Source organism: Thalassotalea litorea (assembly GCF_043642205.1).
GTDB lineage: Bacteria > Pseudomonadota > Gammaproteobacteria > Enterobacterales > Alteromonadaceae > Thalassotalea_A > Thalassotalea_A litorea.
Genome location: NZ_JBHZSG010000030.1, coordinates 1 through 41494 on the forward strand (window position 1 = coordinate 1; position 41494 = coordinate 41494).

Sequence of the window (41494 nt, forward strand, 5' to 3'; positions counted from 1 at the left end):
TATATCAATAAAACCTATGTTGTAACTGAACCTCTGCCCTAACTCTGAGTTGTGCACAAACTTAATGTGATTGGTATTAACTAAATCGAAGGTATAAAAAAAGCCAGACGAAGTCTGGCTTTGTAACCTTTAATCGGTCAGTTTACTTATATTTTTTCATCACCAACGTCGAGTTGGTACCACCAAAACCGAAACTATTAGACATGGCTAAATTGATTTCAGCCGGTTTTGCTTGAGTGACAATATCAAGACCCTGAGCTTGTTCATCAAGTGTTTCAATATTTACTGATGGTGCCACAAATCCGTGCTCCATCATCAGCATGGTGTAAATGGCTTCATGAACACCGGCCGCTCCTAAAGCATGACCCGTCATCGCTTTAGTTGCGCTGATCATCGGCGAATCGTTACCGAACACTTCCTGAATCGCGCCAAGCTCTTTAACATCGCCAACAGGCGTTGATGTCCCGTGGGTGTTCAAGTAATCGACTTTATCGTCAACGCCCTGCATCGCCTGTTGCATACAACGCACTGCACCTTCGCCGCTCGGCGCTACCATGTCATAACCGTCTGATGTTGCACCGTAACCGACAATCTCAGCATAAATGTGCGCGCCACGAGCCAAAGCGTGTTCTAATTCTTCCACAACAACCATACCGCCGCCGCCAGAAATAACAAAACCATCGCGATCAGCATCATAAGTACGAGACGCTTTTTCTGGAGTGTCATTGTATTTCGTCGAAAGTGCGCCCATCGCATCAAACATCATGGCTAATGACCAATCAACTTCTTCACCACCACCGGCAAATACAATATCTTGTTTGCCCAGTTGGATTAACTCCGCGGCATGACCGATACAATGCGCAGACGTGGCGCAGGCAGAGCTGATTGAGTAGTTTACACCGAGAATTTTAAATGGCGTGGCCAAACATGCTGAACATGTACTGGACATGGTTTTTGGCACAGCATAAGGACCGACCCGTTTAACACCTTTCTCGCGAATGATATCGGTTGATTTGATAACATTGGCAGACGATGCTCCACCAGAACCTGCCACTAAACCCGTGCGATAATTTGAAACCTGATCGTCTGTTAACTTGGCATCATTAATCGCTTCTTGCATGGCAATGTAAGCATAACCTGCTGCATCGCCCATAAAGCGCATAACTTTACGGTCAATATGCTCTGTTACATCAATGTTTGGCTTTCCCCAAACCTGACTGCGCAATCCCATTTCTGCAAAACTATCTGCGCGGCTGATACCACTGCGACCATTTTTTAATGCGTCTAACACCTGTTCTGCGTTATTGCCGATACTGGACACAATGCCCATACCTGTAATCACTACTCGTTTCATTCTTATTTAACCATTTTGATCTGTTAATTGTCGGCTATGATACTATGAATATCCGGAAATCTGGTCTATCCAGTGTACGACTGTACGCTCAATTGAAACCGTGTCAAGTGGCGTCTGACATAATTCACTGGCAGCGGTCCTGCCAGCAAGGTAAAATTTGCTGTCTGAATAGACCGTAAGTTTTATTGAGCCAACAACCCAGCAAACATATACCAGAGATAAATACACCCTTGAGTAAAATTAAAACCGCACAAATCGAATTTGACACCAATGGCCTGCCCTATTCAAGTCAATTCGACGATATTTATTTCGATTATCAGGATGGTTGTTCGCAAAGTATACAAGTGTTTATCGAAGGGAATGAACTTGAAAAGCAATGGCTTAATTATTGTTCATCGGTAAACCTCGCAACCAGGGATAGCACATCAGCAAAACATGAAAACCCGACTCCTGCCACACCGGCACCATTTGTGATCGGGGAAACCGGGTTTGGTACAGGTCTGAATTTTTTCCTGACGCTGCAACGTTTCAAAACATTTATCAAGCAACATGATCCTGACTGGTCGTTGCGGTTTATCAGCACCGAAAAATACCCGATGCGCCTCGACGATCTCACTCGGGCATTGGCATTGTGGCCAGATTTTTCCGATAGTTCCAGCGAATTTCTTAGTCAATATCAATGGCATGATGAGCAACAAGTGCTCAATATGTCGCTGTTGAATAATAAAGTTCATTTACAGATTTACTTACAGGACGCTACAGCGGCATTTGCACAGTTAGATCCGCAACAGTTTTCCCACGTCAATGCCTGGTTTTTAGATGGCTTTTCCCCAAAGAAAAACCCCGAGATGTGGCATCAGGGACTATTTATGCAGCTGGGGCGCTTATCAAAACCCGGTACCACATTAGCAACATTTACGGTTGCAGGCTTGGTTCGCCGGGGACTTGAGCAACAAGGATTTGCGGTTACCCGAAAAAAACACCAGCAGCACAAATCACAAACCTTAACCGCCAAATTTACTGGCCACCCGAAAGCACCTGATGTAAATGGCTATAAACGAAGGGTATCGCCAGATAAACCACAGCACGTAACCATTGTTGGTGGCGGACTTGCCAGCGCCTGCGTCGCCTATGCCTTGGTAAAACGAGGGGTTAAGGTAAATGTATTTTGCCAGGATCAAGCCCTGGCTCAAGGCGCCTCAGCTAATGCGATAGGCGCAATCTACCCATTGTTGCATCAACAAAAAGATGAGATCAGTGAGTTTTACAAAACCGGCTTTGAGTACGCTGTTAATTTTTATCAGCAATTGCTGGAACAAGGGTTTGATTATGCCCATGGTTTTGACGGCCTGATTGAAGTTGCTTACAAAGAGGCGTTGCAGCAACGTTTAACCATGTTTAAAGACAACCCCGTTTGGCCAAAACAGCTAATCTCGGTGATCAGCCCCGAACAAGCCAATCGCATATCCGGGATCACACTCGATAAGCCCGGACTTTGGATCCCTGCAGCCGGTTGGGTATCTCCCCCAGAATTAGTACGGGCAATATTTGCCGCCGCTCAACAACTTGGGCAATGTAAAATCAAATATAATACTCAGGTCCAAGCCATTGAAAAAATGGACAATGGTCGATTTTTACTGAGCACTAACAAAGGTCAAAAACAAATTCAAACGCTGATCCTATGCACCGGCGCACAGACTTTAGACCTTAGGATTGCCGACGCCCTGCCCTTGAGTGTGGTTCGAGGGCAAGTAAGTCAATTACAGACAACAACATCAAGCGAAAACCTTAAAACTGTGATTTGCCACAAAGGTTATCTCACCCCAGCGCTGGATAATAAACATTGCATTGGCGCAACGTTTAATAAAAATGACAATGATACCGCAACGCGAGCAGACGACGATGCCTATAATTTTGAAACTTTGACTCGGCTACTGGGTAATATTGGGAAATGGCAGGTAGAGGATATTAAAGGCGCAAAAGCGCGATTACGATGCTGTACGCCAGATCATTTACCGGTTGTCGGGGCGATGCCGGATATTGAAAAACACAAGCAGGTGTATCAGCACATTAGTAAAGATAAAAACTGGCGTTTTGAGCAACAGCCGCCCACGATTGAAGGACTGTATGTGCTCACTGGGATGGGTGCCAGAGGATTGTGCTCAGCACCTTTACTGGCAGAAATACTCGCCTGCGAATTAACCCATGAGATGTACCCGGTTAGTTCCGAGCAGCTTTTTCAGCTGGCACCGAACCGATTTATCATTCGCGATATGATCCGTCGCAAGGCAGACTAACCATTGTTTTGTTTAGTTTAGCCTGCTCTACCTTTGCAGCGTTATACCAATCCCATTAAATTATTGCTCACTCAGTGAGAATTTAATGGCTTTTAGACAAGGCTTTGATTGCAGAGAATGGTTATTCCGCTCTCAAAAACAGCCAAAATCAGTAACGTAGTCCAAACGCCTTTAAAACTCACCCGTAGGGAGTTTACCTTAAGGCCCATTTACGGCCCTATATTTCATTAATATAGAATGACTATATCAATAAAATCTATGTTGTAACTGAACCTCTGCCCTAACTCTGAGCTGTGCACAAACTTAATGTGATTGGTATTATTGGTTAGTTTAACTCAGTGTCAACCCAGAATTTCGTACCTTTGACCGTTGCCTGCAATGCAAGTCCGGTTTCCGTAAAGGTGTAGACGGTAACATCACCAAAGTAGGCTTCGCCTTCAATCGAGGCTCCTTTTTCTGAGGCGACGGCCGCGGCATCGGCGTTACCACCAAAGGTCCAGCCGTTGTGAACAAAGTGATCCATGGCTTGTTGGGTGTGAAACACCATCACGATGCGGTAATCTTTAGCACCCATTCCAAGACCTATGCCGCCTTCCGCCATATTCATATAGGTATGCTTTTGGGTAGCCATATTTTTAACCACCCCGAAACCTGTTCCGGCCGAGACGACAAATAAATTAATGTTTGCATTGCTAAAGACACCATAGCCTTTTGCGCCTTCAACAACTTTTCGAGAATAAGGCTTTTGCTTATATAGCTGACTCAATACGTCATTTTTCATGCTAAGGATTTTTTGTTGTTTATCCTGCTTACTGCCCTCCCCCATAGAGGCACAGGCGCAGAGAAACAAACACAGGGCGGCTATCGTGGTAATTTTCGGTAATGTAAACATCGGTTATTCTCTTTTTATCGATACTATAGAGGTATTTCTAATCTATCTTGCTTTTTTAGCTTAACAAAAACAAGGCTGAAGTTGCTGCCAAAAGTTCTCAACAACAACTTTATCCTGAGGCGTTAACTCACTTCTTGCCTGGTGCAGATCCGCACTCACTTGCGTTGCCAGCTCAGGGGTCAATGCTTGCGCATCATCGCCAAAACGATTAGAAGCAATAAGGATAAACCCACGTACATAACTACTGGCAAATAGAACATCCGCATCATCCTGATCAATAAGGCCATCAAAATAATCACATAGCTGCTCTAGTGTTTTAATATTTTCTAACATCTTAATTCCGATAAATTGTATAAAACTGTCTGTATCAGGCTTCCATAAGCCCAGGACTAGCCACGGGGTACAACACCTGATCGTGAAAGCCAGTGATAACCGGCAAGTAGCCGCTAAGCTCCGCATCCAAACCAGGATCGCCGCTATCGACAATCAGCGGTCGATGATCCAGTGCCTGCAATTTTCGTTTTGTTGCGACGATATAGATATGTTCTTTGCCGATAGCGCGAACCACGCGGGGGCTCAGCTGCTGATTACCTCGGCCAAGAATGTGACCCTGGCCGCCGATCGCTGTGATCACTAATTTCACGGTCTGCCCCGCGTTTTGCGCAGCAATGATCGCCGCATAAAGGTTTTGTTCGGTTACATCCTGTGCCCGTAATTCTTGTTCCTGGATGATGTCGACCCCCAGTAAGGTATTTTCCAGTGCCATTTCCTGCATAATTGCCGCTACCGTCGAACCGGAGCCCATCACAAATAATTCGTCATCCATTTGCTCAATCACATGGGCGGCAATATCCATCAACACCAATTCATCAGTTTCCTTACCACCGGATTTTACCGCCTGAATATACTGTAAATGACTGGGTATTTGCATTTCTCCATAGCGGCGAGCCTTAACCACTCCCTGTCGAAATGCCTGTTCGTCAATATCCATCACATCGGCGTCGATGAAGCTGACCAACTCATTATTTATCATTTCCTCAACCACACGCCCGGCGGCCGTTGGCGTTAATGCATAAACTCCGGAGTGAATTTTTACCCCGGCAGGAATGCCTAACACCGGAAAAAAGCCCTGAACCTTAGCGCACACATTTCTTGCGGTGCCATCGCCGCCCGCAAACAACAATAAATCCACCTGTTGACTTTGCAGTGCTTCGACCAAAGCTTCAGTATCCGCTGCGGTTGAAACATTGCCGTCGTAGCGGTGGACAACCTCCACCTTAAAGCCCAGTGACCGGGCACAATCTTCGCCCATATCGCCGCAGCCGGTAAAAATGGTAATTTTATCCTGATATGGGATGAGCACCTGCAGCGCCAGCTTGGCGCGCAAATTTGATTTAGGTTCAGCGCCCAGGGCTTTTGCCTGTGCAGCAATGTCATCGCCGTCACTGCCTTTAAACGCAACGCTGCCGCCAATACCAGCAATGGGATTCACCAAAAAGCCTAACTTAAACATAACAAGGTGCCTTCACTTTTTCAGCGTGCAAATTCATATCTGAGACCGCAATGGATTGATTATTCGCCGGTTCCTGGGGGTTATTGCTGTCTTTTAACGCAAATTGCTTAATATTTAATTTTTCATCCCGGTCATAAAATCTTGCCAGAGCCGATATAAATTGCTGCGCCCGAGGCGGAAAACCCGACGCGATATATGCGTTCACTTGTTTATGTACCCGATGTTTAAACGCACAACGATCCACTTCGACACCACTTAAATTATCGACGGAAACATTAAAGTTAAATCCTGCGGCGACACAAAACGCCCACTCGATGGCCTGTGGCTTAATCTCAACGTTTTCGAACGCCGTTTGTTGATCCGCATCTCGACCATCCGGCGCATACCAATAACCAAAATCTTCCAACAGTCGTCGCGCTTTACCGGCAATGCACCAATGGGCGATTTCATGAAGACCACTGGCAAAAAAACCATGGGCAAAAATCACCCGGTGATAGGAAATCTGGGTATCTGCTGGCAGGTAAATGGGTTCATCGCCACCACGGATCAGGCGGGTATTTTCAGATTCTGAAAACTCACCGTCAAACAAGGCAATTAAATCGTCAATATCGTGGCTTTTCAAGGTAATTAAATCATCTTCGGACGCAATTTCTAGTGCGGCTATTTTAGCCTTAGCATGGCCGTATCTCAATCGTAGTTACCCAAATAGAACAAATAAACCCTTTTAAGGCCAACCTCTTATCAGTTATATTTGGTGGTGTTGCGAAACTAACATGGAAAAGCGATGAAGAAACTTGATGACATCGATCAACAGATCCTAACGTTGTTGTATAAAGACGCGGATATCACCAATAAAGAGCTTGCGGCAAAAATAGGGATTGCACCCTCTACCTGCCTGGAGCGTGTAAAGCGTATGAAGAATACCGGCGTCATTCGCCATTCTGTTATCGATGTTAATTATCAGACCCTGGGGGGAAACATTCAGGCAATCGCAGCCATCCAACTGCAGCCCTACTCTGAGCAAATCGTCAACGACCTCAGAGATGAATTACTTGGTTTACCGGAAATTGTCAGTATGTTTCATATGGGCGGTGCATTCGATTTTTATATCCATATGTCCGTTAAAGATACGGAGCATTTACGCAGTTTTGTCTTTGATGCCATTACCTCCCGTGAAGAAGTCACCAATGTAGAAACCTCTCTGGTTTTTGAGCACAGCCGCAGCCCAGTAATGCCGAATTTTAGTGGGTAATACCAATCCCATTAAATTATTGCTCACTCAGTGAGAATTTAAAGGCTTTTAGACAAGGCTTTGATTGCAGAGAATGGTTATTCCGCTCTCAAAATCAGCCAAAATCAGTAACGTAGTCCAAATGCCTTTAAAACTCACCCGTAGGGAGTTAGTGCACAAACTTAATGGGATTGGTATAACGTTAAGCGCGAAGCAACTAGTCAGCTATCCAACGAGTTAAAAGATCGAATCTCTCTTCCCTGCTTCAGCATCTTCGGCGTGATAAAATATTGCGTCTTGCCGCACCCCGCATAAAGGTTTTGCCAGGCACCTGTCATGCAATCAATACGCACATAACTGCAGGTAGGTAAATGCTCGATATTATCCGTAGACAAAAAATTGTGTAATTCGGTAAAGGCTGGATTGTGGCCGACCAAAGTAATTTCATCAACACGTTCAGGAAGCGCCTGACAAAACTGCATCAGCTCAGATCGTTGAAAGGTATATAAGTCCTTTTCAATATGGGTATCCGCCAACCGCTCGGCACTGATCACGCTTCCCATACCCGGTTCAAACTGGTGCTCGCCAATACGTTTCAAGGTTTGTTTAGCACGAGTCGCGGATGAGCAATAGATATGGGTAAAACAACAGCCGATATCCATCAAAACTGGTGCCATTAATTGACAATCACTGATACCGCGTTGCGTTAAAGGCCGCTCTACGTCATCCAACATCGGATCGTCCCAACTCGATTTCGCATGACGGAGTAAGTGTAATGTCTTCATAAAGCCGCACGATGAGAGTCGTTAATGAATAGATAGCCTTTAAATCTAGTGTTTCGTCCGCCTAACTTCAAGGTGCATCACTCAGTACATTGGATATGCCTGATAGTCATTGATAATACCAGTCAACGTTAATTTCTGATCACACAGCAATTAACGTGAATTGGCATCATGTTTTACATGTATGGGTTAAACAAGTCTTCTTTCTTGGGCGACAGCTCCAGATAGAGCTCATGGGCTCTTTCCCGGGCTCTTTTCAGTTGTTCTCGTGACATTTGCTGAGAATCGAGATTCATACTTTTCTCTGCGGGTTTATAACCATTATAGGCCGCTACCCGATTCCAGACATAAGACATTTCAACGTCTTTCGTCACGCCCAGGCCATCAAAATAAAGCAATGCCAAATTAAACTGAGCAAGGGCATAATTACGTTTAGCCGCCTGCTCATACCAAATGGCGGCGTTGTGATAGCTTTGGCTGGTGCCGGTGCCGTTTTGGAACATTACGCCAAGATTAAACTGGGCCGCAGGCAAATCTTTTTCGGCCGCACGCTTGGTGTAGATAAACGCCTTTTTCTGATTTTTGTCAGTGCCTCGCCCTTCGGCATACATTTGTGCCAAAGCAAACTGCGCTTCTGGGACGCTACGTCCCGCCGCGCGCTCATACAGCTTAAATGCCTTTTGCTGGTTTTTCTGGACACCGAAACCGTTTTCAAACAGGACACCTTGCTGGTACAGCGCGGGTGGATAACCCAGCATAACCAAAGGTTTTAGCTCTTCAATAGCCAAATCAAACTGTCCGCGATTCATGTAGTTTACGGCATCGTCGTAGTCCGCAAAAGCAGGGCTGCTAAGCGACGTTGTTAATAACGTGGCGGCCACCAGCATAGAAATTCGTTTCGTAGTTACAGACATATTGTTACTCCCTAATCGGTGCGCTGTACGAAGCTTTTAATAGGTTATACCAGAAAAAATTGGTCACGGGCAAATCTTGAACGTAAAGATGATTATTTTTTGCTGATTCGATCATAAAGGACGATGGATCCTGCAACGGATACGTTTAAGCTGTAATCTCCGGGCAATTTGACTAACCGGTGACATTTGCTTATCACCTCAGCAGTCAGGCCTGCCTGCTCATTTCCCAGCAGGTATACGCATCGGTGTGGGTGCTGAAAACATTGGATATCAACCGCCGAATCTTCCAGTTCAACACCAACCAAACATGTGTCATAGGGTAAATGGCGAATCAAATCGTCAACATTTGCGTAATGAAATTGTGGAATTTTTTGCCAGGCATTGACCACGTCTGTAGTCTGTTTTTTTGACTTATTGCCTACCGTAAAGATAAACGAGGCCCCTAAAATATAAGCACTACGCCAGAGCGTACCAACATTTTGAGGGTCTTTGGCGTTGACGATACCAATGCCAAAAAAACCATCCTCGGGATAGGTTTGTTTCAATCGTGCCATAAAAACCAGATGCCTGTTATGTGAAAACAAAGAAGCAGGCTACAGCCTGCTTCTTTTTTCATGTACGAATGCTATGGACTATTTAGTCAGTCAATAAGCTGAATTTATTTCAAATTATCAAAGAAACTCTTCACACCGTCAAAGAAGCTTTCTTCCTTGGGGCGATAACGGGCGGCATCTTTGCCGGTTCCCATCGTCGCTTCAAATTTTTCCAATAAATCCCGTTGTTCTGACGTTAAGTTAACCGGTGTTTCCACCACTACCTTACACATCAAATCACCCACCATGGAACTGCGTACCGATTTCACCCCTTTGCCACGTAAACGGAACATTTTTCCGGTTTGCGTTTCTTTAGGAATTTTCAGCTTCACTTTGCCTTCCAATGTTGGGACTTCAATTTCCCCGCCCAGCGATGCCGTGGTAAAACCAATCGGGACTTCACAATACAAATGGTTGTCATCTCGAACGAAGATATCGTGATCACGCACACTAACCTGTACATATAAATCGCCCGCTGGTGCGCCATGTTCACCGGCTTCACCTTCCCCACTTAAGCGAATTCTGTCACCAGTATCAACGCCTGCAGGTATTTTTGCAGATAATGTTTTGGTCTTTTTAACCCGACCTTCACCATGGCAGGAATTACAAGGATCTTTAATAACTTTACCGCTTCCTGAACAGGTTGGACAGGTTTGTTGCACCGCAAACATCCCCTGGCGCATCTGGACTTGACCATGGCCATGACAGGTTGAACACGTCGACGCAGTAGAGCCCTTTTTAGCACCACTGCCATTGCAAGGATCACAACTAACATAGGTCGGTACTTTCAGCTCGACGGTTTTTCCTTTAACCGCTTCTTCCAATGACATATCCAGGTTATAACGCAAATCTGCACCACGACGAGCTCGGGATTGACCGCCACGACCTCGGCCGCCACCAAATATGTCACCGAACACATCACCGAAAATGTCACCAAAATCAGCACCACCACCAAAACCACCGGGGCCTTGCCCCTGTTCAAATGCAGCATGACCGTACTGGTCGTAGGCAGCACGTTTTTGGCTATCATTTAACACTTCGTAGGCTTCTTTAACCTGTTTGAACTGTTCTTCCTTATCCTTATCGCCTTTGGTGCGATCCGGGTGGAATTTCATTGCCAGGCGCTTGTATGCCTTTTTAATATCGCGCTCAGATGCATCTTTACCGACACCCAGCACTTCGTAATAATCAGTTTTTGCCATAGTCTTGTTACTGCTTATTGGTTAAAACAAATAAAGCGCTAATGATAAAGCGCTTTATTTATTGGCTAATACTGGCGTCTGATATTGTCCTCAGACGCCTGATCCGTTAATTACTTTTTATCGTCTTTAACTTCTTCGAACTCAGCATCGACAACGTCTTCTGCTGGTTGCGCTTGCTCAGCATCAGCCTGTGGCGCTTCACCGGCCTGAGCTTGTGCTTTGGCTTGAGCAATTTCCATTAACTTGGCAGACGCTTCGATAACCGCTTGTGATTTCGCATCAATCGCGTCTTTATCTTCGCCTTTGAGTACGTCTTCCAGCTCTTTAACAGCCGCTTCGATTTTATCTTTGTCTTCTGCTGGTAAATCATCACCCGCTTCTTCAACTTGCTTGCGCGTTGCGTGAACAAGACCATCAGCCTGATTACGCGCCGTCACTAGCTCTTCGAATTTAGCATCAGCATCGGCATTCGCTTCCGCGTCACGTACCATTTGTTCTACTTCATCATCCGATAAACCCGATGAGGCTTTGATCGTGATCTTCTGCTCTTTACCGGTGTTCTTATCCTTCGCAGTTACGTGCAGGATACCATCAGCATCGATATCGAATGTTACTTCGATTTGCGGCATACCACGAGGTGCAGCATCAATACCTTCAAGGTTAAATTGACCAAGAGATTTGTTCAAAGAGGCTTGCTTACGCTCACCCTGTACCACATGTACCGTTACCGCAGACTGGTTGTCTTCTGCTGTAGAAAACACCTGCGACTGTTTGGTCGGGATGGTTGTATTCTTTTCGATAACCTTAGTCATCACGCCGCCCATGGTTTCAATACCAAGCGATAGAGGCGTAACGTCTAGCAATAGAACATCGGTAACATCACCGGCTAGTACACCGGCCTGAACCGCGGCACCAGAAGCGACAGCTTCATCAGGGTTAACATCCTTACGAGGCTCTTTACCGAAGAAATCACTTACCGCTTTTTGTACCAATGGCATACGTGTCTGACCACCAACCATGATGACGTCAGTAACGTCAGATGTTGATAAATCAGCATCCTGAAGTGCCATTTTTAATGGTTCCAGGGTCGCTTTAACCATATCTTCAACCAACGACTCTAACTTGGCACGAGTCACTTTGATGTTCATGTGCTTAGGACCTGAAGCATCAGCAGTGATGTACGGTAGGTTCACGTCAGTCTGTTGCGCCGAAGATAATTCACACTTGGCTTTTTCTGCAGCTTCTTTCAGACGTTGCATGGCCAGAGGATCGGTGGTTAAATCCATGCCCTGCTCTTTCTTAAATTCCGCAACAAGATAATTAATCAGACGGTTATCGAAATCTTCACCACCTAAGTGCGTATCACCATTGGTTGCTAGTACTTCAAACGTGTGCTCGCCTTCAACTTCATCAATTTCGATGATAGAGATATCAAACGTACCACCACCAAGGTCATAAACAGCAACAACACGGTCGCCTTCTTGCTTGTCCATGCCATAGGCAAGGGCCGCAGCAGTTGGCTCGTTAATAATACGTTTTACATCAAGACCCGCGATACGACCGGCATCTTTTGTTGCCTGACGTTGTGAATCATTAAAGTAAGCCGGCACTGTGATAACCGCTTCTGTAACGGCTTCACCTAAGAAGTCTTCCGCCGTTTTCTTCATTTTCTTAAGCACTTCAGCAGATACTTGTGGTGGTGCCATGTTCTCGCCTTTCGCGGTTACCCAGGCATCACCATTATCAGCTTTTACAATACCAAATGGCATAATGCTGATGTCGCGTTGAACTTCTTTATCTTCAAAACGACGACCGATTAAACGCTTAATCGCAAATAATGTATTTTCAGGGTTGGTTACCGCCTGACGTTTTGCTGGTTGACCAACTAACGTTTCACCTTCTGCTGTATATGCAATGATTGAAGGGGTCGTACGATCACCTTCTGCATTCTCGATGACACGAACACTATCGCCGTCTAATACAGCAACACATGAGTTAGTAGTCCCTAGGTCAATACCTATAATTTTGCCCATCTTGAGGATCTCCGAAAAACATAAAATATGATAAAAATTTTGATACTTCTCTTAGTGGGGGATGGAGGATTATTTTTCAACGGGAAAACCGAAAAAAAATGAAAAAAAGTGGTAAATCCCTTAAAAAATATGCGGATTTGGTTTTTTCATTGAGATTTGTCGTTTTCCCGGAGCCCGGTACATCGTAAGTTATTGAGATTCGGCTGGGGTTTGCGAGTCCGCAAAACGTTCCATAATCTCAATAATTTGCTCTTTACAAGCAATAAACTGCGGTACTAATTCCGGGTCAAAGTGACGCCCAGCCTCGTTTTGAATGTATTCAAAGGTGGTATCGATTGACCAGGCAGCTTTATAGGGACGCTCTGAGGTTAGTGCATCAAATACATCTGCGATGGCGACAATTCTTGCACTCAAGGGAATTTCATCGCCCTTAGTGCCATGAGGATAACCACTGCCATCGTATTTTTCATGATGAAACAGGGCGATTTCCCGTGCCATTTGCAACAGTTGCGAAGCGTGTTTACCAATGATATCGGCGCCATATTGCACGTGTTTTTGCATTTCCTGCCACTCTTCAGGCGACAATTTACCGGGCTTTAATAAAATCTTGTCAGGAATGCCAATTTTGCCAATATCGTGCATTGGTGCGGCATTGTAGATGAGATCCACCCAGTTCTCCGGGGCATTGATTTTTTCAGCGAGCATTTTTGAATAACGGCTCATGCGAATAACGTGCATGCCTGTTTCATTGTCTTTGTATTCTGCGGCACGCCCGAGTCTGTCAATAATTTCCCGGCGTGTTTGCTCAATTTCGGTGGTGCGTTCCTTAACTTTATATTCCAACTCCCGCTGTTGGTTATACAAGGCTAAATGGGTTTTTACCCGAGCCAGAACAATTGGAACGCTGACGGGTTTACTGATGTAATCGACGGCACCAAGTTCCAGACCAATTTGTTCGTCTTCAACGGCGGTTTTTGCGGTAATAAAAATGATTGGGATGTCAACGGTGAGCGGATTGGCTTTTAATAAACGACATACTTCATGCCCATCCATGCCAGGCATCATAATATCCAGTAGAATTAAATCGGGTTTCTCAGAGCCTGCGACAATTTTTAAAGCAAGCTGACCAGATAACGCCGCTTTTACCCGATACCGTTGTTTTAAAATGCCATTGAGTACGTCGATATTTTCCGGATTATCGTCAACGATTAAAATAGTTGCCCTTGGCTCCATCTCCCCCCCAATGAAATTTAACTTATTGAAATAAACAATAATAGTTCATTGGTAATGGTTTTATCTTATCGGCATAAAAAAAGCAGGCTTATCACCTGCTTTTCAATTCGAGACATTTGGATGGGCAACTTAGCCACTACCTTTGGGGATTGTTCTTAAGCACCTAGGCTTTCGAAACCATAACCATTGCTGGGCGCAATAGACGACCATTTAACTCATAACCTTTTTGCATAACGGCGATAACCGTATTGGGCTCAACACCTTCGATTTGCTGCATTGACATCGCCTGATGTAATTCTGGATTAAATGGCTGATCTTTTGGATCCACCACTTTCACACCAAACTTATCCAACGCCGATAACAAGCTTTGCAGGGTTAGCTCGATACCTTCGACAATCGCTTTGTTGGTTTCATCGTCTTTATCGATATTTTCAAGGCCACGTTCAAGATTATCAACCACCACCAACAACTCACCGGAAAATTTTTCCAGTGCGAATTTCTTTGCTTTATCGACATCTTGTGCAGAGCGACGACGAATGTTATCCACTTCCGCTTTAGCACGGATCACCGAGTCTTTTTGACCATCAATCGTTGCCTGGGCAGCGGCGAGTTTTTGTTCCAACTCAGCGATTTTTTGTTGTTCCGCGCTAAGCTCTTCTACGGTTTCTTCGACAACGCCTTCAACCACGTCAGCTTCTACGTTTTCTGCTTCTACCGCTGGCTCAGCAGTAACGTCCGCTTCTGTCGCAGCGTTTTGCTCGGTGCTTTGTTCCATTTCTGCTTGTGGTTTCACATCGTCTTCACGGTGATTATTTGACTCAGTCGTCATTGCAAACTCCAATAAAATCTATATTGCTGGTAATTATGGGGATTGAAAAATTTGGATCAAGCCTAGAATTAAAGAAAAATCGTCCTTTACACCAATTCCACTAAGTGTTTTTCGACTCAGTGAGAATTTAAAGGTTTTAGGCTAGGCTTTGATTGCCGAGAATGTTCGCTCCATTATCTCAAAATCGGTAAAAATCAGTAACGCCGTATAAACGCCTTTAAAAATCACCTTTGGGAGTTTATCAGAGCCCTAACTTTGAGTTGTGCAAAAATTTAATGGAATTGGTATTACACGCTAAATTTTTATGCGACACTGCCATTATTAGAATAAATATTGATAAAAGCCCGAACGTTAGAAGCCAACAATACATTTAGAATACATATAGAAACCATGACCCAACAATACAAAACCATCGGCCTGATCGGCAAGCCAGACCACAGCGGAGCTCTGGCAACCTTAAAATCGTTACTAACCTTTTTTACCGATAAAGGCTATCAGGTATTGGTAGAAACCAAGGTGGCTCGACAAATCGAGGTTAATCCTAAACAATCTCGCGATATTACCGAAATTGGCGAATTGGCCGATCTTGCGATAGTCGTTGGCGGTGATGGCTATATGCTTGGCGCCGCGCGAGTATTGGCCTGCTACAACGTTGCGGTCGTTGGTGTGAATCGTGGCAATCTCGGGTTTTTAACCGATATTTCACCGGATAACCTCTTCGATCCTCTGGATGAAATATTGCAGGGCCGTTCAAAGACTGAACACAGATTCCTGATCCAGGTTGAAGTCTATCGTCACGGCCAGTTAAAAAGCGCCAACAGCGCCGTTAATGAGGCCGTATTACATCCCGGTAAAGTCGCATCGATGATGGAATTTGAGGTTTACCTGGACGATGTGTTTATGTTTTCCCAGCGTTCTGACGGTCTGATTGTTTCCACACCCACAGGTTCAACAGCCTATAGTATGTCCGCCGGTGGCTCGATATTAACCCCTAATCTGAATGCGTTAACGCTGGTTCCAATGTTCCCGCATACGTTAACGTCGCGCCCAATTGTGGTGGATGGCGATTCCGTGTTAAAGCTCGTGGTGGCAACCAACAATTCAGAAGATTTGCAAGTCAGCTGTGATGGTCACGTTATTTTGGCCGTCATGCCGGGGGATGAAATCATTATCAAAAAGTGCGAACAAACTCTGCGCCTGGTACACCCTCTCGATCATGATTATTTTAATGTCTTGCGCAGCAAATTAAGTTGGGGCAATAAAATTTATTAACGTCGCGCCTAGCAATCCTGAACGAGATGGTAGTTAGGTCTGTTATTCGACTGCGATGAATGTTGATCTTAGCCAGCAAAAAAACGTTCGATTGACCATTCATCCTGCTTTACACATTGGCATCAATGGCGCAATACTGTAAGAGAATCAACTCAGGAAATTCAGACACAATATAAATGGTTAACAAGAAGAGTTACAAAGGATGTAAAACGGCATTAATGCTAACCGGTGGTGGTGCCCGTGCCGCTTACCAGGTTGGTGTGTTAAAAGCCATTGCCAGTTATATGCCCCGTAATCACGGCATTCCTTTCCCGATTATTTGTGGCACCTCTGCAGGTGCAATTAATGCCACGACCATAGCCTGTTATGCATCATGCTTTCACCTTGGGGTTCGTCGGTTGGAATGGGTGTGGAAGAACCTGCATACATCAAGTATTTATCACAGTACCGCCGGCAGAGTGTTTGGTAACATAATCGCGGGTTTCTTGAGTAATTTTGATGCTGGTTACGCAAATTCCAAATCTTACAGTTTATTAAATAATGCTCCCTTACGAGATTTATTGAACGAAGTTATTGATTTTAAACGCATCGATATCAATATATTGAATGGCTATTTATCATCAATTGCCATTACCGCTTCCAGTTATTCCAGTGGCGATTCAATCAGCTTTTATCAGGCGGATAAATCGATAACCCCATGGCAACGAGCAAAACGGCGTGGCATTCAATGCCAGCTAAATACCTCGCACCTTATGGCCTCGTCATCTATTCCATTAATTTTCCCGCCAGTAAGAATCCAACAGGAGCATTATGGGGACGGATCAGTAAATCAGTTATCACCATTAAGCCCACCGATCCATCTAGGAGCGGAGCGGATCTTTATGGTCGGAGTGGAACAACCACAAGAAGATGAAAGCCTCAACCACCCGATAGTCAATATAGAAAAAAACCATCCACCAGCCATTGCAACCGTTGCTGGTCATCTGATGGATACGGTTTTCGCAGAATCACTAAATAGCGACCTTGAACGCTTACAACGCGTCAATCGAACCGTGCAATTGATTGATAAAAGCAAACGGGATTTACAGTCGGAATTACGACATATCGACACCTTATTGATCAATCCCAGTCAGAACTTTAATCAAATAGCCCAACAACATTATGGTGAGCTGAACTGGCCATTGCGGTTGTTGCTGCGATTTATGGGCGCGACTCAAGATTCAGAATCGAGTTTGACCTCGTATATTTTGTTTGAGCAGAACTATTGCAAAAAACTTATTCAGGTAGGGTATGAAGATGCGATGGAAAAAGAAACCGAGATCCGCAAATTCTTAGCCATTTAATCTTAGCCAATTAGCCTTAAGCAATTAACCTCAGACGCTGAGCCTGTCACCACGCTGAACCAGCCTGAATATAAAATACCGACTCTTCCGGACCTCGGGCAATATCCAAGCCCATATCAAAGCCATAGCGACGCGCAATCATGTAACGAAATCCCATGCCTTTAGTGACACGAGACGGGCTATCGGATAAATCGGAAAACTGCTCTGCCGCCCGCCCAGCTCCAGCAAATGCACTGACTTCCCAACGGGGAGAGATTTCATACACCAATTCCCATTCAACAACACCAATGGCATCGCCCTGATAGCGACCAGCAGGAATGCCGCGCAATTTCACACTCGGCGTAGCAAATGGTGGTAATATCCCCTGGGTTTGCGCATATTCACTTTCAATCCGTATGTTACTGCGCCAATGCTTGGTGAGGCGAAAAAAGTTCAGGCCGCTAAATTCGGTTAGCTGATAATGAAAGTCTGAGCCAATACTGTCGTCAAACCACAGGTGCGTTAATTCATATTGAAACCCTTGATTTGGTGAGAAAAAGTTATCACGGTTATCAAACTGCGCCGTAAAGCCAAATCCTGATGTTGTCACCTCGCGGGTTAATAACGCAGGCAAATCATCCTGCAGTGCTTCAGGAAAACGCTCAACGTCAATATCATTAAGGTTAGTAGGACTCAACTCGGCATTGGTATAGCGCTGCACAAATCCAACAAAAACGGGCAATTTACTGATTTGAAATTTGAGATTTTGGGCCACAAATACCGCTTCGGTATTCAGTTCTATCGGCGATTCTATGGTCAAGTCGCCATAACCATAAAAATCCAGATTAAGACTGCCATAGCCAAGGCCACCAAAATAGCGCGTCCGTCCGTTATTAAAAAAGCCTAAATGCCCACCACCGACAAAATATGAATCGTTACCGGTATATGCGGCGCCCACAACAGAAACATTTGGCGTGAACAAATATTTGGCTGCATTTTCATCATTCGCTTGTAAGGCTTTTAATCGTCGCTCCCGATCGGATTCATCCTCGTGAAAAAACACCCCGGATAAGCCAAATCCGCCATCGACTGCCGGATCCGTTATCACAATAGGCACGGGTAGGAAGCCATAGGCATTTTCAGACAAATATTTCGATGCATCCAAAAAACCATCGCTTGGATCCACAAAAATACTTCCATCATCCAACGCATGGCCAGACTTAACCATCAATACACTGCTCAGCAAGGTACTGACAAACACCGCAGATAAACGGAGGAATAATGGCGCCGCCGATACTTTAGATAACACTGACTTTATCGAAACGGTTTTCATCAATGCTCCAAAGGTTAAAAGAAACTCAAGTCATGAACAAACTATAGCCCTTAAAGGCAACATTATCCCAAGCAGACTGAGTACCTTAACTATTCACCTTTTTGCAAAAAACGCTCAACGCGTTCCACGCGCCTGGGCTTTCCTTGTAACACTAAGGTGTCTTGGGCCATTAGCACTTCTGATAATGATGGATGCGGGATCTCACGCCCATGCCGACGAATCGATAATATCTCAACCCGTTTTTCCTGCAACCCCAGTTCTTCAATACACTTGCCATTGGCAAACGCATCATCGTTAAGTAAGGTTGCATGCACGAATTCCAATCGTTCGATAGCGCCGGCACTCATATCGGTATCTACCCCAGGGTAGAAACCATGCAGACGATTGTAGTGATTCTTGCGCTCCGCCTGAATTTGCCGAACAATCCTGGAAAATGGTACACCGCTTAAGTTCAATACCTGCGACACTAACATCAAACTCCCCTCTAACGATTCAGGTACCACTTCATTGGCCCCCGCTTCCTGAAGTTTGGTAAGCGCATCATCATTACGCGTACGGACCAGGATTTGTACGTGCTCAGACAAGGAACGAACTTTTTGCACGACATCAAAGGATTGCTCTGGAGCCCCATAGGAGACGACCACCAATTTTGCCTCTTCAATATTTGCCGCATGTAAGACTTCCGCCTGACGAGCCGAGCCGAACAATACATTTTCCCCTGCTTCTCTGGCTTCGTTGACGCGCACCGGATCAATGTCGATAGCGACAAAATCGATATTTTCCTGCTTTAAAAAACGGCTAACCGTTTGTCCAACGCGGCCAAAACCACAGATAACCACATGATTACTTAACGGTCGTTGGGGCTTGGACAATTCCTGTTGCTGTTCACTGAGTTTTTGATTGTTTTCCAAGGTCAGTTTCACCGCCCAATCGCGGGCATGAGAGATCATAAACGGCGTTACGGCCATCGAAAGAATTCCCGCGCCAAGTAAAATCGAGGTCAACTCTGTGCTAAACACACCATTGTTTGCGGCCAGAGCGATTAATACAAAACTGAATTCTCCCATTTGCGCCAGCATAAAACCTGACGCCCAGGCATCTTTAGCGGACTCGCCGGCCCGAACCGCAAGAATTCGGATCACCGATATTTTGATTAACAAAGACAAAACCAGCACCAGAGCAATACTGCCCGGGGATTGAAATAACGCCTGCCAATCAAGTTTCATCCCAACGGTGACAAAAAACAGGCCTAATAAAATATCCCGAAACGGCCTGATATCGGCTTCAAGCTGATATTTATACTGACTTTCGCCGAGCATCATGCCAGCTAAAAAAGCCCCTAAGGCCATCGATAAGCCAAAAAACTGGGTTAGCGCAGCAGCGAGTAATGTCACCAGTAAAGTGGTCAATACAAACAGTTCATCGGTGCGTACCTGAGCCACAACGTTAAAGATCCTCGGTAATAACCAACGCCCGGCAAACAGCAAGACTCCCACCACAAAACAGCCCTTGATTAAGGCGATGGCTAATGCGCTTAACATGCCCCAATCGGCACCGTCACCAAGCAGTGGGATCACAATAAGAAATGGAACGACAGCAATATCCTGACACAATAAAACCGCTACGGAAATTTGTCCGGAACGCCTTTTTATCGAGCCGGACTCCGATAATTGCCGAATCACAATGGCAGTAGAAGACAGAGCGACGACACCACCGATAACAAAAGCCGTAGGCCCTGATAAACCAAACAGTAATGCCAATAGAATAACGATAAGCAAGGTCAGAGCAACTTGCTTGCAGCCCACATCAGTGACCAAATGGCGCATAGCCACCAGTTTCGGTAAGGAAAATTCCAGCCCTAAGGTGAACAGTAAGAACACGATGCCTAGCTCGGCAATGTGTTCATAGTCAGAATCATCACCGGTGATATTTAAACCATGCTCACCTATCAGGGTACCGGCGACTAAATACGCGAGGATCGCCGGTAGTCGCCAGCGTCTAAACAGCCAGACGATTACGACTGAAGCGATTAAGATCGCAAGAACCTGATAAAAATTGCCCACTTAACACCCTTTTACTCAGCAAGATATGACCATAACAATGCAAAGCATTTGCTAGCGCATGTCGCGATCCCCTTCCATACTAAGTATCAATGCTAATTTACACATTGGTAAATTAAAACGACACAAAGACGGAAGTTCGTCCCCTAACCCTATGGACAAACACGAAAAAAATACTGATATATCAAACACAAAGAACCCCATATTAGAGATCGAATCAACAATAGACAAGCAGTTACATCAGGGGTTTATGTTAAATGACATATTAATAAAACCAGATCTTGGCTTTGTCATTCGGGAATCCGAGCGATTTCATCTGGCACCAAAAGCCTTGGAAGTGTTATTACTACTGGCATCTCACCCAAACCAGATTGTCGAATATCAACAGATACTCGACTTTGCCTGGGGGAGCACGAATGCCTCAAAAAGTACGGTATCTCATGCCATCAGTGAGATCCGGCAGGTGCTTGGCGATCCCAAAGAATGCCCCGTGCTTATTCAGACCATTCCCCGCAAAGGCTATCGCTTACGTGTCACCCCAAGTCCATTAAATTCTGATGGTATATCCGAGATTGGCAGCGCCACACCCGAGTCTTGGAAGTTATCAATGGCAATGTTAAAAAGCAGTCGATTGTTCAAAGTTAGCGCCGCATACATCGTTTTTTCGTGGATATTATTACAGGCCTTCGCCATTATTTTTCCGATATTTGAGCTCCCCGACTGGGGCTTGAAAGTCGCAACGCTGGCTTTGGTGGTCGGGTTTATTCTGGTGATTGTTTATTACTGGCTCAGCGAACTGGACGCCAGAAAGCGATTAGCAAAAGCCAAAGCCTCAAAAGTTGCCTTGATAAAACAATTTATTTTTGACTCCATTTTCGTGCTCAGCGCCCTTGGCATTATCTTTTTAATTTCCAGCCATCTGGTTCAGAAAATTGACGAGCAAGTCTCAAATCCGAATGCCGCGTCAATATCCCGTTCAACCGGCGTACAAAGCAACGCTGTCGCTGTTTTTCCCTTCACCGTTTCTCAGAACGACGACAATCCATCATATTATCCGAAAACGATTCAAGAGGAACTCATTAGCTACCTTTCACAATCCCCTAATATCAAGGCAACGTCTCTACGCTCAACCAATACCATTGACGAAGGTAGTGATTTGAATGTGATCAGGCAACAATTAAAGGCAAAATATCTGGTTGAAGGAACCCTGTCATACAACCAGGACACCCTTAAAATCACCACGCAATTGATCGATACTGAAACCGGGTATCAGCTATGGCAAGACATTATTTCTGGTCAGAAAAATGAGCTGCTTTCTTTGAATGAAGAACTTTTCAGAAAAGTCAAAAACGCCGTGTTGCTGATGATCATCGGTCATGCCGAAACCTCGGATACAGAGATAAAACCCACCCATAATTTCGCCGCATATGATGCCTATTTACAGGGGAAATCCGCTTATCAAGATGATAGTAGCATCACTAATTTACAAATCGCGGAGGGGTACTTTACTCAGGCATTAACACTGGATAACAGCTTCGTTTTAGCCGCCGCCGCACTGTGCAAAACCAATCTGAATATTTACACGATTAATCTAACCATTAGTGAATATCAAAAAGCCAAGGAATCGTGCGAATTAACGGCCAATTACCAACAAGTTGGCAGTGAGTCACATCTTGCCCTTGGTAAGCTTTATCTCACCAACGGCGAATACTATCAGGCTCAGGAACAGTTTGAAGAAGCACTGGACATTGATGGCAATAATTCTGAGGCCATGTGCGAGCTTGCTAAAACCTATCGACTATTGGAAAAACCGAATAAAGCCCGGCAATACTATCAAAAAGCGATCCAATCAGAGCCCGGGTATTGGCAAAACTACTATGAATATGGTTCATTTTTGTTTGCCACCGGTAATTTTACCGCGGCCATCCCGCAATTTAAGAAGGTAAATCTTCTAAAAGATGGGATCTTAAATTCCTATAATGCCTTAGGCGCCTCGCATATGATGCTTTGGCAGCTGGATGAGGCGGCAGACGCCCTTAAAAAAGCCATTGAAATTGCGCCAAGTGCGGCTGCCTACTCTAATTTGGCAACGAATCACTTTTTTCTCGGACAGTTTGACATTGCAGCCAGCAACTATCAAAAAGCCCTTGAGCATGCACCGGAAAATTTTACCTATTGGGGCAATCTCGCAGATGCGATTCATTATTCAGGAAAAAACAATCACAAGGCGCAACAGTCTTATCAAAAAGCACTGACGCTGGCCAAGCAAAATGAACACATTAACCCGCACGATATCAATCTCAAAGCACAGATATCAAGGTATTATTCGGAGCTAAATCAATGTGACGATGCCGCCAACTACCAAGTTTCAGTTCTGCAGTCGCAACACCAGGATCCACAGGTGTTTTATGATATGGCGATTGTGGCTAAAAATTGCCTGTCTAATGTTCAAATGAAAAGCATGCTCAACAAAGCGGTTTCATTAGGGTTTGATACCAAGATGATATTAGCGGATCCGCAATTTTTAGACTATAAAGAAGAGCTTATCAGGTTATTTAACAATGAAAGTACCCCGCTTCAGGGATAAACTATCAAGCAGGTAGTGATCGGGAATGACCGTAACCAGGCAGACATTGTCTGGATAATTCAACTACAACCCCAGGAAACAATTATGAGCAACCTGTTACTTGTCACCCGCAATAGCCTAATGACGCTACTTGCCCTGTTACTGCTACCGTTAGGCATGGCCAGTGCCAAAGAAAATGACCAAACCATGGTTATCGATATTGATCCTGTGACCAGTTGTGCCATTTCCGTCACCCTCGCGGATCCTGAAAAAAACAACTGCAAAAAACTCGACACCAACCCTTGTAAAAACATCAAAGACTGTGTTTGTTCTGCCAAAGACAAAAAACTTAAATGGGTGGCGGATAGCAAATACAAATACACCTTGAATTTTCACCCGGTAACCTCAGCGTCAGACATGCCAGTCAACCCCAACGACGATTTTGAAACCGATCTCACGCCGTTTAAGGAAAAAGACAAAGACAAGGGTTGCTCGGCCACCATAGTGTCATCAACTGATGGTGAAATTGACTGTAAAGTTAAAAATAAAGGGGTCTGGGACTATGACGTTAACGTGGAAGGTTGCGCTGAAGGTTTTGACCCAAGAATTGTGATCAACCACTAAAACTAGCGCAGACCAAGACTTTGCGTTAAACGATTAAGCGCCTCTTCTCGTTCCAAGGCGCTAAAATCCTGACAGATCCGGGCCAGGCGCAAGGCATCGGCAAAACGATCTGGTGACAGACGATAAACGGCCTCGTTCAAAAACCCGGGATCAAGGCGATAGGTTTGTGCGTAAAACGCTATTGCCTGTTCCACGTCATTAAAATCGGTGCCATCGAAATGAAACGATGATTGTTGCTCTTCATGCAGCTTCAAACCATGAAGCTGTAGTGGCCAACCTTTAAAATTTACTCTGTCCCGGGCGATTTCATACATAAACCACGCGCTGCGGGCAAACCCTTCAAAATTGCCCCCTTCAAAGCCACTGTTTTCCAGCTCTTCTTTGGTCCAGTTAACGCCAATGGCCAGATCCTTGCGATAAAGTTTACGTAATCCTGCGTTTACTTTTTCACGCAGCTGCGAAACCTCCAGCTTTTTGTGCTTATTGGCAATAGCGGCACACTCATGACATGCCGGAATGGCCATGCCTTTTGCGGTGTCATTGGTGTTTGGTATTTGATCGGTTGGATAGTTAAACATACGAGCCGCTGGCTCTTTGCAAAACCAACAGCAATGGCGATATTCAAACGGAACTTCCAGTGGCAAAAAATCCTGACCAGTCCCTTGTGCTGCCGATGCACCTGCATCCTCTGACTGCGGGGATTTACCATGATAATACTCATCGCTATCGATATCAGATAGCAAGGTTGTTTTCGCGCGGCGGCGATGTTCATTATCCATATAACATCTCGATATTATGGCGGAAGTTAGCTGTATAAATGCCCTACGACGTTAAGGCATTTATATATTAACGGCTCGAATGACGACTTTTCCGTTTAACCTTGTTGTTTGTTGCGGCGCTACGCTTTTTATCCAATGCCCGATTTTTATCCCGGTTTTTCTGGTAGCGGTTTTTATCATTGCTAACGCTTTGCACTTCAGCGCCTTTTTTCGCGGCGTTTTTTCGCGCAACTTCAGCCAATAAATCAAACTCGTATCCGGGTAATACGACACGTTCGATTTTTTGTTCAATTAACGCCTCGATATCCCCTAGAAAACGATGGTCTTTCGGAGACACCAATGAAATGGCGGTGCCCGATTTCCCCGCTCGCCCCGTTCGGCCAATGCGATGCACGTAATCTTCGGCTAAAAACGGCAAATGATAATTCACCACATATTGCAAATCGGCAATATCAATACCGCGAGCGGCAACATCGGTGGCCACCATCACCCGGGCTTTACCTTCGGTAAATTCCTGTAAGGCCTTATTGCGCGCGCCCTGGGATTTTTCGCCATGACAGAGCACCGCTTTAATACCATCAAGCTTTAACTCTTTGGCCAATTCATTGGCACTTTCCCGGGTACCGGCAAAAACCATCACCTGGTGCCAGTTATTCTTGCCAATTAACTCTGACAGCATTTCACGTTTGCGATTTTCCTGCACCGGGTAAACATACTGACGCACTTTATTCGCCGTCGCGTTTTGCTTAGCCGTCTCAATAATCCGCGGGTGCTGTAAAAACTGCTTCGCCAGAGTTTTGACTTTATTGGAAAACGTTGCCGAAAATAGCAAGGTCTGATGCGGCTGCTTTATCGGTGAGAGTATTTGTTCAATGGGTTTTAAAAAGCCCATATCCAGCATGCGATCGGCTTCATCAAGGACAACAAATTTGAGCTGATTTAAGCGAAGCGTACGGTTTTGGATCAGTTCCAGCACCCGGCCAGGGGTTGCGACAACGATATCACTGCCCTGCTGGATACGTTTTTGCTGTTCGCTGTTACCAACGCCGCCATACACCAATGTCGTCGTTAACTCGGTATGTTGACAATATTGCTCAATGTTTTCTTTAACCTGTTTGGCCAGCTCACGGGTTGGCGTTAATACCAAGGCCTGTACACCACAATTATGAGTTCCCTGTCCTGCCCCGGCTTTTAACAGCGCTTCAATGATTGGCAGAGAAAACGCTGCCGTTTTACCGGTACCGGTTTGCGCACTTGCCAACACATCCTGGCCACTGCGGATCGCAGAAATACCTTTTTGCTGGATTGGCGTAAGGTTTTTATACCCCAGAGACTTTACCGCTTGCAGTAGCGGTTGAGGAAGACCTATCGCATCAAAACTCATCAACTAACCTTAGTAATCAAATATGCCGGGATAATAGCAAAATTCCGCTCTGACACCTAGACCTGACGGCGCCAGATATGTTTTGTCAGACGCATTTTCTGCTCCTGTTGCTCATCAATGTTAAATTCTGGCAACTTACCGGCATCGAGATGCTGATTATAATCTTTGGCAACAAAAACCAAAGACTTGGTCAACAATACAATAGCGGTAACATTGACGATGGTCATTAAACCAACGCCGAGATCGGCCATTGCAATCACTTCGCCGAGGGTTGCCACCGAACCGTAGAAAATCATCACCAGAAATACGATATTAAAGAATAGTTTACCCAATTTATTATTAAGACCAATAAAGCTTAAACTGTTTTCGGCATACGCATAATTGGCGACAATCGAGGTAAATCCAAAAAACAAAATCGCAATCGATATAAAATCTCCGCCCCATGAGCCAACCTGATTGACCAGCGCTTGCTGGGTTAACTGAATACCAAATTCCTGACCCAGCGGAATACCTGACATTAAGATAATCAGCGCGGTGCAGGTACAAAGGACAATCGTATCCATAAAGACCCCTAACATTTGCACATAGCCTTGGGACACAGGGTGCGGTGGGTAAGGCGTGGCCGCCGCCGCTGCATTTGGTGCGCTCCCCATACCCGCTTCATTGGAATACAAGCCTCTTTTTACCCCTTGCATGATGGCGGCGCCAACCAGCCCAGAGCCTGCTTCACGTAAACCAAATGCTGAACCTACAATATCGGCGAAAATGCCCGGCACTACACTAATATTCATGCCAATAACAATCAGTGCTACTAACACGTAAGCTATGCCCATAAATGGCACGGCCAGTTCCGCAAAGCGCGCAATATTCTTCAAACCACCAACCACAATGACGGCCGTTAATAGGGTAATGACGACACCGGTGTACATCGGATCGATGCCATAGGAACCATTAAATGCGTCGGTAATGGAGTTAGCCTGTACCGCGCCAAACACGAAGCCATAACCAAAAAATAAGCAAATGGAAAAGATAAAGGCCATCGCTGGGCTTTTTAAGCCCTTGCGCATGTAATACGCCGGACCACCGCGAAAACTGCCGAGGTGATCTTTTTCTTTGTACAGTTGTGCCAACGTACTTTCCGCAAATGCGGTTGCCATGCCAACCAAGGCAATCACCCACATCCAGAACACCGCCCCGGGACCACCAAGGGAGATCGCCACGGCCACGCCCATTAAGTTGCCAGTACCGACCCGAGCGGCTAACGTGGTACATAACGCCTGAAAAGACGAGATGCTGGTAGCGTCGCCGGTGCGGCTATGGCGCATCACCGAAAACATATGAAAGAAGTGACGAAACTGGATGGCTTTAAGGCGGATAGTAAACCAAATTCCCGCCAGTACCAGCATATACAGGAGAATATATCCCCAAACGATATTATTTAAAAACGTGACAACGTCATGAATCACAAAACTTCCTTAGTTTCCGTAGAAAATGATTAATATGGCTCACTGGCTTTCCCCCGCTTAAAGCTTAGTCGTCAATAAGATAAACGCCTAAAGTCCAAATGTTCCCTGCTGAGGAATAGAGATCACCGATTACTTTTTTGTTGTTGCTCCAGCATATGCTGCAATTGTGTTATTTGTTGTTGTAAAGCATCGACCTGTGCGCGGGACGCTGGCTCACCTTCCTCAGCACTTTCGCCATGACTGCTGGCTCGTTCCAACTCATGCTCAGCACTCATCACCTCAAGCACCGTTCCTACCATCATGTTTAAGAAAATAAACGCGGTTAGGAAGATAAAGGTGAGGTAGAAAATCCAACTTAATGGATAGACCGCCATTGTCTCATACATGACATCGGTCCAGTCTTCAAACGTGGCAACCCGAAACAGAGTCAGCAGCGAAACGGAAACATCACCCCATAAGAACTCATTGATATCATGAAAAATAATACTGCCAATTGCCGCATAGATATAGAAAATAACGAACATGAGTAAGGCGATATAGCCCATTTGCGGGATGGCTTTTAGCAGCGCATTAATCAACATCCGTAATTCTGGCACCATAGAGACCAGACGCAGAACCCGGAACACTCGCAATAATCGCGCCAGCAACACGCCAGAGCCACCATCGGGGATCAAAGAGCCGATTACAATGATGGTGTCAAAAATATTCCAGCCTTTTTTGAAAAACGCCGGTTTATTTTCCGCAGCGAGAAATCGAATGACAATTTCGATAGCAAAAAACACCGTGATACTGACATCCAAAATGTGGATGAGATCAACCAGATGTGTGGGTAAATCGTGGGTTTTTGCTCCGATCAACAGAGCGGAAATAACGATAACGGCGATGACCACACCCTGGAATAATTTACTCGAATCAATGATTTTCAAGGTGCGTTGTAACGTTGCAATGGAAACGGACATGTCGAAAAAGGCTAACGGGTTAAAAACGGTAGTGGGGTTATAAAAATTGTCTGGGTTAAAATCAAGAAAAACTTGGATTTTTTGCAGATTCAGGGCTAAATAGAAGATTATTTTGGCCTTTTCGGCGTTTACGGGTATTTCCCATGCATATTCGACACCTGTTTGAACTCGTTTTATTGGCCGCGATTTGGGGCTCCTCCTTTATGTTAATGCGAGTTACCGCTCCCGAATTAGGGCCTATACCTTTGATCACCTTGCGAACCGCCATTGGCTTTTTCACCCTGCTACCATTTTTATTGCACATGAACAAACAGCATCAGGTTCGTCAATATGCCTGGCCCATTTTTGTCGTAGGTATGACAAACACCGCACTTCCCTTTGTGTTGTTTGCCTTTGCAACACTCACGCTTAGTGCGGGAATGACCTCGGTGCTCAATTCTACAGCGCCAATATTTACCGCGGTCATCGCCTACTTATGGTTGCATGAACGTTTAAATGCCTTTCAGGCGTTTGGATTAGGGTTAGGTTTTATTGGAGTGATGGTGCTGTTTTCCAGCAAAGGCAGTTTAAGCTTTGACAGTACGGCACTAGCATTACTCGCGGCATTAGGAGCAACCTTAATGTACGGATTTGCTGCCTGCTTTACCAAGCTGACCCTCAAAGGCGTATCATCGTTGGCAATTGCCGCCGGTAGTCAGTTGTTTGCGACGCTCGTGCTTATTCCTGTCGCCATTCCACTTTGGCCTGAACAAGCGATCAGTACCGAAACCTGGTTAGCAACCATTATTCTTGGCGTGGTATGCACGGCATTAGCCTACATTTTGTATTTTCGTTTGCTCGAACAACTTGGTCCGGCAAAAGCGATATCCGTCACCTATTTGATCCCCGTATTTGGCATTATTTGGGGCATGTTATTATTGGACGAACAGTTATCGTTTTGGATGATCATTGGCGCGGGCTTGATACTGTTGGGGGTCGGATTAACGAACCGCAGATCTCAGGGTTGTTAATGTTGCAGCTTTACTCATTCCGTTGCACTACCGCAGAGCTAGATCCCCTTTAGTCTTCCTGGCGATAGGCACTATCGAGTGACTTTGACGCCAACAGCGCCTGAAAATGCTGGTTCTCACGACGAATGACATCCAGTATGGCGTTTTTAAACGGTGAATCCGCCAGTAAATAATTACCATAACTTATCACCGGCACAAAGCCACGATTCAATTTATGCTCGCCTTGCACACCCGCGTCAAATTTGCTCAACTTATTGGCGATACAATATTCAATCCCCTGATAATAACAGGCTTCAAAATGCAGTCCTGGCACCTCCCTCATAGCTCCCCAATAACGTCCATAGAGAGTGTTTTCTTGGACAAAAAACAAGGCGCTGGCAATTGCCTTATCGGAATCATAGACGATAAGTAAACGACAATATTGATTCAAGGTTTTCGCTACCGATAAAAAGAATTCCAGATTCAGATATCCCGGGTGTCCGGAGCGCTTGAGGTAAGTCTGGCGATAACACTGATAGAAAAATTGCCATTGTTCAGAGGTGATCTCTGAAGCGCTTAACCAGCGATAGTTAAGTCCTAGCGTTTGTAAAGCAAGGCGTTCTTTTTTGATGCTTTTGCGCTTTCTTGCGGTTAATTTACCCAGAAAATCATCAAAACTTCCATAGTGCTGATTAAACCAGTGAAACTGAATATCCTGACGCTGTACTAAGCCATGGCTGTCCAGTTCATCGCTTTGCGCTTTGTCATTAAACAGGCACTGAAAATTGCTGGCATCAAAACGTTGCAGTTGCTGGTTAAGCGTTGCTTTAATCCCTTTGATAATGTCAGCGGCGGATACCTTTAAATTGGGTACAATGGCCAGCCGCTGTCCCGTTACCGGGGTAAAAGGAATGGCAGACAGAAGTTTTGGATAATAGGAAATCTGCTGTTGCTGATAAGCTGCAGCCCAGTTCCAGTCGAACATGTATTCGCCGTAGGAGTGCATTTTCAGATAGATTGGCATACCGGCAACCGGCGTATCGTTATCAAACATGATCAGATGATTCACTATCCAGCCGGTATCGCCGCCTACGCAATGACTGTTTTCCAGACTGAGTAGGTAATCATATTGACAAAATAATGACATGCCCTGGAACAAAGATTGCCAATGGGCGCGCGAAATGTCGTTAATGGAGGCGTAAAACCTGGCTGTTAACATAATGAATCAGGTTACTCAGGTAGCCTAAATGGTCGTTGATTGACATCTTTAGGGGATGTTTTTGGTAAAATGTGTGACGTCATTTATCGCATCATGTAAGAACACCGATTAGTGGATAATATTTCCCGGCTTGCGTTGACAATCGTTGCGGCGATCACCGTGGTGAGACACCCCAGCACGACAACTTCCCAACATCACAAACCGGAAAATTACATCTCTACAGCATTTATTACTGTTTGTGCACCACGCCATCTTTCATGACAAATTTCACCGATAATAACTGCCGTATATCCTGCAATGGATTGTCATCTAAGGCAATGATATCGGCGTACTTACCGGTTTCCAGCGTACCTAATGTGTCAGACGCATCGATTAAATCAGCGGCATTCACGGTGGCTGATTTAATAATATCCATCGGTTTCATACCGGCCTGATGCATCAACACTGCTTCTTGCGCATTATTACCATGCTTAGACACCCCAGAATCGGTACCAAAAGCAATTTTGACGCCTTCTTCATAGGCATTGGTAAAGTTTTTTAGCATGTCAGCACCCACGCGTTCTGCCTTGGCCTTAATGGCAGGCGACATAAAATCACTATGTTGCGCCATTTTCAATACGGTATCTCCGGCCAGTAAAGTCGGCACCAAATAAGCGTCATTATCTAAAAACAATTCGATGCTGTCTTCGTCGGCATAACTGCCATGTTCAATACTGTCAACACCGGCTCGCAATGCCGCATTGATGCCTTCAGCGGCATGAGCATGACTGGCAACTTTGCGGCCAAGTGCATGGGCAGCATCAACCACTTCTTTAAGTTCATCATCGGCCATTTGCTGTCCGGTACCGGTATTAGTATCGGATAACACACCGCCAGTTGAGGTAATTTTAATGACATCGGCACCAAATTTAATCGCACGACGCGTCGCGCGACGACAATCAAACGGCCCATCACAAATGGTTTTCGAGGTATATTTGTCCATCAAATCGTGGCGCATACCATCGACATCACCATGCCCGCCGGTTACGGAAACGCCGCCCGATGCGATAATTCTCGGGCCAACCACCCAACCATTGGCAATGGCATCGCGCAGGGCATAAAGCTGCTGAGGATCGGCACCTAAATCACGTACTGTGGTAAAACCGGCCTGCAGGGTCTTATTGGCGAAATGAACGCTGCGCATGCCGGCTAATTCCGATGACATCTGCAGTCTTTCCCTTACGTTATCCGGTCCTAATTCGCCCTGAATATGAACATGCATGTCCATCATTCCTGGCATCACAAAATCATTTTTCAGATCAATTATTTCAACATCTGCCCCATAGTCTTTACCGGATACATAACCGGAGACAATGTCGGTGATTTTATTGTCTTTGATCACCACGGACTGGCGCTTTTGCACAGTTTTTCCCGGTACCGCCAATAATTCGCCGGCATGGATAATTTTTACATTTTCAGCCCAGGCCGTAGCGCTCAATATGGGTTGCGACATCAAGGTCAACGCCACCAGTGGCAATGACAAGCTTTTATTTTTACTTTTATTGTTATTTTTATTAAACATGAATTTTCCTTACATCTGACTCGTGTCAGGGGATACGTCTTCCCCCTATTAATATCACAATCCAAAAAAAAATCTAAGGGCGAAAGCCCTTAGATTTTCTAATAAATTCATTAATAAGTGTTGCCGGTAAGCACTTGCCAACCTTAAAGCTGTGAGCCTGGTGGCGCTGACGAAAACAGCAACGCCGGCAAACGAGCACAATTAATGTTGGTGGCCACCAACGCCATGGGCGTGGCCGTGAGAAATTTCTTCCTCTTGTGCTTCTCGCACCGCAACAATTTCAATATCAAATTCCAACGTTTGTCCGGCAAGCGGGTGGTTGGTATCTACCGTCACCATAAATTTGCCGACTTTTAATACCGTAACCTGACGTTGACCTTGCTCGGTATTGACCACCCCGACCATGCCAGGCTTCCACTTACTCGCTCCTTGTAGGTGCTTGGCAGGAATGCGCTGAACCGCTTCGTCAAGATACTCACCGTAACCATTTTCTGGGGTCACAGTCACACTGAATTTATCGCCCTGCTGCTTATCAATCAGAGCATCTTCAACGCCTTTTATCATCGAATTGTGGCCAACCAATAGCGCCAATGGATCGCTACTGCTGGAATCCTCGACAATATCTCCTTGTGAGTTTTTCAGTACATAATGAAACTGAACGACTGTATCTTTTGCGACTTTCATGTTTGGTCCTGTCTTATAACAAGTAAAAAATTATCTCGACAGTATACCTTAAACAAACCAAAAAACATGAAAAAAGCCAACACCCTCAGCAGGATATTGGCTCATTCAATGACATCAACGATATCTATAACGCGTGATTTATGGCATCAACCGTTGCTTTGGCATCGCCAAACAACATTTGCGTGTTGTCTTTAAAGAATAAAGGGTTTTGCACGCCTGCATAGCCAGTATTCATTGAGCGCTTAAAAACCACAACCTGTTTCGCATTCCAAACCTCTAATACCGGCATTCCCGCAATTGGACTGTTCGGATCTTCGCTGGCAGCCGGGTTAACCGTATCATTCGCGCCAATCACCAGTACCACATCGGTTTGCTTAAAATCCTCGTTTATCTCATCCATGCCCAATACAATATCGTAGGGAACTTTTGCTTCTGCCAACAAGACATTCATATGTCCTGGCAATCGGCCCGCAACCGGGTGTATCGCAAAACGGACCTTAACGCCTTTTTGTTTTAACGCCTGAGTTAACTCATAAACCGGATATTGTGCCTGGGCAACGGCCATGCCATAACCAGGCGCGATAATCACCGATTTAGCCGCGCTTAAGCTGTCTGCAACGGCCTGAGCACTGGTTTCAATATAATCACCGTAGTCTTTGTCTGCATCGACAATGACTTCCGTACCAAAACCACCGGCAATTACGCTGATAAATGAGCGGTTCATTGCTTTACACATGATATAGGACAAAATTGCCCCTGAAGAGCCGACTAGCGCACCGGTGATAATCAGTAAATCATTCCCGAGCATAAAGCCTGCAGCCGCGGCAGCCCAGCCGGAATAAGAGTTCAGCATGGAGACCACAACGGGCATGTCTGCACCGCCAATTGATGCGACCAAATGCCAACCAAACACAAGGGCAATAATGGTCATTAGCCAAAGAGGTCCAAACGCGCCGCCAGCAGCAACGAAATAGATCATCAAGGCAAAACAAATAAGCCCTGCAACCAGGTTCATTTTATGACGATGAGGCAACATCAATGCCGCGGAATTTATCAACCCTCGCAATTTAGCAAATGCCACAATCGAACCGGTAAAGGTGACAGCTCCGATAAAGATACCAAGGAAAACTTCCACCAAATGAATATTAAGTTCAACCCCGCGTAAATGGCCGGTATATTCAAAGAAGCTGTTAAATCCCACCAGAACGGCGGCTAGACCAACAAAACTATGGAGAATTGCCACCAGTTCCGGCATTTCGGTCATCTCGACTTTTTTCGCAAGATGTAAGCCTATCATCGCCCCGACCAACATACAGGCAATGATCACCCATAACGCTGACACATTGGCAGCCGCCAATGTCGCAATCAGAGCGATAGTCATCCCGACAATACCAAACCAGTTACCCGATTGCGCTGACTCCTGCTTACTTAAACCAGCCAGACTCAAAATAAAACACAAAGCCGCAAGAATATAAGCTGCCGTAATCATTCCTTCAGACATTTCTCTCTCCTTACTTGCGGAACATTTTTAACATACGCTGGGTGACGAAAAATCCGCCAGCAATGTTTATCGTTGCTATCAGTATTGCAATCCCAGCTAACACGTCGACCAACAAAGACCCGGAGCCTATCTGCAGCAATGCGCCAACGATGATAATCCCGGAAATCGCATTGGTCACACTCATCAGTGGTGTGTGCAGTGCATGGGTGACGTTCCAGACCAGGTGATAACCAACCACGCAGGACAAGACAAATACGGTTAAATGCGACAAAAATGCAGGCGGTGCGACATCCGCTATCCAGAGAAATATCAGCGCTGCAAAACCTAGCATCAAAATTTTATTGGCACGATTGCCCGGCTGCTCTGCTTCGTTATCTTTGTGAAGTTCTGCGGGTTGTTCAACCGCTTTAGGTTTGGGCGTCGCTGACACCTTAATCGGCGGTGGTGGAAAAGTAACATCGCCATCATTAACAACCGTCATGTTACGAACCACGACATCCTCAAAATCAAGCTGCACCTGGCCGTCTTTTTCCGGGGTGATCAAGGCCAACAGGTTAGCAACGTTATTGGCATACAATTGACTGGATTGATTAGGCAACCGTGACACTAAATCGGTGTAACCGATAATTTTTACCTGTTGATGCTGATAGAGCTCACCGGGCTTGGTCAACTCACAATTACCGCCACCGGGGGCCGCCAAATCAACAATAACACTGCCAGGGCGCATCGATTCCACCATCTCTTTGGTGATCAAAATCGGCGCTTTTTTTCCTGGGATCATGGCGGTAGTTATGATGATATCGACATCTTTGGCCTGTTCGGCGAATAACGCCATTTCCGCATCAATAAATGCCTGACTCATTTCTTTTGCATAACCATCGGATGAATCCGACTCTTCTTCAAAATCCAGTTCCAGAAACTCAGCGCCCATACTAACGATTTGTTCTTTAACTTCTTCCCGGGTATCAAAGGCGCGCACAATGGCCCCTAAACTGCCGGCACTGCCGATAGCGGCAAGCCCGGCGACACCAGCACCGATCACCATGACCTTAGCCGGTTCGATATTGCCAGCCGCGGTAATTTGTCCGGTCAGGAATCGACCGAACTCATTGGTTGCCTCGACAACGGCACGATAGCCGGCAATATTGGCCATCGAACTTAACGCATCCAGAGATTGCGAACGCGTCATTCGCGGTACCATATCCATGGCCAGAGTGTTGACTTTGCGCTGTGACAGGTTTGCCACTAAGGATTCATTTTGAGCTGGCGAGATAAAGCTTATCAGGTAACTGTCTTCTTTAAGTGCAGCGACTTCGTTATCGTCAGGGGCATTCACCTTAAGTATAAGATCGCTTTGAAAGACCTCATCGCGGCTACCGATCCGCGCGCCAGCCTCGATAAAACCAGCGTCATTGAAACTGGCTTTATCACCCGCTCCAGATTCAATACAGACATCATAACCAAGCTTGATTATGGCTTTTATGGACTTGGGTGAAACGGCGACCCGATTTTCACCGGGCAACGTCTCGCTTGGTATACCAACTTGCATGAGGGCTCCTTGAAGGCTATCCGAGTGTTTATTGTTATAAAGGATTGAAATTATTAGTATCATTTACCTGTCTAAATTTAAACCAAGCAGCCCTGATTTTGTTAAAAAAACATTAAATTCTTTAAAAAAATGCTAAAAAAGTGTTTGCGGCCAGAATTTTTTGCGGTATGTTAACGTATGACTGATTAGCCCCCATGTTAGATCAGTGCAGAAACGGATTTGCTTTGGTAAATCAATTAGTTGATATTTGCACGTTAATACTGGACAGGTTAAACAGCCATGAAAAACATAGTTTTCACCACGCTCGTTCTTCTACTTTCTTCCTTTACCGCATCTGCGGCTACTTCCCTGACGGAAGATAAAATCACTGCGGTCGCCCAACAGCTGGTTGATTTCCATAAAACCGAAGCCGTTGAATTGCTGCAAAAAATATTGTCTCCAGATCTTAACGTTACCGTTACTCAAGGTTCCAATGGCTATGGCTTTGTCTTGAACTATACCCGTGAAGAGTACATCGATTACCTGCGCAAAGGTCACAAGAGTAAGTTTCGCGTCGGCACCGATGTTAATTATGTTTCGTCGGAGTTTTTAGGTAATCGCGAAGCCAAATTTATCGTTCGCTATCGCTCCAAACAACACAATAAATATGTCTGGGTTGAAGGGTTCGTGAAAATGGTGGGTAATGACGTTCAGATCACCCACATTGAAGAGTACACCTGATTTTTTAGTTACACAGATGTTGTGTCGTTGGATGGGCCGACACATTAATCAATGTCTACTCCAATTGCTAAATACTCCTCCCTTGGCTTAACTTGACATATGTCTCGTTAAGCCTTTTTTCTCATCTGGTTTACCGATTTTCCTGTTATGATATGCCCTTTATTTTTTCCCGCAAGGTTTGCACAATCACGTAGCAAATCGGAATTAACATAGTGCCGAATACTAAAGCTACCAACATACCGCCAAATACGGTGATCCCCAAAGAACGTTGGCTGAACATGCCCGCGCCCGTCGCAACAACCAAGGGTAAAATACCGACAATAAATGAGACACCAGTCATACATACGGCCCGAAAGCGTAGACTCGCAGCGATACTTGCGGCATTTATGATACTCTCTCCTTCCTGCTCGCGTTGATGACGCGCAAACTCGACGATCAAAATGGCATTTTTCGCGGCCATACCAATCAGTAAGATTAAGCCAACCTGAGCAAATAAGTTTAAAGCGACACCTGTGATATTTAATGCCAGCAGCGCACCGGCAATCGCCATCGGTACAACAAGGATAATCGCCGCGGGAATCGACCAGCTTTCATATTGCCCAACCAAAAACAGGTAGATGAAAACCAATGCCAGCGCATAGGCATATACCGCCATATTTCCGGCTTCAATTTCCTGATACGTCATCCCTGTCCACTCAGACTGGTACCCGGAAGGGAGTACATTGGCAGCAACATCTTCCATGGCTTTGATCCCATCACCAGAGCTAAACCTTTGGCTCGCTTCTGCCCGGATCGTTACCGAGTTATAAAGGTTATAGCGATCACTGATATCGGGGCCGTGAATTGGCTCTACCGATGCAATCGTATTAAGCGGGATCATTTCCCCATCATTGTTGCGCACAAATAGCATAAACAGATCCGATATCGAGCCACGGTAATCCGGTTTTGCCTGCATAATGACTTTGTAGGTTTGGCCAAATTTGGTGAAATCATTAATATATTGTGAACCCAATTGCGATTGCAGCGTGGAAAAGATACTGTCGATATTAATGCCTAACGCCTTGGCTTTAACACGATCCACATCGATTAAATACTGCGGAACATTGGCGCGAAAAGTACTGTAAACATTACTCAGCGCCGGCACCTGATTAGCTTCGACGACAAAATCGGTGATCACCTGAGCAAAGTCGGTAGCCGGTCTTGCCAGAGAATCCTGAACGATAAATTCCAGGCCACCCACCGCGCCCATTCCTGGCACGGCAGGCGGCGCTATGGCAACGACCTGAGCTTCCGGAAAGTGTTTAAATGCCATCGCATTCACACTTTGCGTAACCGCAAACACCACGTCCTGTTCGTGATCACGCTGATCCCAATGTTTTAATACAATAAATAAAGATCCTGCATTACTTTGCGCCGCCGAGTTTAATATTGAATAGCCGGAAACCGACGTAACGCTTTCTATTGTGGTGTCTTTTTGTAAATCTTTAGTCAGGCGCTCCAGTACCTTTTGGGTTCGTCCCAAGGAGCTTGCATCGGGTAGTTGTACTGAGACAATGAATATTCCTTTATCCTCGGAAGGAACAAATCCGGTTGGCGTGCGGAAAAATCCCCAACCGAGCGCAATAAACAACACCAACATGCCGATTGCGACTCTGACGGTTTTGGTGACAAAATACGCAACGGTTGCGGAATATCGATTACGAATGCCATCAAACCAGTTGTTAAAACTCTGATACCAGCCGGCTTCTTTGGTTTGCTTTTTTAACAGTAAACGACACAATGCCGGGCTCAGTGTCAGGGCATTAAGGGAGCTGAATAACACCGCGACACAAATCGTGACGGCGAACTGTCGATACATGATCCCGGTTAACCCCGGTAGCAACGCCACGGGCACAAACACCGCCAACAATACCAAGGTGGTAGCCATAATTGGACCGGTGACTTCTTCCATGGTCAAGGTTACGGCCTGCTCCGGTGTCATATTGGATTCGGTCAGATGACGCTGAGTATTTTCAACCACGAGGATAGCATCATCAACGACAATACCTATGGCCAGGATCAGGCCAAATAGGGTAATGGTGTTCATCGACATGCCAGCTAACAATAACACCCCAAAAGAGGCGATTAAGGAAACAGGGATTGCAATCGCAGGGACAACGGCTGCACGCCAATTGCCTAAGAAAATAAAGGTGATAAGGATCACCAGCGCCACCGCCTGATATAGCGAAACTTGAACTTTGCTGATCGAGGTACTGATATAACGAGTGGTATCATAACCTATCGAATATTTAATACCCTCAGGAAAATCCTGACTGAGCTCCTGCATCAAAGCTTTTACATTTTCGCCAGTCGCTAAGGCATTGGCGCCCGGTAACAAGTATAACGACACCGTGCTTGCCGCTTTTCCATCGACCTGGGTAATGACCGAGTAATCCTCCTGGCCCAATTCGATATCCGCGACATCCTCCAGATAAACGAACGATCCATCCGACCTAGAGCGGATCACAATCTGCGAGAACTCTTCCACTTCTGTTAATGTACCCTTGGCTTGCAATGTATATTGAGTCTGGATCTCACTGTCATAGGGGGGAGCTCCAACTTTACCGGCCGCCACCTGAATGTTTTGTTCATTCAGCGCGTTACGAATATCATTGGCGGTGACCCGTAACGACGCCATTTTTTGTGGATCTAGCCAAATTCGCATCGAATAATCCGCTTCGCCCATTATCATGGCTTCCGAGATCCCATTAACCCGTTTTAAGCGATTAAGCAGATTGATTTTGACGTAATTGGAAATAAAAACCCGGTCGAAGTCTTCACTTTCAGAGTAAACGTTGACCAGAAACAACATATCCGGGGATTGTTTCTTGACGGTAACGCCGGTAAGACGAATATCCTGGGGCAGTTTTGGTTCTGCCATAGCCACCTGATTTTGCACCCGAACCAAGGCCAAATCGGCGTCAGTGCCGATCGCAAACGTCACCGTCAGGCGGTAACTGCCATCATTGGCACTTTTGGATGACATGTAAATCATGCCTTCAACACCATTGACCACTTCTTCGATCGGTTGTGCGACTTTTTCTTTTACAACCGAAGCCGATGCACCAGTGTAATACGCACTAACAACCACCTGTGGTGGAGCAACCGCCGGATACTCGGCAATGGGCAAAATCGCTGCACTTATCACCCCAATCAAACTTAAAACAATGGCAATAACCAGAGCAAGCTTAGGCCGCTGGATAAAGGTTTTGCTAAACATGATCAGCCCTCTTGCTTGGGAGCGCTAGGGGCTTTCGCCTTTACCGGGTTAACCTTTTGGCCACTGCGAATTCTTTGTACCCCTTGAATCACGATGGTATCGCCATTTTCTAGACCGTTATTGACGATCACCATGACATCTACCCGCTCGCCAAGGCGTACGTTCTGGCGATTAACCTTTTGCTGTTCATCCACCACCATCACAAATTCACCCTGCTGATCCGATTGCACTGCGCTTTGTGGGATCATTACGGTCGCTACTTCCGCGGGCTCCTCAACAATGATATTGACGTATTGACCTGGTTTTAGCATGCCATCAGGGTTAGGAATGGTTGCCCTGACTTCCATGGTTCCGGTTTTGGGATCAACACGATTAGAAACGAAGGTAATTTTACCTTCATGGGGATAAATATCGTCTTTGTCTAACGCAATTTTAATCACCACTTCATCACGTCTTTGCGCCCTTGGCATCTTAGCTCGGGCCTGGGTAAATTTTTTCGCCATTCGCCAGTAAATCTTCTCGCTGACGAAGAACGGAACCTCCATATCATTGGTCGATACTATGGTGGTAAGCGCGCCGGACTCAGGACTGACGACATCGCCAACACTATAAATACTGCGGCCTATTTTCCCGGAAATTGGCGCTTCAATAGTTGCATAACTTAAATCAACCTTGGCGTTATCTAATTTGGCCTTCGCCGATGCAAGTGCCGATTGCGCTTCCTGGAGTTTTGCTTCCAAGGCATCCAATTCGGAGCTGGAAATATAGCCATCCGGGGCTAACTCCTGACCTCTGCGATAGTTTTTATCTGCCGCGTTTAATGCCGATTCTGATCTTGAGACTTCCGCTTCACTTTGTTTTCTACTTGCTTGTAATTCATCATCATTGAGCTTAAATAAAACACTTCCGGACTTAATTTCCTTACCTTCAGAGAAATGCACTGACTCAATCTTAGCTTTTACTCGGGCAAGTATTTTTACATCACTGGAGGCATTGAGGCGACCAACAAACCTGGCGGAACCTCGATAGGGAAATGACTTAACCTGTTGTACCACTACCTCAACATCCTGAGTTTGTTGTGGCGCAGGTTTGCAGCCGGCGATGCTGGTACACGCCAGACAGGCTATCAATACAAAAGCAATATAGGATTTTGACATGGTGTAATTCCCGTCGTTTTTTTTATTGAGTCCATTAGCTTTCGATTTATTGAGTAAGTTAAATATCAGCCAATTTATTACTCAATAAACGTTAGCGCTAAGGCACCCTTAGCCAGTCACCGGTGTGGTGGAATTGATACAATACCAATCACATTAAGTTTGTGCACAACTCAGAGTTAGGGCAGAGGTTCAGTTACCACATAGATTTTATTGATAT

33 protein-coding genes are annotated in these 41494 nt (G+C 45.5%); 8 read left to right on the forward strand and 25 right to left on the reverse strand.

Annotation, left to right across the window (positions count from 1 at the left end):
• Positions 1-142 precede the first annotated feature (142 nt).
• Positions 143-1354, reverse strand: coding sequence for a beta-ketoacyl-ACP synthase I (fabB, locus tag ACHUFQ_RS12375; protein ID WP_394175989.1), 1212 nt, complete (start codon positions 1352-1354; stop codon positions 143-145).
• 230 nt (positions 1355-1584) lie between these two features.
• Between fabB and mnmC the strand changes: the two genes are divergently transcribed.
• Positions 1585-3651, forward strand: a complete 2067-nt coding sequence (gene mnmC, locus ACHUFQ_RS12380; RefSeq protein WP_394175991.1) for a bifunctional tRNA (5-methylaminomethyl-2-thiouridine)(34)-methyltransferase MnmD/FAD-dependent 5-carboxymethylaminomethyl-2-thiouridine(34) oxidoreductase MnmC — start codon at positions 1585-1587, stop codon at positions 3649-3651.
• Positions 3652-3976: 325 nt separating this feature from the next.
• Here the strand turns inward: mnmC and ACHUFQ_RS12385 are convergent, their stop codons facing one another.
• Genes ACHUFQ_RS12385 through ACHUFQ_RS12400 form a run of 4 tightly spaced genes read right to left on the reverse strand, consistent with a single transcriptional unit; the run spans position 3977 to position 6678 of the window.
• Complete coding sequence (locus tag ACHUFQ_RS12385; RefSeq protein WP_394175993.1) at positions 3977-4543, reverse strand: lipid-binding SYLF domain-containing protein; 567 nt, start codon at positions 4541-4543, stop codon at positions 3977-3979.
• A 60-nt stretch (positions 4544-4603) separates the two neighbouring features.
• Positions 4604-4876: a YfcL family protein gene (locus ACHUFQ_RS12390; protein WP_394175995.1), complete on the reverse strand. Its 273-nt coding sequence runs from the start codon at positions 4874-4876 to the stop codon at positions 4604-4606.
• Positions 4877-4910: 34 nt separating this feature from the next.
• Positions 4911-6056 (reverse strand): ATP-NAD kinase family protein, encoded by a 1146-nt coding sequence (locus ACHUFQ_RS12395; protein ID WP_394175996.1) that lies wholly within the window; start codon positions 6054-6056, stop codon positions 4911-4913.
• Entirely contained in the window at positions 6049-6678 is a 630-nt protein-coding gene (locus tag ACHUFQ_RS12400; RefSeq protein ID WP_394176042.1) for an elongation factor P hydroxylase, read from the reverse strand. Before ACHUFQ_RS12400 ends, ACHUFQ_RS12395 begins: the two co-directional genes overlap by 8 nt.
• A gap of 162 nt (positions 6679-6840) precedes the next feature.
• Between ACHUFQ_RS12400 and ACHUFQ_RS12405 the strand changes: the two genes are divergently transcribed.
• On the forward strand, positions 6841-7308 hold the full coding sequence (locus tag ACHUFQ_RS12405) for an Lrp/AsnC family transcriptional regulator (protein WP_394175997.1): 468 nt from the start codon (positions 6841-6843) through the stop codon (positions 7306-7308).
• A gap of 200 nt (positions 7309-7508) precedes the next feature.
• Here the strand turns inward: ACHUFQ_RS12405 and ACHUFQ_RS12410 are convergent, their stop codons facing one another.
• The 7 genes from ACHUFQ_RS12410 to grpE form a co-directional block, all read right to left on the reverse strand.
• The gene (locus tag ACHUFQ_RS12410; protein WP_394175999.1) at positions 7509-8072 is read right to left on the reverse strand and encodes a SixA phosphatase family protein; all 564 of its coding nucleotides are present in this window, start codon (positions 8070-8072) and stop codon (positions 7509-7511) included.
• Positions 8073-8245: 173 nt separating this feature from the next.
• Positions 8246-8983 carry a tetratricopeptide repeat protein gene (locus ACHUFQ_RS12415; RefSeq protein ID WP_394176001.1) on the reverse strand — a complete coding sequence of 246 codons (738 nt, stop codon included), beginning with the start codon at positions 8981-8983 and terminating at the stop codon, positions 8246-8248.
• A 92-nt stretch (positions 8984-9075) separates the two neighbouring features.
• The gene (locus ACHUFQ_RS12420; protein WP_394176003.1) at positions 9076-9537 is read right to left on the reverse strand and encodes an RNA methyltransferase; all 462 of its coding nucleotides are present in this window, start codon (positions 9535-9537) and stop codon (positions 9076-9078) included.
• 104 nt (positions 9538-9641) lie between these two features.
• On the reverse strand, positions 9642-10778 hold the full coding sequence (gene dnaJ / locus ACHUFQ_RS12425) for a molecular chaperone DnaJ (protein ID WP_394176005.1): 1137 nt from the start codon (positions 10776-10778) through the stop codon (positions 9642-9644).
• A 110-nt stretch (positions 10779-10888) separates the two neighbouring features.
• Positions 10889-12811, reverse strand: coding sequence for a molecular chaperone DnaK (dnaK, locus tag ACHUFQ_RS12430; protein WP_394176007.1), 1923 nt, complete (start codon positions 12809-12811; stop codon positions 10889-10891).
• Positions 12812-13000: 189 nt separating this feature from the next.
• On the reverse strand, positions 13001-14044 hold the full coding sequence (locus ACHUFQ_RS12435) for an HD-GYP domain-containing protein (RefSeq protein WP_394176009.1): 1044 nt from the start codon (positions 14042-14044) through the stop codon (positions 13001-13003).
• Positions 14045-14207: 163 nt separating this feature from the next.
• Positions 14208-14873 carry a nucleotide exchange factor GrpE gene (grpE, locus tag ACHUFQ_RS12440; RefSeq protein WP_394176011.1) on the reverse strand — a complete coding sequence of 222 codons (666 nt, stop codon included), beginning with the start codon at positions 14871-14873 and terminating at the stop codon, positions 14208-14210.
• Positions 14874-15263: 390 nt separating this feature from the next.
• Between grpE and nadK the strand changes: the two genes are divergently transcribed.
• Both nadK and ACHUFQ_RS12450 read left to right on the forward strand, forming a co-directional pair.
• Complete coding sequence (gene nadK / locus ACHUFQ_RS12445; RefSeq protein WP_394176013.1) at positions 15264-16145, forward strand: NAD(+) kinase; 882 nt, start codon at positions 15264-15266, stop codon at positions 16143-16145.
• A gap of 176 nt (positions 16146-16321) precedes the next feature.
• Positions 16322-17488, forward strand: a complete 1167-nt coding sequence (locus tag ACHUFQ_RS12450; RefSeq protein ID WP_394176014.1) for a patatin-like phospholipase family protein — start codon at positions 16322-16324, stop codon at positions 17486-17488.
• Between the two features lie 46 nt (positions 17489-17534).
• On the opposite strand, the gene ACHUFQ_RS12455 is transcribed toward ACHUFQ_RS12450, so the two are convergent.
• Together ACHUFQ_RS12455 and ACHUFQ_RS12460 are read right to left on the reverse strand one after the other, a co-directional pair.
• A complete protein-coding gene (locus ACHUFQ_RS12455) occupies positions 17535-18800 on the reverse strand; it encodes a BamA/TamA family outer membrane protein (protein ID WP_394176016.1) in 1266 nt (421 codons plus the stop codon).
• Positions 18801-18889: 89 nt separating this feature from the next.
• The gene (locus tag ACHUFQ_RS12460) at positions 18890-20863 is read right to left on the reverse strand and encodes a cation:proton antiporter domain-containing protein (protein ID WP_394176018.1); all 1974 of its coding nucleotides are present in this window, start codon (positions 20861-20863) and stop codon (positions 18890-18892) included.
• A 247-nt stretch (positions 20864-21110) separates the two neighbouring features.
• On the opposite strand from ACHUFQ_RS12460, the gene ACHUFQ_RS12465 reads away from it, so the two are divergent.
• The gene (locus ACHUFQ_RS12465; RefSeq protein ID WP_394176019.1) at positions 21111-23447 is read left to right on the forward strand and encodes a tetratricopeptide repeat protein; all 2337 of its coding nucleotides are present in this window, start codon (positions 21111-21113) and stop codon (positions 23445-23447) included.
• Between the two features lie 84 nt (positions 23448-23531).
• Entirely contained in the window at positions 23532-24050 is a 519-nt protein-coding gene (locus tag ACHUFQ_RS12470; protein WP_394176020.1) for a hypothetical protein, read from the forward strand.
• Between the two features lie 2 nt (positions 24051-24052).
• On the opposite strand, the gene ACHUFQ_RS12475 is transcribed toward ACHUFQ_RS12470, so the two are convergent.
• From ACHUFQ_RS12475 to ACHUFQ_RS12490, 4 genes are all read right to left on the reverse strand, one after another.
• A complete protein-coding gene (locus tag ACHUFQ_RS12475; RefSeq protein WP_394176022.1) occupies positions 24053-24829 on the reverse strand; it encodes a hypothetical protein in 777 nt (258 codons plus the stop codon).
• A 67-nt stretch (positions 24830-24896) separates the two neighbouring features.
• Complete coding sequence (locus tag ACHUFQ_RS12480) at positions 24897-26213, reverse strand: DEAD/DEAH box helicase (protein WP_394176024.1); 1317 nt, start codon at positions 26211-26213, stop codon at positions 24897-24899.
• Between the two features lie 56 nt (positions 26214-26269).
• On the reverse strand, positions 26270-27679 hold the full coding sequence (locus ACHUFQ_RS12485) for an alanine/glycine:cation symporter family protein (protein WP_394176025.1): 1410 nt from the start codon (positions 27677-27679) through the stop codon (positions 26270-26272).
• Between the two features lie 122 nt (positions 27680-27801).
• Positions 27802-28638, reverse strand: a complete 837-nt coding sequence (locus tag ACHUFQ_RS12490; RefSeq protein WP_394176027.1) for an ion transporter — start codon at positions 28636-28638, stop codon at positions 27802-27804.
• Between the two features lie 143 nt (positions 28639-28781).
• On the opposite strand from ACHUFQ_RS12490, the gene ACHUFQ_RS12495 reads away from it, so the two are divergent.
• Positions 28782-29648 carry a DMT family transporter gene (locus tag ACHUFQ_RS12495; RefSeq protein WP_394176029.1) on the forward strand — a complete coding sequence of 289 codons (867 nt, stop codon included), beginning with the start codon at positions 28782-28784 and terminating at the stop codon, positions 29646-29648.
• A gap of 49 nt (positions 29649-29697) precedes the next feature.
• Here ACHUFQ_RS12495 and ACHUFQ_RS12500 read toward each other — a convergent pair whose 3' ends face one another.
• The 5 genes from ACHUFQ_RS12500 to ACHUFQ_RS12520 all read right to left on the reverse strand — a co-directional run bounded on the left by ACHUFQ_RS12500 (position 29698) and on the right by ACHUFQ_RS12520 (position 36141).
• Entirely contained in the window at positions 29698-30846 is a 1149-nt protein-coding gene (locus ACHUFQ_RS12500; protein ID WP_394176031.1) for a GNAT family N-acetyltransferase, read from the reverse strand.
• A gap of 229 nt (positions 30847-31075) precedes the next feature.
• Complete coding sequence (locus ACHUFQ_RS12505; protein WP_394176043.1) at positions 31076-32338, reverse strand: metal-dependent hydrolase family protein; 1263 nt, start codon at positions 32336-32338, stop codon at positions 31076-31078.
• Between the two features lie 270 nt (positions 32339-32608).
• Positions 32609-33091 (reverse strand): FKBP-type peptidyl-prolyl cis-trans isomerase, encoded by a 483-nt coding sequence (locus ACHUFQ_RS12510; protein WP_394176032.1) that lies wholly within the window; start codon positions 33089-33091, stop codon positions 32609-32611.
• A gap of 124 nt (positions 33092-33215) precedes the next feature.
• Positions 33216-34592: a Re/Si-specific NAD(P)(+) transhydrogenase subunit beta gene (pntB, locus tag ACHUFQ_RS12515; RefSeq protein ID WP_394176034.1), complete on the reverse strand. Its 1377-nt coding sequence runs from the start codon at positions 34590-34592 to the stop codon at positions 33216-33218.
• A 10-nt stretch (positions 34593-34602) separates the two neighbouring features.
• Positions 34603-36141, reverse strand: a complete 1539-nt coding sequence (locus tag ACHUFQ_RS12520; protein WP_394176035.1) for a Re/Si-specific NAD(P)(+) transhydrogenase subunit alpha — start codon at positions 36139-36141, stop codon at positions 34603-34605.
• Positions 36142-36420: 279 nt separating this feature from the next.
• Between ACHUFQ_RS12520 and ACHUFQ_RS12525 the strand changes: the two genes are divergently transcribed.
• Positions 36421-36861 carry a hypothetical protein gene (locus ACHUFQ_RS12525; protein WP_394176037.1) on the forward strand — a complete coding sequence of 147 codons (441 nt, stop codon included), beginning with the start codon at positions 36421-36423 and terminating at the stop codon, positions 36859-36861.
• A 145-nt stretch (positions 36862-37006) separates the two neighbouring features.
• Here ACHUFQ_RS12525 and ACHUFQ_RS12530 read toward each other — a convergent pair whose 3' ends face one another.
• Together ACHUFQ_RS12530 and ACHUFQ_RS12535 are read right to left on the reverse strand one after the other, a co-directional pair.
• Positions 37007-40120: an efflux RND transporter permease subunit gene (locus ACHUFQ_RS12530; protein ID WP_394176039.1), complete on the reverse strand. Its 3114-nt coding sequence runs from the start codon at positions 40118-40120 to the stop codon at positions 37007-37009.
• A gap of 2 nt (positions 40121-40122) precedes the next feature.
• Entirely contained in the window at positions 40123-41277 is a 1155-nt protein-coding gene (locus ACHUFQ_RS12535; RefSeq protein ID WP_394176041.1) for an efflux RND transporter periplasmic adaptor subunit, read from the reverse strand.
• Positions 41278-41494: the final 217 nt, after the last annotated feature.

Excerpts from the sequence above, each read along its gene's own strand:
- fabB (WP_394175989.1), bottom strand. The coding sequence starts at position 1,354 with ATGAAACGAGTAGTGATTACAGGTATGGGCATTGTGTCCAGTATCGGC.
- ACHUFQ_RS12385 (WP_394175993.1), bottom strand. The coding sequence starts at position 4,543 with ATGTTTACATTACCGAAAATTACCACGATAGCCGCCCTGTGTTTGTTT.
- ACHUFQ_RS12390 (WP_394175995.1), bottom strand. The coding sequence starts at position 4,876 with ATGTTAGAAAATATTAAAACACTAGAGCAGCTATGTGATTATTTTGAT.
- ACHUFQ_RS12395 (WP_394175996.1), bottom strand. The coding sequence starts at position 6,056 with ATGTTTAAGTTAGGCTTTTTGGTGAATCCCATTGCTGGTATTGGCGGC.
- ACHUFQ_RS12405 (WP_394175997.1), top strand. The coding sequence starts at position 6,841 with ATGAAGAAACTTGATGACATCGATCAACAGATCCTAACGTTGTTGTAT.
- ACHUFQ_RS12410 (WP_394175999.1), bottom strand. The coding sequence starts at position 8,072 with ATGAAGACATTACACTTACTCCGTCATGCGAAATCGAGTTGGGACGAT.
- ACHUFQ_RS12415 (WP_394176001.1), bottom strand. The coding sequence starts at position 8,983 with ATGTCTGTAACTACGAAACGAATTTCTATGCTGGTGGCCGCCACGTTA.
- ACHUFQ_RS12420 (WP_394176003.1), bottom strand. The coding sequence starts at position 9,537 with ATGGCACGATTGAAACAAACCTATCCCGAGGATGGTTTTTTTGGCATT.
- dnaJ (WP_394176005.1), bottom strand. The coding sequence starts at position 10,778 with ATGGCAAAAACTGATTATTACGAAGTGCTGGGTGTCGGTAAAGATGCA.
- dnaK (WP_394176007.1), bottom strand. The coding sequence starts at position 12,811 with ATGGGCAAAATTATAGGTATTGACCTAGGGACTACTAACTCATGTGTT.
- ACHUFQ_RS12435 (WP_394176009.1), bottom strand. The coding sequence starts at position 14,044 with ATGGAGCCAAGGGCAACTATTTTAATCGTTGACGATAATCCGGAAAAT.
- grpE (WP_394176011.1), bottom strand. The coding sequence starts at position 14,873 with ATGACGACTGAGTCAAATAATCACCGTGAAGACGATGTGAAACCACAA.
- nadK (WP_394176013.1), top strand. The coding sequence starts at position 15,264 with ATGACCCAACAATACAAAACCATCGGCCTGATCGGCAAGCCAGACCAC.
- ACHUFQ_RS12450 (WP_394176014.1), top strand. The coding sequence starts at position 16,322 with ATGGTTAACAAGAAGAGTTACAAAGGATGTAAAACGGCATTAATGCTA.
- ACHUFQ_RS12455 (WP_394176016.1), bottom strand. The coding sequence starts at position 18,800 with ATGAAAACCGTTTCGATAAAGTCAGTGTTATCTAAAGTATCGGCGGCG.
- ACHUFQ_RS12465 (WP_394176019.1), top strand. The coding sequence starts at position 21,111 with ATGTTAAATGACATATTAATAAAACCAGATCTTGGCTTTGTCATTCGG.
- ACHUFQ_RS12470 (WP_394176020.1), top strand. The coding sequence starts at position 23,532 with ATGAGCAACCTGTTACTTGTCACCCGCAATAGCCTAATGACGCTACTT.
- ACHUFQ_RS12475 (WP_394176022.1), bottom strand. The coding sequence starts at position 24,829 with ATGGATAATGAACATCGCCGCCGCGCGAAAACAACCTTGCTATCTGAT.
- ACHUFQ_RS12480 (WP_394176024.1), bottom strand. The coding sequence starts at position 26,213 with ATGAGTTTTGATGCGATAGGTCTTCCTCAACCGCTACTGCAAGCGGTA.
- ACHUFQ_RS12490 (WP_394176027.1), bottom strand. The coding sequence starts at position 28,638 with ATGTCCGTTTCCATTGCAACGTTACAACGCACCTTGAAAATCATTGAT.
- ACHUFQ_RS12495 (WP_394176029.1), top strand. The coding sequence starts at position 28,782 with ATGCATATTCGACACCTGTTTGAACTCGTTTTATTGGCCGCGATTTGG.
- ACHUFQ_RS12500 (WP_394176031.1), bottom strand. The coding sequence starts at position 30,846 with ATGTTAACAGCCAGGTTTTACGCCTCCATTAACGACATTTCGCGCGCC.
- ACHUFQ_RS12505 (WP_394176043.1), bottom strand. The coding sequence starts at position 32,338 with ATGTCGCAACCCATATTGAGCGCTACGGCCTGGGCTGAAAATGTAAAA.
- ACHUFQ_RS12510 (WP_394176032.1), bottom strand. The coding sequence starts at position 33,091 with ATGAAAGTCGCAAAAGATACAGTCGTTCAGTTTCATTATGTACTGAAA.
- pntB (WP_394176034.1), bottom strand. The coding sequence starts at position 34,592 with ATGTCTGAAGGAATGATTACGGCAGCTTATATTCTTGCGGCTTTGTGT.
- ACHUFQ_RS12520 (WP_394176035.1), bottom strand. The coding sequence starts at position 36,141 with ATGCAAGTTGGTATACCAAGCGAGACGTTGCCCGGTGAAAATCGGGTC.
- ACHUFQ_RS12525 (WP_394176037.1), top strand. The coding sequence starts at position 36,421 with ATGAAAAACATAGTTTTCACCACGCTCGTTCTTCTACTTTCTTCCTTT.
- ACHUFQ_RS12530 (WP_394176039.1), bottom strand. The coding sequence starts at position 40,120 with ATGTTTAGCAAAACCTTTATCCAGCGGCCTAAGCTTGCTCTGGTTATT.
- ACHUFQ_RS12535 (WP_394176041.1), bottom strand. The coding sequence starts at position 41,277 with ATGTCAAAATCCTATATTGCTTTTGTATTGATAGCCTGTCTGGCGTGT.